General features: G+C 71.1%; 23 protein-coding genes and 1 pseudogene (2 of these 24 only partly in view). 14 read left to right on the top strand and 10 right to left on the bottom strand.

Annotation, left to right across the window (positions count from 1 at the left end; all coding sequences use genetic code 11):
* The 6 genes and pseudogenes from ACFV6X_RS02000 to ACFV6X_RS01975 form a co-directional block, all read left to right on the top strand.
* Positions 1-11,863: the 3' portion of a hypothetical protein gene (locus ACFV6X_RS02000; RefSeq protein ID WP_385376202.1), read on the top strand. 8,207 nt of this gene lie to the left of the window's left edge; the window shows 11,863 of its 20,070 coding nt (coding positions 8,208-20,070); its start codon lies off the left edge, out of view; the stop codon is at positions 11,861-11,863.
* A gap of 248 nt (positions 11,864-12,111) precedes the next feature.
* The gene (locus tag ACFV6X_RS01995) at positions 12,112-12,339 is read left to right on the top strand and encodes a ferredoxin (protein WP_385376199.1); all 228 of its coding nucleotides are present in this window, start codon (positions 12,112-12,114) and stop codon (positions 12,337-12,339) included.
* Positions 12,336-13,730, top strand: a pseudogene (locus ACFV6X_RS01990) (NAD(P)/FAD-dependent oxidoreductase). The gene ACFV6X_RS01995 and the pseudogene ACFV6X_RS01990 overlap by 4 nt, the downstream one beginning before the upstream one ends.
* Positions 13,731-13,744: 14 nt before the next feature.
* Positions 13,745-14,965, top strand: a complete 1,221-nt coding sequence (locus ACFV6X_RS01985) for a cytochrome P450 (RefSeq protein WP_385376196.1) — start codon at positions 13,745-13,747, stop codon at positions 14,963-14,965.
* Between the two features lie 75 nt (positions 14,966-15,040).
* Positions 15,041-15,715 carry a GAP family protein gene (locus tag ACFV6X_RS01980; RefSeq protein WP_385376193.1) on the top strand — a complete coding sequence of 225 codons (675 nt, stop codon included), beginning with the start codon at positions 15,041-15,043 and terminating at the stop codon, positions 15,713-15,715.
* An 835-nt stretch (positions 15,716-16,550) separates the two neighbouring features.
* Positions 16,551-21,833 carry a sacsin N-terminal ATP-binding-like domain-containing protein gene (locus ACFV6X_RS01975; protein ID WP_385376190.1) on the top strand — a complete coding sequence of 1,761 codons (5,283 nt, stop codon included), beginning with the start codon at positions 16,551-16,553 and terminating at the stop codon, positions 21,831-21,833.
* 165 nt (positions 21,834-21,998) lie between these two features.
* On the opposite strand, the gene ACFV6X_RS01970 is transcribed toward ACFV6X_RS01975, so the two are convergent.
* The 8 genes from ACFV6X_RS01970 to ACFV6X_RS01935 all read right to left on the bottom strand — a co-directional run bounded on the left by ACFV6X_RS01970 (position 21,999) and on the right by ACFV6X_RS01935 (position 36,847).
* Complete coding sequence (locus tag ACFV6X_RS01970; RefSeq protein WP_385376187.1) at positions 21,999-24,161, bottom strand: DEAD/DEAH box helicase; 2,163 nt, start codon at positions 24,159-24,161, stop codon at positions 21,999-22,001.
* Positions 24,161-25,492, bottom strand: coding sequence for a BREX system ATP-binding protein BrxD (gene brxD, locus ACFV6X_RS01965; protein WP_385376184.1), 1,332 nt, complete (start codon positions 25,490-25,492; stop codon positions 24,161-24,163). The genes ACFV6X_RS01970 and brxD overlap by 1 nt, the downstream gene beginning before the upstream one ends.
* Before the next feature lie 47 nt (positions 25,493-25,539).
* Positions 25,540-27,288, bottom strand: a complete 1,749-nt coding sequence (locus ACFV6X_RS01960) for an AIPR family protein (protein WP_385376181.1) — start codon at positions 27,286-27,288, stop codon at positions 25,540-25,542.
* Positions 27,289-27,328: 40 nt separating this feature from the next.
* A complete protein-coding gene (pglZ, locus tag ACFV6X_RS01955; protein WP_385376178.1) occupies positions 27,329-30,232 on the bottom strand; it encodes a BREX-2 system phosphatase PglZ in 2,904 nt (967 codons plus the stop codon).
* Positions 30,229-34,113 (bottom strand): phage resistance protein, encoded by a 3,885-nt coding sequence (locus ACFV6X_RS01950; RefSeq protein ID WP_385376175.1) that lies wholly within the window; start codon positions 34,111-34,113, stop codon positions 30,229-30,231. The genes pglZ and ACFV6X_RS01950 overlap by 4 nt, the downstream gene beginning before the upstream one ends.
* Positions 34,114-34,205: 92 nt before the next feature.
* Positions 34,206-36,146: a DNA/RNA helicase domain-containing protein gene (locus ACFV6X_RS01945; RefSeq protein WP_385376172.1), complete on the bottom strand. Its 1,941-nt coding sequence runs from the start codon at positions 36,144-36,146 to the stop codon at positions 34,206-34,208.
* 162 nt (positions 36,147-36,308) lie between these two features.
* Positions 36,309-36,560: a hypothetical protein gene (locus ACFV6X_RS01940; protein WP_385376169.1), complete on the bottom strand. Its 252-nt coding sequence runs from the start codon at positions 36,558-36,560 to the stop codon at positions 36,309-36,311.
* Entirely contained in the window at positions 36,557-36,847 is a 291-nt protein-coding gene (locus ACFV6X_RS01935) for a hypothetical protein (protein ID WP_385376166.1), read from the bottom strand. The genes ACFV6X_RS01940 and ACFV6X_RS01935 overlap by 4 nt, the downstream gene beginning before the upstream one ends.
* 201 nt (positions 36,848-37,048) lie before the next feature.
* Between ACFV6X_RS01935 and ACFV6X_RS01930 the strand changes: the two genes are divergently transcribed.
* Together ACFV6X_RS01930 and ACFV6X_RS01925 are read left to right on the top strand one after the other, a co-directional pair.
* Complete coding sequence (locus ACFV6X_RS01930) at positions 37,049-37,891, top strand: helix-turn-helix domain-containing protein (RefSeq protein ID WP_385376163.1); 843 nt, start codon at positions 37,049-37,051, stop codon at positions 37,889-37,891.
* Complete coding sequence (locus ACFV6X_RS01925; RefSeq protein WP_385376161.1) at positions 37,873-38,082, top strand: DUF397 domain-containing protein; 210 nt, start codon at positions 37,873-37,875, stop codon at positions 38,080-38,082. Before ACFV6X_RS01930 ends, ACFV6X_RS01925 begins: the two co-directional genes overlap by 19 nt.
* A gap of 63 nt (positions 38,083-38,145) precedes the next feature.
* Here ACFV6X_RS01925 and pglX read toward each other — a convergent pair whose 3' ends face one another.
* Positions 38,146-41,724, bottom strand: a complete 3,579-nt coding sequence (gene pglX, locus ACFV6X_RS01920) for a BREX-2 system adenine-specific DNA-methyltransferase PglX (RefSeq protein ID WP_385376158.1) — start codon at positions 41,722-41,724, stop codon at positions 38,146-38,148.
* Positions 41,721-46,418, bottom strand: coding sequence for a BREX system serine/threonine kinase PglW (pglW, locus tag ACFV6X_RS01915; protein WP_385376156.1), 4,698 nt, complete (start codon positions 46,416-46,418; stop codon positions 41,721-41,723). Before pglW ends, pglX begins: the two co-directional genes overlap by 4 nt.
* Positions 46,419-46,890: 472 nt before the next feature.
* On the opposite strand from pglW, the gene ACFV6X_RS01910 reads away from it, so the two are divergent.
* The 6 genes from ACFV6X_RS01910 to ACFV6X_RS01885 all read left to right on the top strand — a co-directional run.
* Complete coding sequence (locus ACFV6X_RS01910) at positions 46,891-47,727, top strand: vWA domain-containing protein (RefSeq protein WP_356439316.1); 837 nt, start codon at positions 46,891-46,893, stop codon at positions 47,725-47,727.
* On the top strand, positions 47,724-48,572 hold the full coding sequence (locus ACFV6X_RS01905; RefSeq protein WP_385376153.1) for a hypothetical protein: 849 nt from the start codon (positions 47,724-47,726) through the stop codon (positions 48,570-48,572). The genes ACFV6X_RS01910 and ACFV6X_RS01905 overlap by 4 nt, the downstream gene beginning before the upstream one ends.
* A gap of 2 nt (positions 48,573-48,574) precedes the next feature.
* The gene (locus tag ACFV6X_RS01900) at positions 48,575-50,761 is read left to right on the top strand and encodes a hypothetical protein (protein ID WP_385376150.1); all 2,187 of its coding nucleotides are present in this window, start codon (positions 48,575-48,577) and stop codon (positions 50,759-50,761) included.
* A gap of 137 nt (positions 50,762-50,898) precedes the next feature.
* Entirely contained in the window at positions 50,899-52,533 is a 1,635-nt protein-coding gene (locus ACFV6X_RS01895; RefSeq protein ID WP_385376147.1) for a TIGR02677 family protein, read from the top strand.
* Positions 52,530-53,801, top strand: a complete 1,272-nt coding sequence (locus ACFV6X_RS01890) for a TIGR02678 family protein (protein ID WP_385376144.1) — start codon at positions 52,530-52,532, stop codon at positions 53,799-53,801. The genes ACFV6X_RS01895 and ACFV6X_RS01890 overlap by 4 nt, the downstream gene beginning before the upstream one ends.
* An 8-nt stretch (positions 53,802-53,809) precedes the next feature.
* Positions 53,810-57,671, top strand: partial view of a TIGR02680 family protein gene (locus tag ACFV6X_RS01885; RefSeq protein WP_385376141.1) — the 5' portion only. The gene runs 368 nt beyond the window's last position; the window shows 3,862 of its 4,230 coding nt (coding positions 1-3,862); it begins with the start codon at positions 53,810-53,812; the stop codon falls past the right edge of the window.

The following is a 57,671-nucleotide window of genomic DNA, read 5'->3' as shown; positions in this document are numbered from 1 at the left end:
CCGCACCACCCTCGGCCTCCAGGGCGCCGACATGCCCCTCCAGCAGGCCCCCGGCGGACCGCCGGTGGTCGGCTCCTACGCGACCGCCCTCCAGTACGCCTGGGGCAAGGGCCGCAGCGTCTCGCAGACCCTCACCCGGGGACGCAACACCACCCTCACCTACGCCGGGCGGATGTACCTGGTGGTCGCCGACGCGGCCGAGACCGTCGCCGTGCGGGACCGCTGGACGGCCGCCATGGGCGCGGTCGGCACCCGCGCCGGAGCCCGGATCAGCGGCGCGGCCGGCAGGCTCTCCGGGCGCCTGGGACGCGGCCTGTCCCCGCGCCGGGCCGCCGCCGCCCTCCACCGCGTCCGCGACGCGGTGATGTTCCACCTGCCGATGCAGGACGCCATCGAGACCGGGCTCGCCCCGGACGGCCTGGGCACCACCACGCCGCGCAACCTGGGCGGCGGCTACCGGCTGCCGCCCTTCCTGCGCGGCCGCCGCTTCCCCACCCACCCCAGCGGCCGGCTCGACGCCGGCCAGGCGGCACGGCAGCTGATGGGGCGGCTGGAGAAGATCGGCGTACCCTCGCACGACCGGGAGCAGGTCCTCCAGCGGCTCTCCCCGGACTTCCTCCGCGCCCATCTGCACGAGCTGACGACGGACAGGATGGCCCTGCCCGTCCGTCACCGCACCTGGTCGAGCCCGCCCCGGCTGCCGGTCGGCGGCAGCCCCGGACAGGTCCGGTTCCAACTGACCCCGGTCACCACCACCGTGGAACGGCTGCGCACCGGCATCGAGCTGGAGGACTACCGCACCACGGCCCGCGACGACTCCGCCGCCGGCTCCCAGGACCGCGGCGCCGACGTGACCCTCAGCGCCTCCGAACGCGCGGCGGGCGGCGGCGTCCTCGCTGCCGCCCCCTCGCTCCAGGGCACCGCCGCCAAGCAGCGGTCGAGCACCCGCACCGAGACCGCGGGCAGCACCGCGATGCCGAACATCGCCACCACCCAGGCGCACGCCGAGATCGTCACCAGCTACGTCCTGACCGTCACGATGACGGACGCCACCGGCCGGCCGCTCTCCCCGCGCGCCTTCGCCCCGGTCGGCAGCCTCCACGAAATCCTCCCGGCCGGCTTGCTCACCCCGGACGGCGACGGCGCCGACGGCGCGCTCACCGAACAGGACGTGCCGGAACCCGAGCGCGCGGTACGGATGCTGACGGCCGATCAGGCACGACCCGAGGGCATCTCCTCCTGGCGCGGCGCCGACGACCCGGACGTGCTGACCTTCGACGACCGCATCGGCTCCGGCATCCTCGCCGTGGACATCCGCGGAGCGGCCAACGTGCACGACGCCCTGACGCTGGCCACCTCCCGCGCCGACGGCCTCGGCGACGGCGACCTCGGCGAGCGGCACACCGGCAAGGTCCTCACCGAACGCGTCCGTATGGCCCGCCTCACCCCCCTCACCGGCCTGGGCACCGCCCCCGCCCAGGCCCAGCAGGAGGCCACCACGCAGGTCGGCCTGACCGCCGGCTTCCGCGAGGCGCTCGGCGCGAGCGGCACACCGCTGCCCACGCAGGCCTCCGCCCGCCTCTTCGGCCAGTCCCACACCGCCGACTCCCGCCTCTACGCGAAGATGCACCGCCGCGGCGCCCGGCTGCTCGCCGTGGAGAGCAAGCCGCGCATGGAGGCCATGCAGCGCACCAAGACCTCCGACGCCATGGAGGCCGGCATCACCGACGACGTCGAGGGCACGGTGGGCACCTCGCCGCTGGCGGGCAACAGCAACGCGGGCGTCACCAACCCGGGCGCGAGCGTCCCCATCGGCGGAGCCAACGACGGGACCGCCCTCAAGGGGACCGTGGACACCACCCTCGGCACCCACCTCAAGGTCGTCACCGACCGCAGCATGCTCTTCGCCGTGCCGGTGAGCTGGCTGACGGTGGCTGAGGTGGACCACCGGGTCACCGACAGCCGCCCGCTGCACGCCCTCGGCAAGGCCAAGCGCGGCCCGCGTGCCGCCGAGGCCGAGACCACCGCCCTGGTCTGGCTGCGCGAGGACATCGCACGCGACCACGGCCTCCTGGACGACACCACGTTCCCCGACGAGGTCGGCGCGGCCTGGGACGACATGGCCAAGGCGGCCGCCGACCTCGCCGCGGCCGACAAGGGGTACTACGACGCCCGGGCGCGGGCCCGGGAGACCTGGCTCGACCTGAGCGCGGAGGAACAGGCCGCGCTCGGCGACGACCACCCCGACCGCCCGACCGTCCTGGCGCAGGCCATGGCACAGTCCCCGGCCGTCGCCGCCTGGCAGGCCGCCCGTGAGGACGTACGCCGCTGGGAGGAGCGCGCCGGCGCGGTCGCCGCCGACCACCACCGCCTCCACCTCGCCGCCACCCGCCTCACCGCCCACCACCAGGGTTCGGCCACGGTCCAGGTACCGGACCGGCCGCAGGCGTACACGACGCCGGACTGGCGCTCCGAGGCACCCGAGCCGTACACCGTCACCGACGGCACCGGACCCGGCCCGCGCACCCTCGCCTCACCCGACGGCACCACCGTGCGCGAGCTGCACGACATGCCGCACGACGGCGCCTCCTTCTTCCACGCGCTGCTCGCCGCCGCGGAAGCACGGGGTCGGCTGCCCCATCTGCTGGGCAGCGGTCTCGCCGATCGCTTCACGGCCGCGCCGGGCGACCCGGCGGTCACCGAGCAGGCCGTCCGCGCCGCCCGCGACCGCCTCGCCTGGGCGCTGGGCGAGGACAGCAACACGGACCTGCTCGACGCCCTGGCCCTGGACGCCGCGGACACCTTCACCCAGGACGAACTGGACGTCGCCGGGGTGCGGCTGACGCCGCCGCAGCAGGCCGAGTTCGACGCGTTCGGCCGCCTCCCGCAGACCTTCTGGCCGACGCCCGCGCAGCGCGTGCGACTGGCCACCGTGGCGATGCTCCGCCCCTTCACGAGCGAGCCGCACCCGGACGCCGGGCGACCGGACGGCGAACCCGCCCCGCCCGAGCGCCGCGCGGGCGACCACGGCGGCGCCGACCTGCTGCCCGCCCTGGCCGCCCGGGTCCTGGGCACCCCGCTCACCGTGGTGACCGGCGAGGGCCACGCGCAGCTGTTCCTGCCGCACGGCACCGACCCGGCCGCCGTCGACCCGGCCGGCGATCCGGTCCTGTTCACCGCCGACGGCTACTTCCACGCCGCCCTCCCGCCCGGCACCCCGCCGCCGGTCGCCACCGCGCTTCCCGCTCCCACGGCCACGACGGACGGCGGCACCAACGCGGTGACCACGCCCGCCACTTCGGGGCGGCCGCCCGCGCACCGCAGCCACGCCACCCCGCCATGGCTGCCGCCCGCCGACGGCGAAGGACCGCGCTACCGCCTCGCCCGGGACGGGGTCCTCACCGCACCCGACGGCGCCACCTACACCCAGGGCACCCCCGCCGGGCGCGGGAACGGCTTCTTCGCCGCGCTCTCCACGGCCCTGCGCCAGGCCGCCGACCAGCCCGGCCTGGACAGCCACGAGGCGACGAGACTGCGCACCCGCGCCGGATCCCCGCCCGCTCAACTGATGCGCCTGAACGGCCTTCCGGGCGACCCGGCCGAGCGGGACTCCCTCTTCACGCCCCCACCGCTCCGGCAGCGCCGAGGAGAGGCGGCGCCGACCAGCCAGGCCCGCGACGGCCACCTGCGCCGCCACCTCGCCGACGCCCCCTGGGGACCCGACGCCGACCGCGCCGTCGCCCGCTGGGCGGCAGCCGCGACGGGCACCACCGTCACCCTGGTCGAGGAGAACGGCACCGCGCACACCTACCCCGGCCCGTCCGGCGAGAGCGGCCCGCACCTGCGCCTGCGCCGCCGCGGCGGCGACTTCGTCCCCCTGATCCCGCGCACCCCCGCACCCCGGCCGCCGGGGAACGAGCAGGACCCGGCCGCCGTCCCGCCGCCCCCGTCCCCGCCGGGCGGCGACACCCCCGGCCTGCCCGCCGACGAGGAGGCGCTCGACCTGAGCACGCTGTCCGGGAACGCCCCCATCCCGGACCTGGGCGCGGAGTCGGACGCGGAGACGGACGCCGAGATGGACCTCGGCTCCGACGACGACCGGGACGACGGCGCCGACCCCGCGCCCGAGGAGACGGCCGTGCTCACCGGCCCGGAGATCGGGTTCGCGACGGAGTTCGCCGACCTGCTGACCGAGCCCGACCTTCGCGTGGACGCGCTGCTGGACGTGGTGCGACGGCGCAACGCCCGCCTCGGCGGCTACCCGGACGTCGCCTTCGACAGTGCCTTCCACGAGGTCACGGGCTTCGGCGTACCCGAGGCCCTGGACCTCGCCGAGCAGCACGGCAGGCTCCGGAGCGAGGAGTACGACGCCCTGCGGGAGGCGCTCGGACTCGGGACCGGCGGCCCCTTCACCCAGACCCGGCCGACCGGCACCTCGCCGCGCGACCGGGAGGTGACGCTGCGGATGCTCGACCGGGTGGCCCGTCTGGTGAAGGACGTCCTGCGCAAGGAGAACCGGCAGGCGGACGCCCAGGTCACCCCGCACATCGCCGTGGCCCTGCTGCCGGACGGCTCCCTCGGCATCGCGGGCAACACCGGCGCCAAGGCGCTCACCGGCGACCAGGCGGCCCTGGTGGAGCAGGAACTGCGGTGGTTCGTCACCGGTCAGCAGCCGGCGGGGACGGCGCAGCAGCGCAAGGTGGAGAAGTGGCAGCAGGACGAGCGCGCGCACCGCGAAGGGGCGGCCCGACTCGAACAGCGCCGGGCGGAAGTCGACCAGCGGGACGAGGAACTGACACGGCTGCGGACGCTGCTCGACGAGCGGTACGAGGCCGGGGACTGGAACGACCAGCTCCAGCAGCAGTGGGACGCCCTCCCCGAGGCCACCGAGGCGCTGCGTCAGGACCACGAGCGCCTGGCGGCCGACCAGCGGCAGTGGCGCCGGGACGAGGGCTGGCTGGCCCGCCGCCGCCCGGCGATGGCACGCGAGATGCGCGACCGCACCAAACTGCGCGCCCTGGCCACCGGCTGGTACCGCCTCTACCACCCCGGCTCGCCCGAACTCGACCTCGTCAAGCGGGCGTTGGCCAACCCGACAATCCTCAACGTCAGGGGCCGGGACGAGGCCGAACCGGCCGTGTCCTACGGCTCCGAACACGGTGAACTGACGTTGCTCGGCCACTGGATGGAGCACTGGCGGCGCCACCCCGGCGACCCGGCCGCCCCGCGGACGCTCCCCCTGGGCGGCTTCAAGATGGCCTGTGCCGCCTGCGACCTCGCCTACCAGGCGGTCAACGAGCACATCGGGCGCCCGCTGGGCCACCGGGTACAGGCGTCCGGGACCCACGGCACCTTCTTCCCCGGCTGGCGCATGCCCCAGTGGATGCTTCAGCACGCGGGCCTGAGGGAGTACATCAGCGACCACGCGGAGAGCATCGGCGCGACCCTCGACCACAACGGCGTCCTGCACGGCGAACGCTCCGGGACCGGGGACCCGCAGAACCCCGACGCCTCGTCCTCCGAGTACGAGTCCGGCGGCGAGGAGATGGAGCTGGACGCCGCGACGGACGACACGGCGCCGAGCACGATGGCGGTGGGCCCACGCCTGCCCCGGAACCGGTCCACCGAACCCCCGGCGGCGACCGCCCCGACCCCCCGGGGCCCGCGGGACACCCGCCCGCGTTTCGTGGTGCGGTCGGGCTTCGACGCCCGCCGCTTCCCGTACCGGGGGGAGCGGGTCACCGACCTCACGGTGCGCCTGGCGATACGGGGCCCGGAGGGTCAGGCGGCGCACGTCCGCGACCAGCTCGACGCGGGTGTACGCGACCTCCTGAACGACCCCGCGTACCGGCTGCCGAACGGTGACCGTCTGCACGTGACGGTCGAACACGTCGATCCTGCCGGGAACCCCCACCTCACGGTGGATCTCGCGGGCCGGGACCGGGCGATGGACCAGAACACCTGGTGGGCGGACGCCGACCCGGTGCACCTGGTCCACGAACTCACCCACCAGTTGGGCCTGCGCGACGAGTACCGCGACGCCGACGCCCCGCACCGCCCGCACATCCCGGGCAGTCTCCTGGGCGACCCCGACGCGCCCCCCGAGGACTCCTCCCTCGCCGCTTCGGGCCTCCGAGGCCGTCACCTGGCGCTGCTCGGCGCGCTGGTGGGCGAGATGACCCCGGCTCCTGAGCAGGACACGGAGCAGAGCTGGGCCGACGCCCGTGGGGCGACCTCCCCGATGCTCCGCGAGTCGGTGTGGGTGGACCCGGTCTCCTTGCCGCGGCCTGCCGACGGCACGGACACCGCAGAGGTCCCGGCGCACATGATGCAGACGTCGGCCCTGACGCCGTTCAGGTCGGGGGACTTCGAGTTCACCAACCTCAAGCACACGGACGACCGGTACCGCGACAAGGCGATCCGGATCATCGAGCTGCTGCGCAAGCACGACACGATCCGGGACTACATCGGCACCCGCCCCTGCCGCATCACCCTGCACCTGCGCACGACCGAGACTCCCGCCGACGTGACCGACCTGGGCGACGAGGGCGTGCAGATCAACCTGGCCAGCTACTACTTCGAGAAGTACGACATCGGCTACATCATGGGCATGCTGGCCCACGAGATCGGCCTGCACCCCCTCGCCTCCCGGGACACGAACATCCCCGACGAGGAGTCCATGTTCGCGGGCGTCCCGCTGACGGTGCCGGGGCTGGCGGACCTCAAGAACCCGCGCACCATGAACACCGAGGGCGCGGGGCAGGCCGACCACGTCATGGCGGCGTTCCCCAGCAGCACCAGGCACCGCACGTACCGCGACATCGTCGCGAGGATGGCGCATCTCCTGGCGGAGGAGGCCGCGGCGGGCGAGGAGGGCGCGAGCACCAGGGACGTCACCGATCTGATCGACTGCTACCTGATGGACCTGGCCACGATCGCCGTCACCAACGACAACCGCAAGAGCGCGGCCTGGGAGCCCCGGTACACGGCGAGGGTCTACAACGCCTACAAGGAGCTGTTCGCCGCCCAGCTCGCGCAGGACAGCCCGGTGCGGCCGCTGCTCCCCGCGGACAAGGGCATGTTCGGCGTCACGAACAACTTCCTCGGCCTCGGTACGAGCTTCACGTTCAACAACCAGGGCGACAGCATCCAGACCGTCGGCCCGCGACTGCCCCGGCCGGACTCCGGCACGGAACCGTCGTCGCGCGCGCCGAGGCCGCGGGGCCCCCGTGACAACCGCCCCCGTTTCGTGGTCCGTTCGGGATTCGACGCGCGCAGGTTCACCTTCGACGGCGAGCCGGTCACCGACCTCACCGTCCGTGTCGCGCTGCGCGGCACGGACGGACAGGCGGCCCACGTGTTCGACCAGCTCGACGCGGGTGTCACCGAGTTCCTGAACGAGCGCCGCCATCGCCTCCCCAACGGTGACCGACTGCACGTCACCGTCGAGCACGTCGACCCGTCCGATAACCCGCACCTGACCGTCGACCTGGTGGACCGGGACCGGACGATGGACCAGCACACCTGGTGGGCCGACGCCTCCCCGGTCCAGCTCGTCCACGAACTGAGTCACCAGCTGGGCCTGCGCGACGAGTACCGGGACGCCGACGCCCCGCACCGCCCGCACATCCCGGGCAGCCTCCTGGGCGACCTCGACGCGCCCCCCGAGGACTCCTCCCTCGCCGCTTCGGGCCTGCGCGGCCGGCACCTCGCCCTGCTCGGCGCACTCGTCGGCAACGTGCCCCCGCAGCCTGGGCGGAACGGGGAGCAGACCTGGGAAGCGGCCCGCACCGCCACCGCACCGGTCACCCGCGAGTCCGTCTGGGTCGACCCGGTCTCCCTGCCCCGACCCGCCGACGGCACGACGACCACCGAAGCCGCGGCCCGCATGCCGCAGACCGCGCCCCTCACACCGTTCCGGTCGGGGCGCTTCGAGTTCACCAACCTCAAGCACACGAACGAGCGGTACCGCGACAAGGCGGTCCGGATCATCGAACTGCTCGGGGACCACCCGACGATCCGGGACTACATCGGCACCCGTCCCTGCCGCATCACCCTGCACCTGCGCACGACCGAGACCCCGGCCGACGTGACCGACCTGGGCGACGAGGGCGTCCAGATCAACCTGGCCAGCTACTACTTCGAGAAGTACGACATCGGCTACATCATGGGCATGCTGGCCCATGAGATCGGCCTCCACCCCCTCGCCTCCCGCAACCGGGACATCCCCGACGAGGAGGCGATGTTCCGGGGCATTCCGCTTCCGGTGCCGGGACTCGCCGACCTGCGGACGCCGCGCACCATGAACACGGACAGCGCCGGCCAGGCCGACCACATCATGGCCGCCTTCCCGAGCAGCACCCGGCACCGGATCTACCGCGACATCGTCCTGAAGACCGCCGACATGCTGGCCGAGGCCGCCCGGGACGGCGTGGAGGGGGCCAAGGCCAAGGACGTCACGGACCTGATCGACTGCTATCTGATGGACGTCGCCTCCATCGCGATCACCAGTGACTACCGGATGAACGCGGCGAAGGAGCCCGGCAACACCGCCAAGGTCTACAACGCCTACAAGGCCCTGCTCGCCCAGCACGTGGCCGAGGACAGCCCCGCCCGCCCCCTGCTCCCGCCGGACAAGGGGCTGTTCGGCGTCGTACGGGACTTCGCCCAGCTCGCCACCAGCCTCGCGACCAACAACCGCGGCGACAGCATCCAGCAGCCCGCCCCGGCGGACGAGGCCGTACCACGGCTCCCGCGCCCCTCCGAGCCCCCCGCGCAACAGACCGCGTCGCCCACGTCCCCGTCCCGCCGTGACAGCCGCCCGCGTTTCGTGGTGCGGTCGGGCTTCGACGCCCGCCGCTTCTCGTACCGGGGAGACGGGATCACCGACCTCACCATCCGCGTGGCGCTGCGCGGTACGGACGGCCAGGTCGCGCACGTCCGCAAGCAACTGGACACGGGCATACGGCAGTTCCTGAACTCCCCGGCGCACCGCCTACCCAACGGCGACCGCCTGAACGTGACCGTGGAGTACGTCGACCCGTCCGATAACCCTCACCTCACGGTGGATCTCGCGGGCCGGGACCGGGCGATGGACCAGCACACGTGGTGGGCCGACGCCTCCCCGGTCCAGCTCGTCCACGAACTGAGTCACCAGCTGGGCCTGCGCGACGAGTACCGGGACGCCGACGCCCCGCACCGCCCGCACATCCCCGGCAGTCTCCTGGGCGACCTGGACGCACCCCCCGAGGACTCCTCCCTCGCCGCCGCAGGCCTCCGAGGCCGTCATCTGGCCCTCCTCGGGGCGCTGATCGGGGACGTACCTGCGGCGCCGGAACCGGCCACGCGGGAGCAGACCTGGGACGACGCCCGTACGGCGAGCGCCCCCACCCTCCGTGAGTCGGTCTGGGTGGACCCGGTCTCGCTGCCCCGCCCGGCCGACGGCGCGGCAGAGGTGCCGGCGCACATGATGCAGACGCCCTTCAGATCGGGGAACTTCGAGTTCACGAACCTCAAGCACACGGACGACCGGTACCGCGACAAGGCGATCCGGATCATCGAGCTGCTGCGCAAGCACGACACGATCCGGGACTACATCGGCACCCGCCCCTGCCGCATCACCCTGCACCTGCGCACCACGGAGACTCCCGCCGACGTGACCGACCTCGGTGACGAGGGCGTGCAGATCAACCTGGCCAGCTACTACTTCGAGAAGTACGACATCGGCTATGTGATGGGCATGCTGGCCCACGAGATCGGCCTGCACCCCCTGGCCTCGCGCCGGACGGACATCCCCGTCGAGGAGTCGATGTTCGAGGGGGTCCCGCTCATGGTCCCGGGCCTGTCGGACCTGAGGACGCCCCGCACGATGAGCACGGAGGGCGCCGGGCAGGCCGACCACATCATGGCCGCCTTCCCGAGCAGCACCCGGCACCGGATCCACCGGGACATCGTCCTGAGGATGGCCCACGACATGGCGCGGGAGGCCCAGGCGGGGGAGGAGGGCGCGAAGGCCCAGGACGTCACCGATCTGATCGACTGCTACCTGATGGACCTGGCCACGATCGCGGTCACCAACGACAAGCGCAGGGACGCGGCCTGGGAGCCCCGTAACACGGCCAAGGTCTACAACGCCTACAAGGAGCTGTTCACCGCCCAGCTGGTCGAGGACAGCCCCGTAAGGCCCCTGGTGCCTCCGGACAAGGTCTGGTGGAAGGTCACGGGCAACTTCCTCGGCCTCGGCGCCAGCTTCACGTTCACCAACCGCGGCGACAGCATCCAGCAGCCCGCCCCGGCGGACGAGGCCACCCCACGGCTCCCGCGCCCCTCCGAGCCCCCCGCGCAACAGACCGCGTCGCCCACGTCCCCGTCCCGCCGTGACAGCCGCCCGCGTTTCGTGGTGCGGTCGGGCTTCGACGCCCGCCGCTTCTCGTACCGGGGAGACGGGATCACCGACCTCACCGTCCGCGTGGCGCTGCGTGGTACGGACGGCCAGGTCGCGCACGTCCGCGAGCAACTGGGCGCGGGTATACGGGAGTTCCTGAACACCCCGGCCTACCGCCTGCCCAACGGCGACCGCCTGAACGTGACCGTCGAGTACGTCGACCCGTCCGGGAACCCGCACCTGACGGTGGACCTGGCCGCCAGGGACCGGGCGATGGACCAGCACACCTGGTGGGTGGACGCCTCCCCGGTCCAGCTCGTCCACGAACTGAGTCACCAGTTGGGCCTGCGCGACGAGTACCGGGACGCCGACGCCCCGCACCGCCCGCACATCCCGGGCAGCCTGCTGGGCGACCTGGACGCGCCGCCCGAGGACCCCGCCCTCGCCGCCGCCGGGCTGCGCGGCCGTCATCTCGCCCTCCTCGGCGCGCTCGTCGGGCACGTGACTCCCGCCCCCGAGCCGGTCACGGAGGGGACCTGGGACGACGTCCGTACGGCGAGCGCCCCCACCCTCCGTGAGTCGGTCTGGGTGGACCCGGTCTCGCTGCCCCGCCCGGCCGACGGCGCGGCAGAGGTGCCGGCGCACATGATGCAGACCCCCTTCAAGTCGGGGAACTACGAGTTCACCAACCTCAAGTACACGGACGACCGCTACCTCGAGAAGGCCATCCGCATCATCGAACTGCTGGAGGCGCACCGGACGATCAAGGACTACATCGCCGGTCGCCCCTGCCGCATCACCCTCCACGTGCGGACGACGGAGACCCCGGCCGACGTGATCGACCTGGGCGACGAGGGCGTGCAGATCAACCTGGCCAGCTACTACTTCGAGAAGTACGACATCGGCTACGTGATGGGCATGCTGTCGCACGAGATCGGCCTGCATCCGCTGGCCTCCCAGAACGGGGACATCCCCGACGAGGAGATGATGTTCCAGGGCGTCCCGCTCACCGTTCCCGGCCTGACGGACCTGAAGGCGCCGCGAACGATGAGCACGGAGGGCGCCGGGCAGGCCGACCACATCATGGCGGCCTACCCCAGCAGCACCCGGCACCGGATCTACCGCGAGATCGTGGTGGAGATGGCGCAGGTCCTCGTGCGAGGCGGGACCGGAAGCGCCGCGACCAAGGATGTCGCCGACCTGTTCGACTGCTACCTCATGGACGTCGCCTCCATCGCGGTCAGCAACGACCACCGGCTGAACGCGGCGACGGAACCCGGCTACACGGCACGGGTCTACAACGCGTACAAGGAGATGCTCGACGCCGCACTGGCGGCCGACCCCACCCTCCTGACGCTGCTGCCGCTCCTGCCCGCGAACAAGACCATGTTCGGCGTCATGAACGACTTCCGCCGCATCGGCACCTCCGTCGCCCTCAACAACCGGGGCGACAGCATCCAGCAGCCCGGCACGCCCTGACCCCCCCGGCCCCTGCCGCGGGGCCATCGGGCCCGGTTCCCGACGTGCAGGCGATGAGGGCCGCGGATAGGCTTTTGCGCAGCACGTTGTATCTCCGGGCGGCCACGGCCGCCGGTCGCTTCGCACGCGACGCCCCATAGGCCCTGTGGACACCCGACACCCGAAGAGCGCGGTGCGCCCTCGCCCTCACAGTGCGCGAGTACCGGGACACAGACCCCAGGGCCCGCAGTCCCGCAGCGGAGGTCGGGATGAGAGTTGTCGTTGATCTTTCCCGGTGCCAGGGCTACGCACAGTGCGCGTTCCTGGCTCCGGACGCGTTCCGGATGCACGGCGAAGAAGCGCTGATGTACGCCCCGAACCCCGACGACGCGGGACGCGAGCAGGTGCTGCGCGCCGCGGCGGCCTGCCCGCTCCAGGCGATTCTGGTCGACCAGTTGGAGGGACACGACGCACCGACGGGAGGGGCGCCGTCATGACCAGCGCCGACAACCTGCGAGCGTTCCGGCGCGACGGCCGCATCGTGATCGTCGGGGCCTCGCTGGCGGGACTCCGGGCGGCGGAGGCCCTGCGCGACGAGGGCTTCACCGGATCGCTGACCCTGATCGGTGACGAACTGGGCGAGCCCTACGACCGGCCTCCCCTGTCCAAGCAGGTACTGACCGGGTGGGTTCCGGCCGACGGCACCACGCTCCCGCGACGTCGCGAGATCGACGCGGAGTGGCTGCTGGGCGTACCCGCGACCGGGCTCGACCTCGCGACCGACCACGTCCGGCTCGCCGACGGACGGCAGATCCCCTTCGACCGGGTGCTGATCACCACCGGGGTGCGGGCCCGCCCCTGGTTCGTCGAGAGCGAGGCGGCCCTGGAGGGGGTGTTCGTCGTCCGGACACGCGAGGACGCCGAGGGCCTGCAACGGGCCCTCGCGGCCGGGCCGTCCCGCGTCCTGGTCATCGGCGCGGGATTCACCGGGTCCGAGATCGCCTCCATCTGCCGTGAGCGTGACATCCCGGTGACCGTCGCGGAACTCGCGCCGGCCCCGCTGGTCGGGGCGCTGGGCGCCATGGTCGGGGACATCGCGGCGGACATGCAGCGCGCCCACGGCGTCGACCTGCGGTGCGGCGTCAAGGTGACGCGGCTGGAGGGCGACGCGCAGGGGCGGTTCCGGCGGGCCCACTTCGACGACGGCAGCGTGATCGACGCCGACGTGGCGGTGGTCGCGCTATGCGGCATCCGCAACACCGACTGGCTGCGCGACTCGGGACTCGCGGCGGGCGTGTGGGGAATAGCCTGCGACACGGGCTGCCGCGCCCTCGACCTCAACGGCCTGATCACCGACGACGTCTTCGTCGCGGGAGACGTGGCACGCTGCCCGAACCCGATCTACGAGTACCGGCTCATCTCCCTGGAGCACTGGGCCAACGCCGTGGAGCAGGCCTAGGTCGCGGCGCACAACATGGTCAGCGGCCAGGCCGACCGCTGGCCCCACCTGTCCCTCCCGGTGTTCTGGTCGATCCAGTTCGGCGTCAACATCAAGACCGTCGGCGTACCGACGTTCGCCGACGAGGTGGTCGTCACCCAGGGCTCGGTCGCCGACCGCCGCTTCGTCGCGGCCTACGGCTACCAGGGCCGCGTCACCGCCGCGGTGAGCTTCAACAACGCCAAGTGGCTCGACCACTACCGGGAGCTGATCGAGACGGCCGCGCCCTTCCCGCCGCCCTGCCCCACGCCCGACCAGCCCGCCGACACGAAACCGGTGCCGGTGGACTACCCCGGCCCCACCCTGCTCGCCCAGGGCGCCACGGTGGTCGTCACCGGCCACGACCCGGGCGAGCGACGCGTCACGTCCGCGCAGCAGCACCACCGGTAGGGAGCGGAGTTGAGATGACCACGACCGAGACGCCCGGCACCCTGCAGCGGATACTCGACTACTCCTCGCGGCCCGACCCGTACCCCCTCTACGCCGAACTGCGCCGAACGCCGGTCGCCCTCCAGGAGGACGGCAGTTACGTCGTCAGCACCTACCGCGAACTCACGGACCTCCTGCACAACCCGCACCTCAGCTCCGACGTCCGCAATCTGGCGCGTCCGATGGAAGCGGCCGAGGGCCGCAGCTCACCGGCGTTCATCAACCTCGACCCACCCGAGCACGACCGCCTGCGGCGCATGGCGATGCGCCACTTCGGCCCGCCGCACACCCCGGGGCTGGTGAACGGCCTGGAACCGCACCTGACCAGCACGGTCGCCGGCCTGATCGACGACTTCGCCGACAAGGAGCGGATCGACGTCGTCGACGACTTCGCCTACCCGTTCCCCGTCACGGTGATTTGCCGCCTGCTCGGCGTGCCACGCGAGGACGAACCGCGGTTCCGGCTGTGGGTGAACGACATCATCGAGTCCATCGACTACAACCCGAGGACGGATCCCCCGGAGAAACTGGAGAACGGCCGGCGGGCTACCAAGGACCTGCGCGGGTACCTCGGCGGCCTGGTGGAGGCACGCCACGGCCGGCCCGCCGACGACCTGCTGTCCCGGCTGGTCAACGACGACGGGCCCGACGGGCGGATGACCGACGAGGAAATCGTCTCCACCGCCAACCTGTTGCTGATCGCCGGTCACGAGACCACCGTCAACCTCATCACCAACGGCATGCTGACGCTCCTGCGCCACCCGCAGGTGCTGCGGCGGCTGCGCGACGAACCCGGCCTGGTCGTGCCGCTGGTGGAGGAACTGCTGCGCTACGAGCCCCCCGTGCACATCATTCCCTGGCGGGCGGCGTACAGCGACATCACCGTCGCCGGCACGGTCATCCCCAAGGGATCCCAGATCATGCTCATGCTGGCCTCGGGCAGTCGCGACCCGGACCGGTTCCACGACGCCGACCGTTTCGTCCCTGACCGGCGGGACAACCAGCACCTCGGCTTCGGCAGCGGCATCCATCTTTGCTTCGGTGGCCCGCTGGCCCGGCGGGAGACCCAGATCGCGCTGACCGAGCTGGTGCGCCGCCTCGACCGGCCCCGTCTGGTCGCCGACCCGCCGCCCTACCGGCGCAGCCCCGTCCTGCGCGGCCCGATCCATCTGCCCGTCGAGCAGGGCGACGGGTGAGGCGGCTGCCGGGCGGCGGCCGGACGGAGCGTACGACGGTCCGGCCCGGCGTCCCCGCATGCTTCCGGAGGCACCATGGGCAACGCTCTCGGCGACGTACTGGGGCTGGCGGCCGGTGTCGCCGTGAGCCCCCTGCCGGTCGTCGCGATCATCCTCGTGCTGGCCACACCCCGGGGGCGGCCCAACGGGCTGCTGTTCGCGGTCGGCTGGATGCTCGGCCTGTCCGCGCTGGGCGCGGCGGTGCTCGCGATCGGGGGATCCTCCGGCGCCGCCACGAACAAGCAGCCGGCCACCTGGGTGGGCATCCTCCAACTGGTGCTGGGCGCGGCGCTGCTCGTGTTCGCCGCGCGGCTGTGGCGCAAGCGCCCCACGGACGCCGCCGAGGCCCGGCTGCCGAAATGGATGGCCGCGATCGACCGCCTCGCCCCGGTGAAGGTCTTCGGGCTGGGACTGGCCCTGTCGGCGGCCAACCTCAAGAACGCTCCGCTGACCATCGCCGCGGGAGCCTCGATCAGTTCGAGCGGGCTGCCGCCGGGTCAGCAGATCGCCACCCTCGCGGTCTTCGTGGTCATCGCGTCGCTGGGCATCGTCGTCCCGCTCGGTGTCCTGCTGCTCATGGGCGAACGGGCCACCGGCCTGCTCGGCAGCTGGAAGGACTGGGCCGCCCGGCACAACATCGCCGTCATGGCCGTCCTCTTCTTCGTCTTCGGCCTGAAACTCCTGGGCGACGGCATCGGCAACCTCACCTGACGACGCCCCGCCGCCGCGCCCCACCCGGGACGCGGCGACGAGCCGCCTCAGATGTCCCGGAAGAGACCAGCCGACGCCGTGACCTGCCGCGATGACGATCGTGCGTCGCTGACCTGCACGAATGGCCTTTCGACTGTTTCACGCTCGTACCCGTTGGTGTAGCCGGAAGTTCCAGAAAAGTCCCAGGGGACTCCGACTGCCGTAGTCGCTCTCTCGACTAGCGCAGGGCGTACGGGCGCGGTGTGGGCTGATGTTCGTGCATCGGTGGTCCGTCCTGGATGAACGGCAACGCGCGCTCCTCGAACGGGTCGCGCCCAGTGAAGATGACGTGGCCGCGGAGCCGGGTGGTTGGCGGTCGGCTTATGCCCCACGCGACCGTGGGCTCGGGCGGCAGGTGCCCTGGCGGGGGCGTACGAGGTCACCGGGGCCGGCCGCTTCTGCCTTCGGCATGGCCGTCATCCCGACAACCCGACGTTTACAGGCAGTGGCGACCAGGAGGTGTCCGCCGACCCTGCGCCTTCGGCGGCAGGCGCCAGGTGGCGCGGTTCCACAGGACGGCGGAGGCGCATTCCGTTGCCTTACAGCGAACGGCCTGTGTCCGCTGCAACCGGTCGCAGGAGCCGCACGCCAAGGGAAAACTCGCTTGCGGTCGGTGATCTCGGCGAAGGCGATGAAGCAGCGCGCTTGACTGCGAGTGGAGCAGCGAGAGCGGCCGGTTACCTATGCGTAACTCGATGTGGAATTCACCAGAAATTACACCCCTGATTCGGTTGGATGGCACTGCCAGGAGGCTTCTGGCAGGCGCAGGGCTGTGCACGAACGAGGGGGAACGGCCATGACATCGATGTGGGATGCCGCGGAGTGCGACGGATTCCGGTCGGCCGTACTCGCCCTGACCAGGCGGCGAGTCGAGATCTACATGGACGCGGGCGAGACATGGCGGTTCGCCGAGAGCCTGAAGTCCGTGAGTGAGGATGCCGCCCAGGAGTACGAGGGCCGCACGATCCTCGAACTCGTCCAGAACGGCCACGACGCACTCGGTCAAGCCGCCCCGGGAAGGATCGCCGTCCTGGCGGTCCCCCGGGAGGACGGCGGCGTCCTCTACGTCGCCAACGAGGGGGCGGTATTCGCTGAGAAGAACTTCCGCGCCATCACCGAGCTGGCTCTGTCGAGCAAGACGGCCGGTGAGGGCATCGGAAACAAGGGCCTCGGCTTCCGCAGTGTGCTGCAAGTGACGGACTGGCCGGAGATCTACTCGAAGTCCTCCTCCGACTCCCAAGTGTTCGACGGCTATTGCTTCCGCTTCGCCAGGCCCGAGGATGTGCGCTCCCTGGTGGAAGACCCGGCACTCGCGACCCGGGTGATCGAGGACATCTCCCCGCTGGCGCTGCCTGTACCGGCCGACGTCACCGATCCCGTGCTCAAGGAACTCGCCGAGGACGGGTACGCCACGGTCGTACGGCTGCCGCTGCGCGACCGGCACGCCTGGGGACTCGCCGTGGCGCAGGCGGAGGACGTGGTGGACGGTGAGGCGCCGCTGCTGCTCTTCCTCAATCGCGTGGCCGAACTCCTCGTCGAGGTGCGGGACGGCTCGGACACCGCTTTCCGGCAGGTTCTCTCGCGTACCGAGCGCACATCGGACCTGGTCACCGCAGGCGAGGACGACTGGGTACGGGAGGTCGATCTCGCCGAGGCGGGCCGCTACCTGCTGGCGCGTTGCACCCTCGATCGCGAGGCCCTGAGCGGAGCGATCAGCCGCAGCGTCCAGGCGCGTGAGATCGACGCCGCCTGGGAGAACTGGGACGCCGAGGCATGGGTGGCGGTCGCGCTGCGCCTCGACGTACCGCTCCCCAACGGCCGCATGTACACCTTTCTGCCGATGGCCGAGGGCGTCCACGCCCCGTTCCCCGGCCACGCCCATGCCCCGTTCTTCACCAAACTGGCTCGCCTCGACATCAGCGAGACGGTAGCCCTGAACGCCTTCCTCCTCGACCAACTCGCCCTGCTGACGGTGGAACTGAGCAGGCGCATTCGTTCGGAGACCCCGCACCTTGTCGCCGCGGACCTCGTCCTTGACCTCATGTGCTGGGACGTACCGGACCGGCTGGACGCGGCCCTGGAGGGGAGGCTCGCTGCCGAACCGATCGTGCCCCTGCACGGCAGGGAAGCGTGGGGCTCGTTGCAGGACTCCTACGGATGGCCCGACGGCAAGCGCTCCTGGCGCGTACTGACCACCGAGGCACTCACGAGGGCCGGAGCCGACCTGCTGACCCCGTCTGTCGGCCCTGTCCGCCACGCGCGTCTGGACAAGTTGTGCAGAGCCGTCATCTCCAGGCCCTTCCGTCCGCCGGCGCCCCTGGCCGCCGCGTGGGCAGAAGCCGTGGCACGGTCTCTGCTCGGCGGTACGGAACCGGAAGGGCAGGTATGGGCGGACTTCTACAGCGACCTGTCCCATGCGTTCGCCCGGGACCAAGGTGTGTTGCGGGGCCGACGCATCATCCTCGACCAGGGCATGCGGCTGAGAAGCGCCCTCGGCGGCCGGACCGATTCCGGCAGGCAGGACGCGACCGTCTTCTTCCACCCCGAGCCCGACGACATTGCGGACGGTGAGACCGCCACCCGTGTCCCGGGTGATCTCAAGGCACTCCGGCGCCGTATCTCATTCACCCACCCGGCGATCGCCTGGGACAGCGCCGGGCGCGGGTTCCTCGAGCGCAACGAACTGGTGCGCCCGTACCAACTGGACCGGGTCTTCGACGCACTGGAAGACCTGCTCTGCGGCCACCCCTCGGAGGCGCTCGGCCGCGACGCCCTCACCTTTGCATTCCGGCAGTACCCGCTGCTCACCCAGGTCCAGCGCCGACGGCTGGCCCGTATTCCCTTCCGGCTGCCACTGGCCGACACAGGCCGGTGGGGCAGAGCCGCACGGTGCTCCTTCTCACCCGCATGGGGCACCGAGGGAGCGCGGCGGCTGGAGCGGTTCCTCGCCGAGGGAGGATCCGGGATCCCGGCCCTGGCCGCGCAGCGGGGCCAGTGGATCAGCGGACCCGACGACTGGCCCGCGCCGGTACGGGACCGGGCGGCCTACACCGAGTTCCTGCAATCCCTCGGTGTGTACGACGGCCTGCGGCCGGGAACCGTCGGGGAGCGACTGGGAGCCCGTCAGGGACACGAACTGCGCCTCACGGGACTTGCCGCGGGCTTCGGGCTGGGGGACGCGCTCACCGATGCCTGGTGCGCCGATGTCAGGAGCGACTGGACCCGATTCCAGCACCCTTACACGCGCTACGAGTTCACGCACCCGCCTGCCCACCTGGCGGGAGCGACCGAGGTGGCCGGGCTCGGCCCCGCCGCCCGACGCGAATTCGCCGAGCTGTTGATGCACGGGCTGCGCACCTGGAGCGAGGAGGTCTTCACCGTCACCGTGCACAGGCCCACCTACTCCTTCAAGGACGCGCACACCTGGCCCACTCCTCTGGCCTCCTACCTCCGCGGCATGGCCTGGCTGCCCGTGGAGGAGCCGGATGGTCCCTCCTTCGTCGCCCCCCGGCGGGCCTGGTTCAGTTCTGACGGGGAACTTCCGGCTTTCGTCCCCGCGTTGCCCTTGTCGACGCGCCGCCTGCTCACTGACAGGAATGTCGTCGAGCGGATGCTCCGGCTCGGCCTGCGCAGGTGGGAAGATCCGCAGCACGCGGGGGCGGCGGTGAGTCAGCTCGCTGACGTGCTCGACAAGGGCGACGTGCCCGAGTACCTCAGCGTCTCCTTCAAACGGCACTACGAACGGGCGTGGTCGAACGTCGTACGGACGGGCCAGTGGCCCTGGGCGCCGGGTGAAGAGGCCCGCCTGGTGGTCAGCCGAACCCACGTGCTCGGCACCTTCATCCCGTCGGCCGACGAAGCACCGGTCATCGTCTGCGACGAGGCGGATCCCCTGAAGGAGGCGCTCATCGAGCCGGCGGGGCATCCCGTCCTCGTCGCCCCGGCGGAGTCCGGTGACGCCGTCGTCCGCCTGGCCGAGGCGAACGGGCTGAGGGTGCAGCGCACGTCGACCACGAACGTGCAGGTACGTCATCGCGACGGCGCCCCCATCACGCCGTCGAGTCAGGCGGCGGTGTTCATCCGGGAACGGGAGTGGCTGGTCACCGTGGTCGCCCTCGCCATGGAACTCAAGTCCGGGGCATTCGTGCGCCGCAGCGAGCGCGGTGTCCGGGCCGCGCTCGAACGGCTCCGCCGCCTGCGCGTCGTACACGCCGACGATGTGGAGATCACCGTCTCCGGGACGCCGGCCGAACCGCCGTCGTCGACGCGCGCCCTGCCGTTGCCGGACGACGAGTACCCGACGGTGGTTGTCTGGAGAAGCGACGAGGGGTGGGACGAACTGCAGGCGGCGACACCTGCCGTCGCACAACTGCTGGGAAGGCCGTGGTTGCAGGACGCGCTGGAACTGGTCCTCGTCAAACTCGAACGGAGCTTCGGCGGCAGCTGCCCGACGCTCGTCGACGACGCCTTCCTCGCCGCCGCTCTGGACACGACCCAGGCCAAGGTCGCCGAGATCCGGCGCAACCTCACCGGTGACGTGCAGGACACGGTGAGACTGCTCCGCCCGGTGCTGGCATGCCTGGCCGCAGACGCCTGGAACGAGGAGGCCGCCCACCTCCTCGGTCGTGCGGCCGGCGAACGCGAACTCGTCGGGATCATCGACCGGCTCGCGCCCGGTCTGCCGCTGCCGTCGGCGGAGCTGGTCGCTCTGGCCCGCTCCTGCACGAGACCGGCGGAGCTCAGGGACGAACTGGGACTCGACTTCCAGCAGTTCAACGCCGCACTGGTCGCCCTCGGGTACTCCCCGGAGTACTACCCCGACCGCCACGAACAGGCCTTCGGCGACTTCGTGCGGGCTCGCTCCGGAATCCTCCTCGACCGGCTCCGCGAGCGATACGCCGTCGCCGCGCAGCAGGGTGAGGACATCTCCGGCTACGCCGCGGCCCGCGGTCTTCACGACCTCCAGCCGGACCGGGACTGGCTTCCCCGGTTCATCACCCCGCCGGAGGAGGCGATGCGCGACAGGGTGCGGGAATGGCTCCGGGCGCACGGAGCTGACGACGACCTCGAGCGGCCCAACGAACTTGAGCCCCTCGACCGGCTCCGGGCACGTAACACGGCCGCACTGGACGCGCTCGTGCCGGTGCTGCCCCCACTGGTGACCGCCTGGTGCCGCCGTCACGGCATCCAGGTGCCTGCGGGGTGGCACGGGGCGGTGCTGCTGGAATGCAGGAGTTTCATCGACGGTACCGGTCTGGGCGACCTGCTGCCGCTGAGCGAGAGCCGTCTGCTCGATGCGGTGGAACGAGCCGTGGGATGGCCCGCAGGAATGCCGAACGCCGCGGATCCCGCGGCGCTGGGCCTCACCGACAAGGATCTCGCGCAGACGGCGATACGCGCCCGGGATTCCGGTGTCTACACCATCGTCGCTCCGCGCACGATCACCATCGGGGATGCCGAAGTCAGGGTCGGAAACGACCAGCTCTCCACCATCGCGGACATCGCCTCGAAGACCATCGACGAAGCATTCCTCGCCCAGTCGGGCAGGGTGCGTCTGGACACCGTGGCCGGTGTGCCCCGGCCACGCAGCGGAGGCGGATCCTCCGTCAAGCCGCGCATCGTCGTCGCGAAGACGAAGCGGACTACGGAGGACCAGCGGTCCGCCATCGGTCTCGTCGGGGAGGTGGCCGCGCGCGCCTGGCTCCAGCGCCACTACCCCGACGTGCGGTGGATCTCGGGCTATGCGGCCGTCGTCAACGGCGACGACGAGGCCTCCGACTCCCTGGGCTACGACTTCGAGGTCACCTGGCGTGACACCACCCGGCTGTACGAGGTGAAGGCACTGAGCGACCCATGTGCCGAGCGGGTTGAGTTCGAACTCGGACCGTCCGAGGTGGAAGCGGCCCGCCGCCACGCCCGGGGCAACCGCTACCGCATCCTGTTGATCACCTCGGCCCTCGTCCCGGAGGAACGCCGCGTCTTCGACCTGCCGAACCCGTTCTCGGCCCAGGGGCGTGACCGCTTCAGAATGGTCAGCCGGGGGGTGCGCTATCAGTGCTCGCCCTTGGGGAGGGGGTAGCACGTTCGATCCGCAGGGTGTGAGGCGACCTTGCTCCACCGTGCTCGTAAGTCGTCATGAGCACGGTGGTTGGAACTCGTAGATGTCGTACGACAGGGTGCCCCGCGGCTGCCGCACGACCACGGCGGGGAAGTGGAGACCCGGAGGGTGGGGGCAAGGCCCGCGTCAATGGACGTTCGAGAAGCGTTTCGGCTCCGCCAGAACGGCGCCAGCACCGTCGAAGTCGGCGAGCCGCGCCGACAGGGTGGCCACGGCCAGCCGTGGGGGGAGCGCCGCCGAGAACTTCAGACCACGCACTGCCCGCTGGTCGACGTCGGGCAGGACGAGTGTCGGCCCGGCTGGTACGGCGTCCAGCGCGGCGCTCCACATGTCCGGGCTCAGGTCCTCCCGCAGCCGTAGGTAGCAGTCCGTGGGCCGTTGGACCGGGTCGGCGACCGACGACAGCGTCGCGCCCAGCGTCGCGTTGGCCCGGTACCCCGCCCACGTCCACCATCGGACGTCGTTCCCGCGTCGTGCGATCAGCGTCCCGCCGGGGTGGACGAGGTGAGGGGCGTCCTCGTCACGCCACTCCTGGAGGCAGACCTGGGCTCGTCGAGTGAGCGAGACGTCCGGGTCGGCGCCCAGGAGGACATCGCGCATGGCCCGCGTCAGCGCGTACGACAGTCCGGAGACCGTGCCTCCGGACCATTTGGCAATCCCACCACCTTCGACCGGCTCGACGAAGACCCGTTTGCGCCCCCAGTCGATGAACGTCACCTGCCAGCTGCGGCCCGCCAGCAGCAGCCGACGCGGTCCCTGGCGTTCTTCGGTGAGGACGGACGGGTCCATTCGCCCGATCTCGGTGCGGCCGGACAGGACGGTGAACTGCGGTGGTGCGGTGAAGGACGCGGTCAACTCGACGAAGTGGCGACGTCCGAAGCGGCGTTCCGCCTCGGGGCCGATGAACAGCATGCCCCCGTCGGTGTCGAGGAAGCCTTCGTCTGCCAGATGGCGGAGGACGGGAGTGGCCGAACGGTCGAAGGGCGCCAGGCCGTTCCACTGCTCGGGCCACGTCTGATCGCCCAGTTTGTGCTCCTGGAGCGCGGCGGCGAGCAGTTGCTGCGCGACGAGGTGACGTGGCTCGGGTGGTGCGACGACCGGTTCGACCCAGCCGCGGCCCCACAGGAGCAGCAGCGCGGCGGCCTGCAACAGGGTGTCCTTCTGGGTGGCCAGGAACAGGCAGTTCCGGGTGTTTTCGGCGCGGCGTCCCGTTCGGCCGATGCGCTGGAGGAACGAGGCGACGCTGCCGGGCGCGTCGATCTGGACGACCCGATCGAGGTCACCGACGTCGATGCCCAGTTCCAGGGTGGACGTGGCCACGATGACGCAGTCTCGTGCCTCGGCGAACGCCTGCTCGGACCGGGCCCGTTCGTCGGACGAGAGGGACGCGTGCGAGAGGAACACGGTGACGTCGCGTGCCCGCAGCGCCGCGCCCAGTTCCTCGACCTGCCGCCGGGAGTCGCAGAACACCAGTCGCTTCTCGCCCTTGTGCAGGGCCGCGATGACCTTGGCGGCATTGGACAGGGAGCCGACGTAGTCGAGTTCGACTTCTCCTGGCGGGGGACCGGCCGTGTCGTTCGCAGGAGCTCCTGCTGGTGCCGTCCGCGAGGACGACGTGAGGTCCGGGGCGACGACTCGGCCCGGACGCCGGCCGGCACCGGACCCTTGCAGCCAGGTGAGCAGATGCTCTGGATTCCCGACGGTCGCCGACAGCCCGATCCGCTGGATGGGACGCCCGGTGACCCGTTGGAGGCGTTCGAGGACCGCGAGGAGGTGCCAGCCTCGGTCGTCGCCCGCGAAGGCGTGGACCTCGTCGACGACGACGGCCCGGACGCCGCCCAGCAGGTGCGCGTGATCCGTCTTCACGCCGATGAGCATGGCTTCCAGCGACTCGGGTGTCGTCAGCAGGATGTCCGGCCTGTCGGTACGGATGCGTTGACGCTGTGATTCCTTGGTGTCCCCGTGCCACAGGGCCGCGCGCCGGCCCAGCCATTGCGCGTAACCGTCGACGCGGGTCACCAGGTTGTTGAGGAGTGCCTTGAGCGGGCAGAGGTAGAGGACCGAGGTGCTGGCCCAGCTCTGCGCGGACATGGCCGACAGGATCGGCAGGCAGGCCGCCTCAGTCTTGCCGCCTGCGGTGGGAGCGAGCAGCACGACGTCCTCGCCGTCCATCACGGGGTCGATTGCGGCCCGCTGCAGCGGCCGCAGATCCGGCCAGCCGAGTGTGTTGACAACGTGGTGCAGGATGACGGGGTCGAGCCGCTCGACGGGGTCCGCGGGTGGCGCCATCACAGCTCCAGATCGACGTCGCCGGCCGATGTCGATGCGGATGCGGCCAGGTTCCTTTCGACGTCGGTGAGTTCCTTGCTGTCCACGGTCAGGCGGTAGTGCTGCCGCGGGTCGAAGTCCGGGAACTGGTCGATTCGGTCGAGGACGTCTCCGATCAGCTTCTTGAGGAAGAGCCGGGGCGCCACACCGACCTTCCCGCCGAGCGCTCCGCCCACCGCTCGGGCGAGGTCGGCGATGTACGTGTCGTCGGCCAGTGCTTCGATCCTGCCGGGTGCGTCGGCCCCGGAGGCATAGAGTTCGCGGATGGTCACCCCGAGCCCGGTCAGCGACTCCAGGGTGAATCCGGGCAGGCGCAGTTGAACCGCACGCGGGTTGTCGAAGCGCGGGTCGGTGGTGAAGTCGGTGGCGAGCCGCTGGGCGAGCGGTGGGAGCCGCTGCACGCCCTGCTGGCCGTCGTAGAAGGCCGGGGTTCCGGTGATGACCAAGTAGATGCCGGGGAACCGCCCGGAGTGGACTTCGTCGATCAGCTGCCGCAACGCGTTGAGTGCCTTGTCGCGGGCGTCCGACCGCACTCTCTGCAGAGTTTCCACCTCGTCCAGCACGACGAACAGTCCCCGGTGACCGGAGTCCCGCAGGACGGTGAGCAGTCCCTGCAGGAAGCCCAGGGCGCCGAAGTGGTCGAGGTCGCCACGCACGCCCGCCGTTCGACGGGCCGCTGCGGCCACGTGGGGCTGGCCGCCGAGCCAGGCGAGGACGGCCGCCGCCGTCGCCTCGTCGCCGTCGGCCAGCGCGGAACGGTATCCGCGCAGCGCCGCCGCGAAGGACGGGGCGTGCCGTGACACCTTGGTCAGGCGGGCGGCCAGCAACTGCTGAACCGCGCCGCTCAGGTCGTCCTCGTCGGCCCCCGCCGCGAGGGCGTCCTCTTCCAGCGCGTAGAACCAGGCGTCCACGACGGGTCGCAGCGCGCTCGGCGGGAAGCTCGTCGTGGCCAGCCGTTCGGTGAGGCGACGGTAGACGGTCTCCAGTCTGTGCAGCGGGGTTTCCGTCTCCGAGACCTGGATCTCTGAGACGGCGAAGTTGCGCTGCTTGGCGCGTTCCCCGAGCCATCGGGTGAAGAACGTCTTGCCGGATCCGTACTCGCCGCGCACGGCCTTGAAGACCGAGGCGCCGGAGGCGACCGCGTCGAGTTCCGCGTCGAGGGCCGACTCGAAACGGTCGAGTCCGGTGGCGAGGAGATCCAAGCCGCTCTCGGGCACGGCACCGCGGCGCAGCGCGTCGATGGCGGTGCGCCGCCGGGCGGCGGAGACGGGAGAGGGACGAGGGTCGATCACCTGCCCATTCTCCCATCCCCGCCCGGCCCGCGGGCCGTGCTTTGGAGTCACCTGCGGTGGAGGCTTCCGTATCCCAGCTCGGTCGTGAGGTAGGTGACGAAGTCGCTGCTCTTCGCCGTCTTGTCGGGACCCGACCGCTGCTGCTGCTGGTACGTGTCGTAGTGCTCCTGGAGCGACGCCCACAGCGACCGAAGGCGCGCGGGATTCGGGAAGACGTCCTCCCGGGCGGCGTTGTTCAGGGCTTCCGGCTTGCTGAAGATGCGGCCCACAAGGTCGACGGCGCCGAGCATGGCCAGATGGAAGCGAAGGTTGGTGTGCAGCGACCGGGAGACGGGATCCGACGACGCCTGAAGGAACTCGTCCACCTGGCGCTGTGCCTTGGCCAGCCACAGGTAGACGGCGAGTTCCGTCTTGTCCGAGAAGACGCGCCGGTAGTCCGAGTCCGACTTCAGCAGGCTCGACGGACGGGCTCGGGCGTAGTCGGGCCGTCCCAGCGCCATTGCCATCACGGACTGGGCCAGCAGGGGGATGCTGACGATGCGGTCGGCCGGCTTGCCCTGGTTGCGGTAGAAGTTCTTGCGCCGGTCGTAGAACCAGTCGTGTTCCAGGAAGTACGACTCGATCTGCCGCTGGATGTCGTCCGTGGCACGCAGGGAGGCGACGGGCACGCTCGTCTGCCGGTTGGTGGCGCGGATGACGGAGTCACGGGCGGCCTGGTCCACGGTGACGAGGATGCGCACCTGCACCAGTCTGTCGAAGACCGGGTCGGCAGGGTCGGTCACGAAGCGGTCGCGCAGCGTTTCGTGCAGGGTGTAGGAGGTTTGCAGGCCGTTGACGATCTGAACGTCGGAGAGGCTGAGCCGCTTCCCCACTGAAGTCGCCTGCGAGCACACGATGGTGATGCCGTTGTTGAGCCACCAGAACTCGGGCGCCCCCGGGTTCTGCAGGGAGGCCGTGATCTCGCGGTTCACCTCGACGTTGCCCTGGTAGTCGCGGACGTTCCAGTCGAAGATGTGGGACTTGATCGCCCCGGTCTCGTCGCTGAGGAAGTCGATGTACTCACCCAGGCCGACGAGCGCGATGTGGCTGGTGCCGTGGGTGATGCTCTCCCGGTAGGGGAGTTCCAGGGTGTACGAGGGGAGGGTGCTGGCACGCTTCCAGAGCTCCGCGGGGCCCAGGAACTCGACCTCGCCGGTGGAGATGGCGAAGGCGCTGGAGAACTGGCTCTCGAGGATCTTGGCCTTCGCCTGCACCTTGGGGTGCACCTCGCTCGCCGAGCCCCGCGTCACGTACGAGAACTTGATCAATACGGTGGGGTGGCGGGTGAGGAGCTTCTTCAGGGCTTCCCTGAAGATGCGGAAGCGTGCAAGGAGGTCCTCGCTGTACAGCAGGCCGACGGTGGCCTCGTCGACCTCCATGTCCAGAAGGTTCTTACAGGTGGACGCCACCTTGTCGATGGCGACCTCGGAGAAGCCGGGGCTGGTCTTCGCCTGGACGAGCCAGAGCGTCAACTGGGTTCCCTGCTCCACGTTCGCGACGGCGGACTGCTGCTGGAAGATCTCACTGTCCTCGTGCAGAAGTCGCCCGCCGAGAAAGACGTACACCCCGTCGATGCCGCCATCGTCCGCGCCGCCGATCACACCGGCCTCGATCTCCTCCTCGGAGAGCCCGAAGCCGTGCAGCGCGTGTTCACTGGCGAACCGCTCGAATTCCGCGTCGAACGAGAGAGGGACGGCGCGGGCGTTGCGTCGCTCCTCGATCATCTGGTTGATCAACACACGGTCGTTGGCGCTCATGGCTCCCGGCTCATCGGTGTGGGAAAGGACTGGCAGATCGTCAGCCCAAGTCGAACTGCATGCGGAGCAGGGAGAGATCGAGGCGGACGGTCCGGCCGTCCGGCAGCGTCTCCAGGACCTGGACTCCGTCGTAGTTGAGCAACTGGCGCAGGATCGCGGCGAACCCGTCGGCGCGGGTGGCCGGATAGGACACACGCTGGGCGAGTGCCGTCACGGGAAGCGTGCCTCCGGCCTCGATCAGAGCCCGGATCGCGCCGTCCACCTTCTCCATCGGTGGTCTGCGCGCGAGCAGGCCGATCTGCCCCTGGAACGTCTCCGAGGCGAAGAGGGCTGTGACGAGGGCGTCGTCCGGGCTCACCGCGGCGGTGGTCACCAGAGTTCCGTTGTCCTCGGGCGAGGGGACCACGGCGACGTCGAACAGCGCGTCGTGGGTGCGGGCGAGCCGGGCCTGGGCCTTGGTCGGTCGCTGCCGGGCGGCCCGTTCCCCGGGGGCAGTGTGTTCGTGCGGGGCGGGGACAGCGTGCCGGGGAGACGGGGAGTCCGGGGACCACCACTCCGGCCGCTGGTCGCCCAGCTCCCGCCAGGAAGCGGGAGGGGGCGCTCCGAACGGCAGAAAGGCCAGGAGGGGGATGGTGAACTCGGCCAGGGAGGCTCCGCCATGGTAGCCGGCCTTGCGGGCGGTGTACCGGGAGTCGGCGTCCCAGAGCGCGACGATCGAGCCGCCCGGCTCCGGGGCTACCACTCGCGTTCCGTGCAGCTCTACCTCGGCAGGTCCCACCTCCTCGCCCGGCTCGCGGTGGCGGGCGGACAGCGGTGAGCCGGTCTCCACCTTCGCACCGTGCCGGTCGACGACGTGTCCGTGGTCGCTGGTGATCACCACCGCCATGCCCTGCGAGGCGGCGATCCGCAGCAGGTCCGGCAGGCCCGGGATGTGCTCGGCCCGCCAGGCGCCGTCGCCCAGTTTCTGCTCCTTGGCAAGCCGGTCGTCGATCGCGTTGAGGACGACCGCCACATGCGTACGGCCGTCCATGAGCGCTTTGGTGAGCGTGGACCCGAAGGTGTCCCCGGCGCTGTCGGCCCGCAGGTCGTCCTTGTGGAACACGGCGGCGGGCGCCCCGCCCCACAGGGGCAGGGCGGGGAACAGTTGCGCCTCGTCGTTCTGCGAGCCCCGCATCAGCCTTCCCGCGAACAGCGAGGTGCGCGAGACGGAGGTGAGGGTGGGGAGCGCCGCGGCCATGGCGCGGCGCCGCGGCGTGCCCTCCGCGGCCACGGGGTCGAACTCGGCCCAGGAGGAGCGCAGTTCCTCGGCCAGCTCGACGGCGATGGCCGCGCTCATCCCGTCCAGGACGATCAGGAGCACGCGCCGGTCGTCGGCGCCCCGCACGACCGGCTTCACCACCCGCTCCAGGAACGTCTCCACCGTCAGCATGCCGCCGGGATCGGTGCCGGCCGCGGTCCACGTCGCCAGGGTGCGGGAGAAGTCGCGGTCGATCTCGTGCCGCTGCCGGCGCACGCGCGCGGCCAGCGCGTCGTAGGCGGTCCTCAGCCGGTCGTCGGGGTCGCCGCCCGCTTCGATGTGTTCCACAGCGCGGTCGACCCAGGCGGTCTCCTTGATGTGGCGCCCGATGGCGGCGCCGACGTGCGACGCCTCGGCCGCCGGGTCGGTGGCCAGCCACTGAACGAGCCGCTGACCCATCCGAGCTCGTTCGATCCGGGCCCGTACCTCCGGCCCGTCGGCCCGCTGGTGCTCGTGCAGGGAGCGGACGGCCGTGTCCAGGGCTTCCGGCTCGCCTGCCGCGAGGGCCGCTCCGACCGCGGTGAACCTGGCGTCCAGGCCGGCGGGCAGCAGGAGACTGGTCCGGGCGGCAGCCTCGGCCCCGAACTGCCGGACCAGTGCCGAAGCACGCTCCAGCAACGTATCGCTCGTCCGGCGGGCCTCGCGGGCCTCCTCCGACACCGGGCCGCCGTCCCGCTTCGCTCCGGCGAGCAGCGTGCCGACGTAGTCCTCCGTGGCCCGGCCGAAGGCGGCGACCATGGCGTCGAGCTGTTCGCCCCGCAGCGGTGGGCGGTCTCCGAACCACCGCTCCGCGCGGCCGCGGGCCGTGTAGACGGCCGCGTCCGGCTCGGCGTGGCACCACAGGGTCGCGCACAGCAGTCCGAAGGCCACCGCGTCCGGCCCGTGCTCGGCCTCGACCAGGGCGAGCAGGGCGCGTCCCGCAAGCCCGGCCTGGTCCTCCTCCCCGAGGAACTCCGCCAGGCCCGCGCGTTCGGGACCCCGCAGCGCCAACAGGCGTTCCGGCCCTCCGGGAATCAAGGACCAGCCCAGCAGCGTGTGGGTGTCGAGCCGGTCCGCGGACGTTGCGTGGTCCTGGTGGGCCGTCTCGGCCTCGTACCGTCCCAGCCTCAGGCGGCGCAGCGCGAGCGCGGTCAGGGCGGTGCCACGGGAGAGCATGCCGCCGCCGAGCCGGGGCCAGCCCCCTCCCGGGGGCGCCGCGTCCAGGAGGGCCTCCGCGGCCCACTTGTCGTCCTTGAGCCTCGGGTCGACCTGGTGTGCGCCGAAGGCGTCCCGTACGACGTCCCAGCTGTCCACCGTGTCCACGCGCTGTTTATGGGCGCGGGCCAGGATGGCGGGGTCCAGCTCGTTCTGCTCGCGGTCGGTGAGGACGACGAGCACGGCGGGTCCGGTCGCAGGGTCCGACAGGTGACCGAGCACCAGCTCGTGCACGGCGAGCGGGGATGGGGCCGCCGCGATGCGGGCGGACTGCCCGTCGCCCCAGGAGTGTTCGGCCGGGCCGTCCCACTGGGGTGCGGAGCGCAGCAGCACGGCCCGTCGCCGGTCCCGGCCGGCCAGGGCGTCGGCCAGGGAGGTCTGGGCGGACAGGTACTGGGTGAGGGTGGCGAGGTTCAGCCGCACCGCCACCGCGCCGGTCGTCGCCGTGCTCATCCTTCGACGACCTGCCAGGTGATCTCGACCGTGGCACCGGGTTCCCGCGCGGCCAGCTCCGCGATCTCCGCCTGGAGTTCGGCCACGGCCCTGGCCGCGGTCGTCCGCCCGCCGCCGGAACGCTTCACCCGGCCCGGCGTGGACGGGCGCGTGCCAGGCGACTGCTCGGGCACGGGCGGGTGGCTGGACGGTGTGTCGAGGGGGACGTCACTCGGACGCGGGGCCGGGGGCGCGGGCGGCGCGGGCGGTGTCGCGCGGTTCCGCTTGACCAGGGCCAGCACCTCGCGCTGGGTCCGGGCCAGGGCCTCCTTGAGGTCGTTGGTCCGTTGGTCGCTCTGGGCGGCGTTGCGCAGGGAATCCAGCAGGGCCTCGCCCTCGGGGCCTTCCGAGGTGGCCAGGTCGAGCGTGGTCCACGACGTCGAGTCCAGTGCCTGCGCCACGGCTCGGGCCTGCTTGACCGAGGTCCCGAACCGGTCCGCGCCGACCTCGCCGAAGTCGAAGGCGGCCAGCGACTCGACGGTCTTCCTGGCGCCGGCGGCGCCCTGACCTGCGGACCGCGTCAGCTCCCGCAGCAGGTCGACGGCGCGGCGCGCGACGGCGAGGCGGCCGTTCTCGGCGGTCTCGTCGAGGCGGAGGAACCCGGCGTGCCGCTCCAACTGCGTCACCAGCTCCCGGGCGGCCTCCTGGTGGGCGCCCGCCTGCTGGACGATCTGCCGGGCGAGCTGGTTCACCATGCGGCCGCGCCGCAGGGTGGGGGCCGTTTCGCCGAACAGCGCCGTGAACCGCTGCCGGGCGGCCGACCAGTCCTCCTCCGAGGGCAGCGGCTGGCTGCGCAGCGCGTCGTGGTCCTTGATCTCGTTCAGCGCGGGCGCGGGGTCGAGCGGCGTGCCCGCGCGCACCCACACCCGGTCGTCCATCTCGGCGAACGAGGCCACCACCAGCCGGGCGAGGAAGCCCGGCAGACCGCGCGGCGCGGGCCGGTCGGTCCAGTCGGTCAGCGTGATCATGCTGAGGTCGCCGGTGACGCCCTGCTCGCGGGCCAGCTGCCGGAAGTGGTCCGCCCAGTAGTGCGACAGCTCGAAGTACGCCTCCTTCTGCTGCCCGAGCCGCAGCGGGGTGGCGACCCGCCGCATCAGGTTCCGGTCGGCGGCGGGGACCTCGGCCCGCCCGTCGCGGGCCTCGGCGGCGGCCTGGACGTGCGTGAACACCTTCTTCGCGTCGACGGGCCTGACCACCGTGCCGTTCCCGTCGGGGTCCAGGTCCGGGTGGTCGGGGTACTGGCTCACGAGCAGCCGGCTCGCGATGTGCCGGACGCCGTCGCGCAGGGACTGGCCGAACGACAGGGTCAGCCCGTCGACCTCGCGCAGCGACTCCAGGTGGTCGGAGAAGCCGAGTTCCACGTCGGTGGCCTTCTTGTCGGCCAGGCCGTACGCCTGCTTGAAGGCGGCCTTGATGTTCTTGAGCAGCGACTCGCGCTGGGTCTCCAGGAGACCCTTGGCGCGGGCCCGGTTGTCGGGGCTCAGGTGGCCGGCGTACTGGCCGTCGAACCGCCGGCTGTCGGAGAGGGCCCTGTCGATGACGACGAGACGGCGGAAGTCGGCGTAGCGCTGGCCGGACAGGTGGGTGGGCAGCCAGGCGACCGTGCGGGACGGCTCGCCCTGCCGCTCCCGCAGGCGCCGCATCCGGTTGGCGTCCTCGACGGCTCCGTACTCGCTGTCGTCGAAGGGCAGGTCGATCACGAGCCGCCAGAGCCCGTCCTGCTGGGGCATGAGGTCGTGGTCGGGCAGCTCGTCCTCGTCCGCGACGTTGCCGAAGACGACCTCGACGCTGCGCTCGGTGCCCCGCCACACGAACTGCAGCTGGTCCACCAACTGGCCCTGGCTGATGCCGAGTTCCTCGACGAGAATGCGCCGGGCGAGGGCCTGGCGGTTGCCGGGGTTGTCGTTGACGTTGGCGTTGGCGATCACCGAGTCGACGTCGACGCCGGACAGTTCGAGCCGGACGCCCGGGTTGGCCTCGGTGCCGGTCTCCTTGATCTCGGGGAACCGGCCAGCCCACTCGGCGATCTTGTTCTTCAGGATCCCGTACTCGCGCCCGGGGATCGGGGCCACGACCGAGCCGTAGTTCAGCGCGGACAGGCGGCGGACCGTCAGGTCGGACAGGGCGGGGACGCTGGGGGCGAGCGCCGACAGCAGCAGCGTGCCGATGATCCGGTTGTCCCCGGTGAACTGCTTGATCCGGGTGCGCAGCGCGGGGTCGGTGATGCTGTCGGGACGGTTCGCGTACTGCTCTATGTCCTCCTCGGACACGTTGTGCGTGAGGAGGAGGTAGGGCCGCAGCTTGGTCCGGTACAGCTTGTCCGCGGCCTCGAAGACCACCTTCAGGCTGTCGGTGAACGGCTTGTCGCCGCCCGCCGTGATCAGCGGGTACAGGTCGCCGACCGGGATCAGGTCGCCCAGTCGCAGCTCGGCGCGGTGGTCGGCGAGCAGCTGGCCCATCAGCTTCATGCCGGTCCGGTTGCGCTGCAGCGCGGAGGACACGTGCACGAGGGTGTCCATGAACGCCGGCGAGAACGGGTACGTCAGCCGGAAGCTCTCTTCGTCCGCGCCGACCCCGTCCGCCCCGCGGTCGGACCCCAGCAGCGTGTCCCACACCTCTTGGCGGATCTTGCGGGTCTTGTCGAACTCCGCCTCGATGAGGGCGGCGGCCTGGGCGTCCTTGGGCCTGAGCAGCCGGGCGTGGGCGACCTGGGGGAGGTTGCGGTCCTCCAGGGTGATCTTGTCGAAGCGTCCGGAGGCCAGGTTGAGCGTGTCCTGGATGGACGCCTCGGCGGCCCCGGACACCTCTTCGCCGACCAGCTCGCGCAGGTCGCGCTGGCGGGCGATGAAGGAGATGACCGGGACGGCGCGGCGGGCGTCGCCGCCCTCCACGAAGTTGGTGATCTTGCCGGCTTCCCGGGCCACGAACTTCTGGTCGTGGATGAGGGTGGCCAGCCACAGGATCAGCTCGTCCATGAACAGGATCAGCCCGTCGTAGCCGAGCGACTTGGCGTGCTCGGCGATCACGGACAGGCCGGCGTCCAACGAGACGAACCCGTGCTCGTCCTCGGCGGCGTTCTTCGCGAAACCGGGCAGCAGGTGGGTGCTCGCGTCCTGGACGAGACGCGCCCGCAGCTCGGCGGGAGTGGACGGACTGACCAGGTTGAGCGCCTGCCCGCCCTCGTGAACCTCCTCGGCGGCCAGCGCGGTGTCGAGCAGCGCGGGCGCCCAGCCGAACGCCTCGCCCCACTCGTCCTCCTCGTCCGTCCCGCCGCCGTCCGGCGAGGTGAGCCCGGCGATGACGGCCGCGTCGCCCATCCGGGACCGCATCGCCCGGATGTCCTCGAACAGCGCGTCCGTCCGGTACACCTGCGGCGTCGGCGCCTCGGGGTGCAGCTTCTTGACATGGCTGACGTATCCGCCGAGGACCCGCTGCTCCAGCGCCTTCGCCCCGAGCATGTGGTACGGCACGAGCAGGAACCGCTTGCCCTCCGTGCCGAGCCACTCGTGCTTGGTGAGCACCGGGTCGAGGTCCGTCCGGGAGCGGGCGGCCGGGCTGCCGCTGAGCAGCGCGTGCAGCACGGCCATGAAGTGCGACTTGCCGGAACCGAACGAGCCGTGCAGGTAGGCCGCCTTCGAGGTGTGCCCGTCGAGCGCGGCCTTGATCAGTCCCAGCGCCTCGTCGAAGTTCTCCAGCAGCCGCTCCGTGACCACGTAGTCCCGCAGGGCGCGCTCGGCGCCCTCGGGGGTCGTCGCCTCCGAGAGCTGGAGGACGAAGTCCGACGTGGAGATGGACTCCTTGATGTCGATGACATCGCGGAGCAAGGGCGGCTGCTGGGCCATGAACGATCACTCTCCGACGGGCGGCTGCGCGGGCTCATTCGATCGTATGGCGTACCGCTGACAACGGGTGACCACTTTTCGCACATGCCCGACTACACGAGCGCGGGCGCCTCCACGCCGGACGCGGGATGGACCAGCGACCGCAGTTTCTCCCGCGTCTCCGGGTCGGTCGAGTAGATGATCGTGCCGACCATGCCCCGCGTCAGCAGCACCTTGTACGTGTTGCGGATCAGCTTGTCGATCTCGCTGTCCGGCGTCGCCTTGGTGAAGATCGGGTCCTTCGACGCCGACCGGTCCACGACCCACCGGTCCGTCCGCCACACCAGGTCGGGACCGATGATGACGCCTGACCAGTCGTACTCGAAGCCCTGCGCGGTGTAGACGCACCCGACCTGGCCGAAACCTTCCGGTTCGGTGGCCCACAGGGGCGCGGGCGGGGCCCCGAACACGGACCGGTCGCCGTACACGTTCCACGGCCGCGCCCAGTCGCCGATGACGACATCGGTGGGAAGCGCTGTCATCTCGGGTGTGACCTTGGTCGTCCACTTCCAGCAGTAACCGGCCGACATCCGCGCGCCGTAGCCCTCCGCGCGCTTCGCGACGAGGAAGTCCTCCAACTCATGCGGGCTCTCGGCGGTCCGCAGCTCCAGTTTGCCGTCGGGCTCCCACGGGCCGGGCGTGCCGCCCTCCAGGCCGAGCAGGTCGACGACCCACTTCTCGTACGCGTCGCTGCCGCCGCACCTGAACTGGCCGTCCAGCTCGATGACCGTGCAGTCGAGCCCCTCCGCGGCGGCGGCCCGCCGGATCTCCTCCTTCGTCCCCATCTCGCCGGGCCGCACGACCTGGTGCTGGTCGAGCAGGAACACCGGCACCCGGGCCGCGTCGATGAGTTCGGCGACCTGCGGCCGGCCGGTGCGCAGCTCGGCCTTGGTGTAGCGGTTGGCGGAGGTCTTCCGCAGCCGGTGCGCCTCGTCGCAGATCAGCACGTCGAGGTCGTTCGGCTCGGCGTCCATGAAGCTGTTGAAGTACATGAAGAGCTTCTGCACTTCGCGCTTCTTGTGCCCGGCGACCTTGCGCATCGTCTTGGTGAAAGACGCCGAGCCGGTGGCGTGCAGAGCGGTCTCCCCGCGCCGGTACAGCTCGCCCAGCAACGACATCGCGATGACGCTCTTGCCGGAGCCTGGACCGCCGGTCACCACGATGACCTTCTTGTGGTTGCCGCGCTTGGCCTTGCGCACGGCCGACATCACCATCTCGTAGGCGACCCGCTGCTCGGCGAGGAGCACGAACTGCTCGCGGTCGCGGATCTCGGCCGCGGCGACCGCCATCAGCTGCTTCGACGGCCGGATCCTGGCGTCCCTCAGCAGGTCGGCGGCCTCCGCGCCGGACTTGGCGGCCAGCCGGGATCGCAGGAAGTCGAGGAAGGCCCCGCGCTGGTCGGCAGTGTACATCCGGCCGTACTGGTCCTCCTCGACGCTCCGCAGCCCCGCGATCCGGGACTCGGTCGCGTTGTGCAGGAACGCCACCCCGGCCAGCGACCCGGGCATCCGTTCCAGGGCCGCGTTGAACGACAGCAGGTACTCGCAGTAGCCCCGCACCTGTTCGATCGGGTTGAGGACGGGCTGCGGGTAGGCGTCGAGCCGGCACAGGAGAGGGTCCTCCTCGTCCGGGTGGGCCTCGCTCCACTGCTTCAACTCGACGACGACGTACGACGGCTGTCCCGTCGTCGGATGCACGCCGGCCAGAACGGCGTCGGCGCGCTTGCTGGTGAGGGGCAGGCTGTACTCGATGACCACCTCGACCTCGCCGAGCCCGGCTTCCATGAGGGCGTTGACGAGAGCGGGGAGACTGCGTTCCCAGGACCGTATCTCCGCCTGTGCGGCGTTCCTGCCGTGCAGGTGACGGAAGTTCTCGGTCAGATGCAGCGCCAGCGACCCTTCGAGGATGCGGGTGGCCACGGACGCCGCGGACTCACGGAACAGCAAGGAAATGCCCCCAGGCAGCACGAAGAAGACTCGTGCGGGTGGGGGCATGTCCTGCGGTGTCCGCCGCGCACCGCCGTGGAGCGGGTGCGATGGCGGATCAGGAAGCCCGTCGGGCCGCTGAGATGTTGTGTCGACATCCTAGGTGAGCGCGGCGATCAAGAGGAGGGGATTCCGTACGGGTTCGGCCACGTCCGGTGACGGACGGCACGGTCACTTGGTGCTCTGACGGGAGCGGGCGTTGACCTCGGCGAGGAGGGCGCTCAGCAGCTCGTCCTGGCTCAGTGTCCGGACGTGACGTGGGTCGGCATCCCACTCGCGGCCGCCGCCGAGCGGCCGGACCTGGAGGTACGGGCCTTCGTGGCCCATGACCCGGCCGACCCGGTCGCGGGAGGTGTCGCGTACGGCCTCTCCCACTGCCGGGACCTCGCTCGGGCTTCCGCCCCGGTCGTCGTCCTCCGTCACGTGCTGATCCCCTTCAGGATCACGTCCGCGAGCATCAGGGCCACGGGCGCCGAGCACACCCCGAGGTGGACGAGCGCGTACCGGGCCTCGCCCTCGCGGTCGTCCACCCACGGGGTGCGGATGTCCATCGACGGGAGCTGGATACCGGCCCGGCTCAGCGCGGAGGCGAGGGCGTCACGGGCGTCCAGGGCCTCCTGGACCTTCGGAGCGGTGGGTGGCGGGCTGCCCGCGTCGGCTGGATGGTCGATCGCCGTCGCGTGGTCCGGGTGTCGCGGTGTGGGGGTCATCGTCGTCCTCGTCGGTCCAGTCCTACGGATTCCAGGACCCGGCTGCGCTGGGTGAATTACGCTGCGTAGTCCGGGCGTTACGAGGATGCGCCGGGATCCGGGCGGCCAGGCCGTGGACAGGGGCGTGCTTCCCCGCGCCCCGGAGGTCGTTCCACACCTTCCACACCGTCCTCGCGAGCGTTTCGGAGGGGAGCCAGCCGTATGCCGCAACGACGCGTCATCACCGGTCGCAGCCAGGAACCACGTCAGCGCTTCGCCGAGGAACTGCGCACCCTGCGGGCGGGCAGCGGGACGAGCCTGCGGCAGCTCGGGGAACGGCTGGGCTGGGACTGGTCCCTGTTCGGCAAGATGGAGAAGGGCGAGACGCTGGGCAGCCCGGAGGTCGTCCAGGCCCTCGACACGCACTACGGAACGCCGGGGCTGCTGCTCGCGCTCTGGGAGTTGGCGGCCGGGGACCATACGCAGTTCCGGGAGCGGTACCGGCGGTACATGGCGCTGGAGGCGGATGCGGTGAGTCTCTGGCATTTCGCGGTGGGCGTGCCTCCAGGGCTCCTTCAAACGCGCGGATACGCGAGGGAGGTCCTTGCGGCGGGGCGGCTCAAGGACAAGGAGCTGGAGCAGCAGGTCAAGGCTCGGCTGAGTCGACGTGACCTGCTGGAAGGAGAGGACGCACCACACTTCCGTACGATCCTGTCCGAGACAGTGCTGCGCACTCCGTTGAGGGACACCGCTGCTTGGCGTGAGCAGCTAGAACACCTGGTCAAGATGTCCGAGCGGCCCATGGTCGCGATTCAGGTGCTTCCACACAGCGCGGGACCTCACAGCCTCTCCCACACCGACGTGATGTTTCTACGAGTGCCGGGCGGCCGCACCGTGGCCTACGTTGAGAGCGCGAGTCGGGGCGACCTTGTCGAGACCGCTAGTCAAGTCGAAGATCTCCAGCAAATGTACGATGCGGTGCGCGACTTGGCCCTGCCCCCGGACGAGTCGCGGAAGTACATCCGGCGCGTGTTGGAGGAAGTGCCATGCGAACCATCGACCTGAGCGCCGTCGCCTGGCGCAGGAGTAGCTACAGCAACTCGGATGGCGGTCAGTGTGTCGAGGTCTCCGACGACTTCACTGCCGTCGTCCCGGTACGGGACAGCAAGGTTCCACACGGTCCAGCGCTCGTGTTCCCGGCTGGCGGCTGGTCTTCTTTTGTGGCGGCGGTCAAGAGTGGTTGCCTGAGCGACTGACACGGAGTATCCACGGCCCTCGCGTTGATCGTTACCGCGAGGGCCGTTGTCATACCCGCCTGGTTACTTCTTGGCCGGACGCCAGGCGCGCAGGTCGTCGTCGGTGAGACCGTGCTTGCCCTGTTCCATCTGCCGGTCGCCTTCGAAGAACTTCGCGGGGGTCGGGGCGAAGAGGGGGTCGGGCTCGTTGTGCCACTGGTCCAGCCACGGCTGGAGTTCCAGCAGCCCGGCGAGGAGCGGGGTTACCTCTTCGGTGGTCAGGCCCTCGTGGGTGGCGATGTACGTGTCGAGCGCGATCGCCTGCTCGCGGTGGTCCCAGCCGGCCCAGCCGTAGAGGGTGGGGGTGGCCGCGTTGGTCCGCCCGTACGAGATGAACCGCTCCTTGGGCACGTCCAGCTTGCCGCGCGCCCGCCAGTATGAGGGATGCAGGAAGTCGGCCGAGGTGTACTTCGGCGGCACGGGAATGGAGTCCCGGATCTTCCGCTTGGTCGGCTCGTCCGGGGCAGCGTCCTCCTGACGCTGAAGCCTCCAGACATGCTCCCAGTCCGCGCGCTTCTTGAGCCCGGAGGGCTTGTAGCGCAGGGCGGGGAGGAAGGGCACGTGCTCGGTCGTCATCAACTCGGCGACGACGGCGGGCAGTTCCTTGTGGGGGGCGTAGATCTTGGCGACGAAGACGAAGTCCTCGTCACGGGACAGGTTGTCGGTGAGGCGGGAGAGGGCGACGAGGACGGGCATGTCGTTCTCATCGAACCAGTGGGACCGGTCCTCGATCCGATCGAGCAGCCACCCCTTGAGTGCCTTCTCCTGAAGCGCGTCCCACCCTTCGGTGGCCCAGCGGCGCTTGTACTCCGGCCGCTCGATCATGCCGATGGCGCGAGACGACTCGATGGCGTCGATCCGCTTCTGGACGACCTCGCGGTAGGTGTCTGGCCATTCCGCAGGGATCTCTGTGATAGGCGTGGACCCGTGTCGCGTAAACCATGCAGTGGCAATTTCCCCACGCGCGGCCCGGCGAGCAAGCGCGATCTCGAAGGCGCGTTCTCCGAGTCTAATTCCGGGAAGATCAGATTCCTCAGGCATGCAGAGGTCTTCGGAGTGCAGGCTGTAAAGATAATAGACCTGCCAATCGATTTCTTCTTGTAGGGCAATCATGCGAGCGCGGATGTCAAGCCATCGACTCTGAGCGTCACGCAAGGCGCTCATAGTTGGTGTCCCTTTTGCTGCAATGGCAGCAGGACTGGTGGCGGCGAGTTCCTGTACGAGGGATTCCATAGCGGCCGCAGCTAGGCTTGGATAAGTGGCGGGAAGCGGAAATTCCAGGAGTTTCGTCCCGGTGAACTCATACCGCTCCTCCCATGCCTCGTCCTGCATACCTCGACCGTTTCCTCCCCCAGCCTTCGGTTGGCTCACTTGCTTAAGCCAAAATCCGGCTGTAGAGCTATTGAGCAGTCCGAGTAGTTGCAGGTATTCTTCCTTGCTGACCCCCTCTCGTAGCTTGATTACAGGGGCGGTCTGCTTGAATACTCTCCCTCCGCGCTCAAGGCTAAAATGGTTGTGGGTGGCCACGAAAGGAAATGTAATGCCGAGTCGAGCTGAAAATCGCTCAGGATGCCATCGACTCCACTCGTACCAGGTTAGGCCGATGTTTTCGTGAGTCCCGCCGGGTTCACGCCGTTCGCGAAGGATGGATCGATGGCACCACAATAGGGGTGCTAGGTCGTCTGTGAGCTCTGCCCGGAGATCAGCTCCGTATGGGAAGAGTGCGTCAATTTCGGGCCGGATTTCCCAATCGCGGACTGCTTCTCCGCCTACGAGCGGTATCACGTGGGATGCTGCCACGCGATAACGCTCCCACGTCTTGCGTGGTGCGAAGTAAACTTCATCGCTACCTGTGTGGGCGTAGCGGCCAATCGCTCGCTTTACTGAAGCCAGGGTGCTGACCTTGCATGCGGCGATCTGCTCATTCAGCTCAAGACCACCATCGGCAAGAATCCAAGGCTGTTTCCCGAAGTGTCGATCGCGATCAAGGTCGTCAACTGACACCCATTGGCTTATAGACCCTGGGCTATCAATCTGGCTGACGATTGCTTTCCAAACGAGCCCCTCCTCTGCGACGTCAGGTGTCCGGGGTTCGCCTTGTACGCTGCGTACGGTTCGAATAGACGTGGAACGCTTGTTCCCGCTACGACGTCGGCCTATAAGGATGACGGTAGGTGTGCCGTGACCGGGGATGTATGCGCCTGACGCGTCGACGACTTCTGTCAGTTCGACCTCGTGTGCGAAGTATGTTTCGATCAGTTGCGTGCCGAATTCCCTCTTCATGAAAGAGTTTGCTGTGATCTGGCCGACCAGTCCATAGCCCAATTCGTGGCCATCGCCGGACTTTGCTAGCTCGAAAAACCTCTGAGCGAACGGCACGGAGAGGGCGTACTGCAATGCGCAGGCGCTGTACAACTCTTTGTAAAGCTTGCTAAGCCCCTTATCCTTCACCGTAATATAAGGCGGATTCCCCACCACCACGTGATACCGCCCCGGCTCAAGAATCCCCGGATGCTCGTGTACATCCTCCGTCTCATACTTGAAGTCGGCCAGCTCATCCGCCCCCTCCTCCTCCAAGTCGTCGAACAGATTCCCCTGCTTGTGTCGGTGCTTGATGAGTGAGTCGCCCACCGCCAGATGAATCGGCCACTCGTACTTCGCGGCCTCCGCCAGCGTTCGCACCCCACTCGCAGCCATAGCCGCCACCAGCAGCCGGAACCGAGCGATAGCTACCGCGAACGGGTTCAGGTCCACCCCGTGGACCGAGTCCAGCGCCTCCCGGACCCGCTCGTGCACGTCCTTCCCGGGCCGACCTTCCGCCCACAGCCGCACCAACCGCCGGAACGCCCCCAGCACGAAGTGCCCCGACCCGCACGTAGGGTCGATCATCTTCAGGCCCTCGTACCCGAACTCCCGGACCGCCGGGTCCATGGTCCGGTCGAGGATGAACTCCTCCACGAACTCCGGCGTCTGGAGCAGCGCGTACGTCTTGCGTGCCGCCTCGCTCAGGTCCTGGTACAGGTCGCCCAGGAAGCGCGTGTCCCAACCCCGCGTCCCGTCGCCGTCCTCCTCCAGGGGATCCCGGAAGTCGTGGACGAGCACGCCGTGCTCGTCCCGCGCGCGCCAGAAGTCCACCAGGTCCCGCGCACCGTCGTGCGACAGCGGGATCTGGTACAGCGGGTTGTGCCGCCGGTCGAACAGCAGCCGTCCCGCCTGCCCCGCGCCCAGTTCTTCGAACGCCTGCTCAAGCCAGCCCCGGTACGTCGGGTCGTCAGACCGCGCGACGTACTCCTCGAACCGCGCCAGCGCCAGGTCGCGCCGGTCGTCCTCGGGAGCCGTCAGGTACGGCTCCGGGATCAGGCGGTTGTCCTCGCAGAAGCGGACGAACACCGTGCCCAGCACCCACGCCACCGCGACCTGCGTGACCCGCTCGTCCAGCCAGGAGTTCCACGTCGCCGCCGTACGGCCCAGCTTGCGCGCACGGTCGTACTCCGCGCGCAGCTTCTCGCCCTCCTGCACCACCTTCACCTGGCGCCCCAGGTCGGCCTCGACCGCCTTGACCTGCCCCTTCAGGTCGTCCAACAGGGCCTTGCGGTCGATCACTTGGCGTCTCCCTCGGTACCGTTCATCATCTTCATTCCCGCCCCCATCGCGCCGGCCCGGTGGGCGTTGCGCACCCACGAGTCCGGCAGCTCTATCCACTCGCCCAGGCCCGCCTGGTACGCCACGGCCACCTGCCCCAGCCTCGGCTCGCGCGCCGGGTCCGGCTGCGGCACGAGCAGCCACAGCCCCCGCCCGCCCTGCCGGGCCGCCTCCGCCAGCCGGTCCAGGACGCCCATCGCGTCGTAACGGGCGAAGACCGCCACCTCGGTCAGGAGCACCGGACCCGAGCCTGCCCCCGGCGCCAGCAGCTCACGCACCCGGGGTTCGACCGTTCCCCACGCCGTGCGCGCGTACTCCGTGAACTTCATGGCCCCCCGCGATCCCGGCTCGGCCACGTCCGCCTTCAGCAGGGTCTCCCACGTCGGCTTCGTGCCCGGCGGGACCAGCGCGTGCAGGGACTCCAGGAACAGCTCCGTCACCGACACCGGCTGCGCGCCGATGCGGTCCGCCGTCAGCTCCCGTACGGCCTCGACCGTGCGGCCGTGGTGCACGGTCAGCACCCGGTAGCCGTCGCGCCGGGCGGATGCGAGGAGCCGTTCGTCCGCGCGGACCGCTCCCGCGAGCAGCGGGTCGTCCGAGTACCGGGTCGCTGAGCCGACGAAGGTGGACTGCCGGGCCGCCACGCCCGTCAGGTAGCTGGACGCGTCGTCCATGCGGGTGGGCAGGTAGCGCGGCTTCCCGGAGTCCTCGTGCGTCGACAGGGCGAGGTCGAAGCCGGCCTCCCGCAGCGCCTTGGTCAGCGGCCCGCCGGTCGGCAGCTCGTGGGTGCTCCTGCCCCGGGCGTCCTGGACGACCAGCTCCGGGAAGCGGGCCCGTACCCGCTCGTGGATGTCCTCCGGACGCAGGCCCGGCTGCCACGCCTCGGGCACCCCCGGGTTCAGCGGGACCAGTCCGGCTTGCGTCAGGCGCAGTGCCCGTACCAGCGGCAGGTCGCGCGGGTAGATCTCCAGACGCGGCGTGGCCGCGGCGTTGACGGACGCGGCGGCGGCCAGCTCGACCAGGCGGCGCTCGTCCCAGTCGACCACGCCCGGCGGCGGGGTCAGCGCGCCCAGCTCGCTCAGTACCGTCGTCGCCGTGGGCAGGGTCTCCAGGCGGGCCAGCCGGTCGGCGGTCCTGCCCAGACGGGTGGCGTAGTCGAGGAGGCCGGGAGCCGTCGGGGTGTCGGGGGCGTCGACCTCGCGGACGTCCAGCGCGAGCAGCCCGGCCGCCAGCGACTCCTCCGTCGCCCTGCGGTTCGGCTGGTGCTGGAACTCCGCTTCCTCCGGCTGGAGCTGCTCCACCTCGACCACGGCCCGGACGGCTGCCAGCGCTAGTGCGCGCCGCTGCTCGCGCTCCGGAAGCTGCGTACCGCGCCGTACGGCGAGCGCGTCCGCGATCTCCACGGCGGAGGCGACCCGGCCGAGGTCCACCAGCAGCCCGACGATCTCGTCCCGCAGGGCCTGGACCGCGGGCAGCTTCTTCCAGCGCTTGCGCTCCTCCTTCAGCATCTGCGGGATGCGGCCGGCGGACAGCCCGAGCGCCTCGGCCACGTCCTTCTGCTTGGGCCACACGCCGATGCCGGGCAGCTCCCCGTGCTCGTCCGGCAGCCGCAACAGCAGCCGGACCATCTCGACCTTGTTGGCGTTGGAGCGGTTGTTGTTCAGCTCCGGGACGAAGAGCGTGGCGAGGGTGTCCAGGCTCACCGAGCGCAGGGCGGACTCCGTCAGCCCGGCCGCGCCCTCGCCGACCGCGAGGGCCCCGGCCACCGCCGACTCGGCGGCGGTGAGCTGCGCCAGTTCCTCCTTGGCCTCCGCCCGGCCCTTCGGGGTGAGCGGGGAGAGCGGCGTCTCCCGCAGCAACCTGCCCCACTGCCGCTGGCGGCGCTGCACCTCGGTGCGGGTCTTGGTGCCGAGGCCCGGTGCGTTGAGGAGCTTGCTGCGGCTGTAGTCGAGAAGGCCGCCCACGGTGGTGATCCCGAGACCGTAGAGGAAGGACTCGGCGGCCGGGGTGAGACCGGCGGCGGACAGGTGGGTGTCGCGGGTGACCGCCGCCGCGAGGCGCTCACGCTGCTCGTCGGCGCTGAGAGGTTCGGCGTCGGCGATCGACGCAGGGCGCCCACCAGCCGGGGCCGGCTGCGGGGCGGGCTCGGGGTGGCGGGAACGATGGCTGGACGGCACCGCCTGCGAGGCGTTCAGGAAGATCCGCTTCCAGGCGTCCCGCATCGGCTTCAGGTCGGGGAAGCGCTGGGCCACGTCCCGGTGCAGGGCCTTGCGGAAGAAGGCGACCAGCCCGTCCCGCACGGCGGGCTCGAAGGCGTCGGCCTGGACGGTCGGGTAAGGGAACTCCTTCTCGTCCGTCATCCGGGGCGGGACCGAGCCGTCGCCCCACTTCGGCAGCTCGCCCGAGGCCATCTGGTGCAGGGTGACGGCGACCGCGTACCGCTCGGCGTGCGAGTCGTACGCGGTACGGGTCAGGGTCCCGATGAACGGGTCGAGGTAGCCCTCCGTACCGGCCTCGTGGTCCTTCGCCGGGTAGCCCGCCAACGAGAAGTCGATGAGGACCAGCTCGCGGGTGCGGTTGGGACGGATCCGGATGGCGATGTTGTCCGGCTTGATGTCGCGGTGCCAGACCCCCTCGCCCTCCAGGAAGTCGACGGCGCCGAACAGGTAGTCGCCGTACGCTTCCAACTGGTCCATCTGCAGGCGGCCGTGCTCGCGCAGCTGGCGCGCGACGGTCTCCTCGCGGCGGCGGGTGCGGGTACGGGTGCCGGTCTCGGCGGCCTCCGGGTCGTGGTCGAGGCTCTCCCGCTCGTCGCCCACGTACTCCAGGGCGAGGACGGTGCGGTTCCCGATGCGCAGGGGCTCCGGCTCGACCAGCCGGATCACCCGGGAGTCGGGGCGCAGCCGGTTCATCACCTCGGCCTCCTGGACCAGGACCTGGCCCCGGCTGTCCGAGAGGGCGACCTTCAGGACCGCCAGCGGCCGGGTCCTGCGCGCCTCGGCCTCGAGGTCGCGGACGAGGAACGCCCGGCTGGTGGAGCCGGTGCCCAGGCGGCGGCGCACCTCCCAGCGCCCGCCGAGCACGTCACCGGCCACCGCCTCCAGCGGGTCTTTCTCCGCCTCCTCGGGGAAGTCGGCGGGCTCGGGTCCGGCGGCCGAGGAGGGCGCGGTCAGACCGTCCTCGACGATCTCCAGCATCTCCAGGAACTCGTCCACCGAGGACAGTCGCTGTCCGGGGCGGTAGGCGGTCGCGGCCTGGACGAGGAAGTCGATGTCTTCGGACAGGCCGTCGACCAGGGAACTGGGGCGCAGGCCCTCGCCGGCCTCCAGACGGGCCAGCAGCTCGGCCTGGCTCGCGGCCGGAGCCTTCCCGGTGACCAGCAGATAGGTGAGGACGCCGAGACCGTACACGTCCAGGTACACCGGGTCGGCCTTCAGCGCGGTCAGCTCCGGGGCGAAGTACGGGTCGGAACCCTCCGACAGGTGCATCGCCGACAATGCCGTCGGGGCGAAGCGGGTCACGCCCTGGCCGCTCCCGCCCTCCGAACCGGACGCACGCTGAGTGGCGATCTGCCAGTCCGAGATCTCCAGGCGGGGCGTGAGCCAGGCGGCGTCCTCACCGATGACCTGCCCGCGGCGGCCCCGGTCGCGGGGGACGACATGGACGGCGCGGGCGGCCAGCGCCCGGTGGTGGATCCGGGCGGAGTGGGCGGAGCGCATCGTCTCGGCGAGCTGGCGGACCAGTGCCATCCGGCCGAGGATGTCCAGGCTCTTGCCGTGCTGGAGCAGGTACTCGTCCAGGCGCAGGGTGCGCGGGTCGTAGTCGAAGATCAGCGCGGGGCCCGCCGCGTGTCCAGACGGGTAGTACTGCTTGAGCTGCACCACGCCGGGGTGCTTGAACCGCTGCAACACCGCCGCCTCGCGGCGAGCGGCGTTCTCCACCGACCGCCGGATCGACGCGTCCGACCCGCGCTCGCTCAGGTAGACGCGGACCCGGGCCACCTCGGGCAGCTCGCTGTGGTGCGCCTTGTAGTCGGCCCAGGTCGGCCCCGAGTCGAATGACTTCCGGTCCAGCTGGTACGGGCCGACCTTGTACTCCGCCTCGCTCCTGCGGATGCCGATCCGGTCCAGCGCGGTCTTGATCTCGCGGGATTCGACGGCCGTGATCCGGCGCCGCTCGTCCCGGGGCGGCCGCTTCAGCATCGCGACCAGTTCGTCGACGGTGTGCACGCCGTTCTGGTCATGGGCGGGCAGGCGCGCGCGCAGGCCGCCGTCGGTGAAGCAGACGGCCTCGCCGACCCACACTCGCCTGCCGTGCTGGCCGAGCAGGGAGGCGAGCTCCTTCGCCTTCTTGTTGACGAGGTGGAGGGGGTTGCCGTGCGGGCGACGGTGCCCGCCGGGGGTGGTCTGGACCCAGGTGCCGTTCTCACTGGTGACGGAGCCGTGCCAGTCCTTCAGTTCGATCATGTGGACGCCGCCGGGGGCGACGACGAGAAGGTCCACCTCGCGGACGTGACCGGTGTGAGCGGTGAAGGTGAAGTTCGACCAGGCCCGCCACGGATCGGCGTCCGGCAGCTGCTCCCGGATGGCTTCCAGGCCACGGTGTTCATGGTCGAACTCGGACTCGGTGACCGTGGTCCACCGGCCTTCCCGCATGCGCCGTCCCCGCCTTTTGCACTCCGACTCCAGTGGGCGCCCGCTCCTGGTCTCCCGGCCTTTCGCACCGTTTCCACCACGTCGCGGACCCGGTGAATCCTAGTCGTGGCCGCCGACAGCGGGTACGTCCCGGACGGCGGACCAGGAGACGAGGGGGGAGGACGCTCCGCCGCGAACAGCCGGGCATCGGACGCCCGAACCGTGGGCTTCTCGTCCGCGAGGCGCAGCCGACGGTGAGGCCGCAGCCGGCGGACGTCCGCGCCTGGCCGGAACGACAAGGAACCACTCCGAGGACGCGTGATCCCGCCGAGGCGCAGTTTGACTACTTCCACACCGGCACCGAACCGCTCGACCTACGATGTGACCGGGGGGATCTCGGCGTCCCGGCGTGCGCGCCGACAGCCGGAATTCGGCATGCCGTGTGAGCTCCTCCGCATGACCGAGACTCTCAGCAGCCAGCCAGGAGCGCCACGTGCCGTACACGGCCGAGATCAGCCGCAGCAATCCGACGAGCATCATCTTCCTCGTCGATCAGTCGACCTCCATGAGCGACCCCATCGGCGGGGAGGTCCCCCAGCAGAAGGCGGACGTAGTCGCCGACGCCATCAACCGCCTCCTGACGGAACTCTCGGTCAAGTGCGCCAAGGAAGAAGGAGTACGGGACTACTTCCACGTCGCCGTCATCGGATACGGCGCCACGGTGGGCTCGGCGTTCGCGGGCTCGCTCGCCGGCCGTGACATCGTCCCGCTCAGCGAGGTGGCGGACAATCCGGCCCGCGTCGACGAGCGGAGCAAGAAGGTGCCCGACGGCGCCGGCGGCCTGGTGGAGACCGTGGTCAACTTTCCGCTGTGGATGGACCCGGTCGCCCATGGCGGGACCCCGATGAACCGGGCCCTCCAGTACGCCGAGAACCTCGTCGCCGGCTGGACGGAGCGCTACCCGGCCGGCTTCCCGCCCATCGTCATCAACCTGACGGACGGCGAGTCGACCGACGGCGACCCCACCGCCGCCGCCGAGGCCATCACCTCGCACGCCACCGCCGACGGCGCGGCGCTCCTGTTCAACCTGCACGTCTCCGCAGCGGGGGGAACCCCCACCGCGTTCCCCGACACCGCCGACGGACTTCCCGACGCCTACGCCCGCACCCTCTTCAACATGTCGAGCCCGCTGCCCAGTCACATGCGCTCGTACGCCGCCTCCCAGGGCCAGCGGGTCAGCGAGACGACCCGCGGCTTCGTCTACAACGCGGACATCACCACGGTCGTGCAGTTCCTCGACATCGGCACCCGAGCCACCGAACTGCGGTGACGACTCCGCTCTCCTGCGTGTACGTCACGCACCTCGTGGCCCCGAAGCAGGGGAGTACCGAGGACGAATGCGAGGACGCGGTCGCCGTGCTCCCCAGCCGCTCACACGACGACATGCTGCTCGAACCCGTCACCGCGGGCGTCTGTGACGGTGCGACGGAGAGCGCCCTGGCCAAGGACTGGGCCCGGCTGCTGTCCCGCGCGGCGGCCGAAAGCGCTCTGCGGCGACCGGACCTCCTGTCCGGCGGAACCGCCTATGAGGAGTTCGCTGCGTCGGCGGTGGCTCAGTGGGATCCCTGGCTGGCGCAGTACACACAGGCTCGCACCGCGGAGGGGCGGCCGCTGAAGTGGTACGAACACACCAAGCTGGCCGAAGGCGCCTACGCGACGCTGCTCACTGTGCGCGTCGATCCGGACTCCGGTGTCGAGCACGAAGCAGCTGAACCGGCGTGGAGGTGGCGGGCTGCCGCCCTGGGGGACAGCTGCCTCTTCCACCTGCGGGACGACCGGCTGGTACAGGCGTTCCCGGTGCAGGCCGTCGAGGAGTTCGGCACCACCCCCGACCTCTTCGGCAGCCGCAACCACGACGCGGCGCTACTGGCCTGCCGTACGCGGTTCACCGAAGGCCGGTGCGCGCCCGGCGACCGGCTGCTCCTCATGACCGACGCCCTGGCCGCGTGGTTCCTGTCGGTCCCCGACCAGGAGGGCGCGCTGCGCCAACTGCTGGAGTTCGCCGGGCCCGACGACCTGGACGGGTTCAAGGAGTGGCTGAACGGCCTGCGGGGCTGCGGACAACTGCGCAACGACGACGTGGCGATCGTACGGATCGACTTCGAAGGACGGTGAACATGGGCTCGACCACCGGTCCGCAGAGGCAGTTCCCCAGCGGCGGCGACTACGCGGAGGCACTGCAGCACACGCACCTGTGCTTCCGGCATCCCGAACTCAAAGGCGCCCGGCCGGAACTGACCAAGCTCGGTCTGCCCCGCGCCATCTCCGGCGCCTTCGCCAGCGTGTTCTCGCTGACCTCCGCAACGTCGGGCCAGCGGTACGCGGTCAAGTGCTTCACCCGCCACGTTCCCGACCAGGAACTCCGATACCAGGCCATCAGCTCCCGGCTTGCCCAGCTGGACCGGGCCGAGCTTTCCCAGCCGTGGGCTCTCGGCTTCGAGTACCTTCCCGACGCGATCAGCGTCGGGCAGGAGCGCTATCCGGTCCTGAAGATGGAGTGGTGCGAAGCCGTCACCCTGTCCTCCTGGCTCGATGACAACCACGGCGACCGGTTCGCCGTCGGCCGGCTGGCCGACCGGTTCGCGGCACTTGCCCGAGACCTGGCGGAGAATCAGATAGCTCACGGTGACCTCCAGCACGGCAACCTGCTCGTCGCGAGTGACGACACCCTGCGCCTGGTCGACTACGACGGCATGTACGTGCCGGCACTGGCCGGTCTGGACGGTACCGAGCGGGGACACCGCAACTACCAGTCGCCCCTGCGGGGGAACGACGACTTCGGGGACAACCTGGACCGCTTCTCCGCGTGGGTCATCTTCCTGTCGCTCAAGGCGATCGCTGCCGACCCCGCACTCTGGGACCGGCTGCACGAACCGAAAGGCGAGTTCCTGCTGCTCACCGAGGAGGACTTCAAGAGTCCGAGCGGTTCCACCGGTCTGCAGACGCTACTGTCCCACCCCGACCGGATGGTGAGCGGCCTCGCCGACCAGGTGAGGTCGCTGGCCTTTCAGCCGCTGGACGTGCTCCCTCCGCTGGCCGGGACGGTCCCTGGACAGCGCACCGCCGCGACGGGGGCCACGCGTACGGCCGCTTCCGGCGCGGGCACTGCCCCCGCCCCCGCTGCGGGCGGACTGCCCGGCTGGATGGCAGGACACGTCCCTGAGCCGGTCCCGCCGCCATCGACCGGACCCACCGTCACCTCACCGGACCGCTTCCGCGTCCGGATGCCGCTGGACGTCATCACGGCGGTGCTCTGGCCCCTCGTGTTGGCCGCGACGGCCTTGATCGTCGTCGCGGGAGTCTCGGCGCCGTTGATCGGGCCGGGTGTGCCCGTTGCCGCTGCCGTCGTGTTCACCGCGTTCGCCCGGAGCCGCCGCGTGGAGCGGGCACAGTCGCGGGCCGCTCTCGCCCAGCTGACGAACGAACTCGCCGGGCTTGAGGACCCGGTCAAGGCAGCTGAGGAGTTGGGCGAGGACCGGGCGAAGTTCGACGCAGCCGAGACGAAGCGGATCGCCGCCCACCCGCGAGCCCAGGACAAGCTCACAGCCCAGTACCACGCCGAGTTGAAGGAGGCCGAGAAGCGTAAGGTCCGCAAACAGCGCGACCTCGACAAGAAGATCGACAGCCTCACGGAGGAACTGCGCAGGGCCTTGGGCAAGGCACTCGCCGACAAGCAGTCCGCATACGTGCGGGACCAGCTCAGCCGTCGGCTGATCGCCCAGTCGCCTCCGCACGGCATCGGGCCGACGCTTGCCGCTCGTCTCGCGGCAGCGGGCATCCGAACGGCAGCCGACTTCAAGGGCTACCGGTCCGTGCAGAACACCAACTACAACAGCACCGGCGCCGTACTCGTGCTGAACAACGGCCGGGTGGCCGATGTCCACGGCATCGGCGAGGCCAAAGCCATCGCTCTCGACGTCTGGCGCAAGAGTCTGGTCGCTTCCGCCGAAGCCCGGCAGCCGACCGCGCTCAGCGCGTCGGAGCGGCAGTCGATCGAGCAGGGCATCGACCGCCGTCGGTCCCAGCTCACCATCCAGCGCAAGGCTGTGGAGTCCGAGACCGATGCTTCGCGCGCCAGGGCGCGAAAGGAACTGGAGGACGGTCAGGAACGGCTCAGCCGGGAGAACAAGCGCGCGGGTGACCGGGCCCGGCAGCAGCGGCAGGAATTCAGCCGGCGGGCGGTCGAACTCCAGCAGAACAGCGCGCTCCATGGAGCGCTGAGTGCCTCCCTCAAGGCCGCCAAGGTCAGGCAGCACGGGCTCTCGTACGCGAGTTACCTACGGTTCCTCTACCTCGGTCACTGAGGTCGCGTCCCACCAGCGGGAGCTAGGGCATTGCCGAACCGGGTGGCACCCTCGTTAGGCGCGCACAGCCAATGCCATCAGCAAAAATCAGACATCCCGTACAGTCGCCGGCACCGGTCCGGAACAATGGGTCGACGATGAGCTCCGAGATCTCCCAGACTCCCGAATCCGTCGACTACACCCCGTTCGCCCACCTCACCGCCCCCAACGCCCCCCTCTACCGCCAGGTGATGCGGACGTTCCTCGCCGCCAAGGAGCGGTTCGCGGTGCATCTGCGGCCGGAGGACGTGCACGCCGCCCTGGACGAGGGGGACAGGCCCGCCGACCTCGAAGCGGTGACGCAGGCGCTGGACAAGCTTGTGGAGTGGGGAAACCTGCGGGCCGATCCGGACCACGCGCGGGTGACGGCGGTCGAGGACTTCTACCGCAGGCGGTTCATCTACCAGCTCACCCGGGCCGGTGAGGCGGCCGAGGCGGCGCTGGGGACGTACGACGAGGTGCTGGGGCGGCGCGGCGAACTCCAGGCGGTCGCGCTGCACGACATCGTCACGCAGTTGCGGGCGCTCCTGGTGATCGCCGCGGAGGACGAGCCCGACCCGGCCAAGACATACGTCGCGCTGTCCGTGCTGACTGCGCGGTTCACCGACCTCGCCGACAACGCCCGTGCCTTCATGGGCTCGCTCCAGCGCACCATCGACCTGCACGACATCGAGGTCGAAGCGTTCCTTGCCTACAAGGACCGGCTGATTCAGTACCTGGAGCGCTTCATCCAGGACCTCATCACCCTCGGCGGGCGGATCGCCCTGCTGATCGGGGAGTTGGAGGAGCAGGAGCGGGTCGGTCCGCTGCTGCGGCTCGCCGCCGCCCGCGAGGCCGCCGACGCGGCTCCCGAGGACGCCGAGCGGGCGGAGGCGGTGGCGTACGAGCGGTGGGCCGCCCGGTGGTCCGGGCTCGCCGAGTGGTTCGTGTCGGGAGAGGGACGGGAGTCGCAGGCCAGACTGCTGCGCGGGCGGGCACTAGGCTCGATCCCGCAGCTCCTGGCCGTCGTACGGCAGCTCAACGAGCGGCGGGCCGGACGCTCGGACCGCTCAGCCGACTTCCGCACCCTCGCGCGCTGGTTCGCCCAGGCCCCGGACGACGCGGCGCGGCACCGGCTGTGGCGCGTGGCGTTCGGGCTGCACTCCTCCCGGCACCTCACCGTCGACGCCGACACCCTCGCCGAACGGACAGCCTCCCCGGAGCCGGCCTCCACCCCGTGGAGCGCGGCGCGACCGCTGAGGATCAGCCCCCAGTTGCGCCGCACCGGCAGCTACGAACGGCGCGGCAAGTCGCGCCGGGTGGCCGATCGAGGTGAGGCGAAGCGCCGGCTCGCCGAGATCGCCGCCCGGCAGACGGAGGAGACCAGGCGGGCGCGGGACCGTCTCGTGACGGACGGGCCAGTGCGCCTGTCCCGGCTCGGCGGGCTCGACCCGCAGGCCTTCCAGTTGTTCCTGCGGCTGCTCGGCGACGCGCTCGCCACCTGGCGGCCGGGCACCATCACCACCGTCGCCACCAGCGGGGACGGCTCGATGGAGATCCGGCTGACCGCCCTCAACGACGGATCGACGGCCGAAGTGCGCACTCCCGACGGTGTGTTCAGCGGCCCCGACCACCTGATCGACATCGTCGACCTCACGGTGGGGCAGGGCGACCGCGCCGCACCGGCATCGGCACCGGTTCCCCTCCCCGCCCCGCGACGGGACACCGCTCCCCGGCTCACGGAGGACCGATGAGCGGCCCCCTCGCCGAGGTCCTCGACGGCCAGCGGCAGGCCGACCTCCAGAAGGCCGCACGCGCCCTGCTGAAGGAGCCGCTGCTCACCGCCGACGGTCCGTACGTCGACGAGTTCAAGCTGGTGCGCCGGCACACCGCCGAGCTGCGGGAGTGGTTCGAACGCAACGTCGGCTGGACGCTGCGCACGGACGCCGACGCCGCACGGCTGCGCAAGACGCCGGGCACCCTCACCGACGCCACGCACCCGGCGCGCGAGGCCGCCCGCAGTGCCCTGCCCTTCACCCGCCGCCGCTACGTCCTGCTCTGTCTGGCCCTGGCCGCACTGGAACGGGGCGAGTCGCAGGTGGCGCTCGGCCGCCTCGCCGAGCAGGTCGTCCTGGCCGCCGCCGATCCCGAACTCGTCGCCGCCGGGATCACGTTCACTCTGGAGCGGCGCGACGAGCGCCTCGACCTCGCGGCCGTCGTCCGCATGCTGCTGCGGCTCGGGGTGCTGCGGCGGGTCGCCGGCGACGAGGACGCCTACGTCAGCGGATCGGGCGACGTGCTGTACGACGTGCGGCGGCGTGTGCTGGCCGGGATGCCCGCGTCACTGCGCGGTCCCTCCATGGTCGAGGCCGAGGGCTTCGAGGAGCGCCTGGTGGAGATGACCGCGTGGACCGTGCTCGACAGTGACGAGCTCAGGTTCCGGGCGGTCCGCTGGAAACTGACCCGCATCCTCCTGGACGACCCGGTGCTGTACTACGACGACCTGACCGACGACGAACTGGCCTACCTCACCCGGCAGCGCGGCTTCATCACCGCCCGCATCAACGAGCTGACGGGACTCGTCCCTGAGGTCCGGGCCGAGGGCATCGCCATGGTCGACCCGATGGACGACCTCACGGACGCGCGCATGCCGGAACAGGGCACCCACGGTCACATCACCCTGCTGCTGGCGGGGCACCTGGCCCGGGCGACCCGGCCAGTCGAACCGGCGGAGCTGGCGGCCCGTGTACGGGAACTGGCCGTGGAGCACGGCGGGTTCTGGTCCAAGTCGGCGAGGGAACCGGGAGCGGAGCCCGACCTCGTCGAGAAGGCGCTGGCCAGGCTGGTGGCGCTGGGACTCGCCGAGCGCACCCAAGGGGGCGTCGTACCGCGGCCGGCCCTCGCGCGGTACGCGGTCGGCGAACCCGTCGTCAGGGAACCCGGACGGGCCCGCCGGCCCCCCATGACCGAACGACCCGCGCAACCCGTACATGACGTGCAACCCGTGCAGGACGAAAGGTGAACCGCCCCGTGACCGCGCTCCCCGGCCCCGAGTCGCCCGGCCCCGCGCTGCCCGCTCCCGCGCCCGGCCGGTGGCGGCCCCTGCGCATCGGACTCGCCGATCTCTTCCACTACGACGTCGAGGAGTTCTGGTTCCGCGACGGCCGCCTGCTGCTGCGCGGCAACAACGGCACCGGCAAGTCGAAGGTGCTCGCCCTCACCCTGCCGTTCCTCCTGGACGGCGACCTCTCCGCCCGTCGCGTCGAACCGGACGGCGACCCGGGCAAGCGCATGGAGTGGAACCTCCTCCTGGGCGGCGCACACCCGCACCCCGAACGACTCGGCTACACCTGGATCGAGTTCGGACGACGCGACGGGAACACGGGTGAGGCGTACTTCCGCACGCTGCTGTGCGGACTGAAGGCGGTCGCCGGCCGCGGTATCGCCCGCCACTGGTTCGCGGTCACCGACCAGCGGATCGGCGCGGGCCTCGACCTGCTGGACGCGACCGGGACGGCACTGTCACGGGACAGGCTCGCCGAGGCCGTAGGCGGCCACGGCATGGTGTACGACACGGCGAAGGCCTACCGCAGGGCGGTCGACGAAGCCCTGTTCGGGCTGGGGGAGCGGCGCTACGGCGCCCTCGTCGACCTCCTGATCCAGCTGCGCCAGCCCCAGCTGTCCAAGCGCCCCAGCGAGGCCGCCCTGTCCCGGGCACTGACCGAGGCGCTCCCGCCGATGGATCAGGCGGTCGTCGCCGACGCGGCGGAGGCGTTCCGGTCGCTGGACGAGGAGAAGGAGGAACTGCGGGCGGCCCGCGAGGCGGAACAGGCGTCCTCGGCGTTCCTCGACCACTACCGCCGCTACGCCCGCCTCGCCTCCCGGCGCCGCGCCCGCCTGCCCCGCCGCGAACACGCCCGGTACGAGAACCTGCAACGGGAACTCGCCAGGGCGCAGGCGGACCGGGATCGCGCCTTGGTGGACCGCGAGGAGGCCAGGGAGAGGGGCGCCGCCCTCGACGAGCGGGCCGCGCGGCTGGCCGCTCAGGACGCCACGCTGCGGTCCCGGCCCGAGATGCGTGACGCCCGCGCGCTCGACCGGGCGGCGGACGACGCCTCCCGCACGGCCGCAGAGCTGAAGCGGGCCGAGGCGGACCGGCGTACGGCGGCCGAGGCTCACACCCGGGCCCTGGGCCGGCTCGCCACCGCGGACAACCGGCTCACGGCAGCCCGGGAGTCGTTGAACGGGATCCGGGACCGGGTGGCCGAGAGCGCCGCGGCTGCCCGGCTCGACCTCCCCAGGACGGAGGGAGCCCCCGACGCGGTGCTGCGCCGGGATGCGGACGAGGCGACCGCGAGCAGGCGGCGCGCCGTCGAGCACGTGGCGGAGCTCGTCACGCGGGCCGAGCAGGCCGAGGAGCGGCACCGTGCCGCCCGGCTGCGCGCCGACGAGGCCGACGAGGAGGCCGTGCACGCCGAGGAGCGGCTGGCCGAGGCGGAGGAGGACATCGCCCGGGAGGGGCGGGCGCTGGTCACGGCCGTGGGGGAGCGTCTTTCCGGGTGCGTGGAGCTGCGGCTGCCCGGGCTGCCCGGCGTCCTGGACGCCGTACAAGACTGGGCGAGCTCTCTGGACGGCCCGATGCCGGCCCGTAGGGCGGCGAGCGAGGCGCATCGCGCCGCTGCTTCCCGCCTGGCGGACCGGGCGGCCGGACTGGCCCACCGCGAGGCGGCGACGGCGGAGCGGCAGCGGCTGGCGGTGGAGGAACTGACCGCCCTCGAAACGGGTCGGCAGCGCGGCCCTGCGGCTCCCCCCACGCGCACACCCGGCGTGCGGGACCGGGACCCAGGCGCTCCGCTGTGGCGGCTCGTCGACTTCCGCCCGCACGTCACCGGGGCCGACCGCGCGGGACTGGAAGCAGCGCTGGAGGCGTCGGGGCTTCTCGACGCGTGGGTGCGGTCGGACGGCTCCGCGGTCGCGGCGGACGGCCACGACGTGCTGCTCGATCCGGTCGGACTGCTCGGCGGAACCGGCCTCGACCGCGCGCTGTGCCCGGCGGTCGACCCCGCGGACGCGGGGGCCGCAGCCGTGGGGGAGGAGACGGTCGCGCGTCTGCTCGCCTCGATCGGGCTGGCCGCGGTCGGCGGTGACGGGCCTCGCGAGGCATCCTGGGAGGCCGGTGGCCACGACACCTGGGTCTGCGCGGACGGGCGCTTCCGCGTCGGGGCGCTCACCGGGAGCTGGGCCAAGGACAGCGCCCAGTACGTGGGGGAAGGAGCACGGGAACAGGCACGCCGCGTTCGCATCGGGGAACTGCGCGACGAGATCGACGGCCTGACGGCGGAGCGGGAACGACTGGCCGAGGAGTCCCACGCCGTGGCCGGGAGCCGTGCCACGCTGGACGCCGAACTCGCTGCACTGCCCGGCGACGACGACCTGCGGCGCGCCCACGCACGCGTCGCCGCCGCGGCCGAGGCGGCCCGGCGCGCCCGCGCCCGGCGGGACGAACGGGCCGCAGAACTGGCTCCGGCGGCGGAGCGCGCCGACCGTGCGGCGGCCGAACTCGCCGACACCGCGGCGGCCCTGAACCTCCCCGCCGACCCCACGGCACTGGGCGCCGTGCGCCAGGCGCTCGCCGACCACACCGCCCTCCTGGCGGCCCTGTGGCCCGCACTGCGCGAGCGCGTGGAGGCCGAGCGCGCGGTGACCGCTGAGCGGGAGGAGACCAGCCGGGCCGACCTCCTCGTCTCGGAACTCGCGGAGCGCGCTGCCGAGGCGGCTCGGGTGGCCGCGGCGGCGGACGAACACCTCGCGACGCTTCGCTCCACCGTCGGAGCGGCCGTCGCCGAGCTCCAGAGGCAACTGGAGGAGACGGCCGAGGCGGCCCGGGTCTGCGAGCACGAGCAGCGGCAGGCCCGGGCGGAGCACAGTGACGCCGACCGGCGGGCCAGCCGCGCCGAGGGACGCATCGAGCGGCTCGCCGAAGACGTCACCGAGGCGACCGCCGCGCGGGAGGAAGCCGTTGCGGCGCTCCAGCGGTTCGCCGCGACGGGGCTGCTCGCCGTCGCGCTGCCCGACATCGAGGTACCGGACGACGGGGCAGGGACGTGGGCGGCCACCCCCGCCATCGCCCTCGCGCGGGCCGTGGAGTCCCGGCTCTCCTCGGTCGACGACACCGACGCGGCCTGGGAGCGTGTTCAGAAGCGGCTGAGCGAGGAGTTCGGCAGGCTCCAGGACGCGCTGTCGCGGCACGGCCACACGGCCACCGCCCGCCCGAGCGAGGACGGTATGCGGGTCGACATCGTCTACCAGGGCCGGGAACGGGCCGTGCCCGAACTCGCTGAGGCACTGACCGTGGAGGTCGCGGAACTGACCCGCATCCTGTCCGCACGCGAGCGCGAGATCCTCCAGACCCATCTGATCACCGAGGTCGCCGGGACCCTCCAGGAACTGATCGGGGCCGCCGAACGGCAGGTGGCCGCCATGAACAGGGAGCTGGAGGAGCGCCCGACCTCCACGGGCATGAAGCTGCGGCTGGTGTGGAGAGCGTCCCGCCGGGCGCCGCAGGGACTGGCCCAGGCCCGCGAACGGCTGCGTCAGTCCGCTGACGCGTGGTCGCCCGAGGACCGGGCCGCGGTCGGCGCGTTCCTCCAGGAGCAGATCGCCCACCGGCAGGCCGACGACAGCGCCGGCAGCTGGCTGGAGGACCTCACCGCCGCCCTCGACTACCGGTCCTGGCACGAGTTCGGCGTCGAACGCCACCAGCACGGCAAGTGGGTACCGGCCACCGGACCTGCCTCGGGCGGGGAGCGGGTACTGGCCGCGTCCGTGCCCCTGTTCGCAGCCGCGTCCTCGCACTACGCGAGCTCGGGCGGCGCGCACGCCCCGCGCCTGG

Source organism: Streptomyces sp. NPDC059861 (genome assembly GCF_042731435.1).
Lineage (GTDB): Bacteria > Actinomycetota > Actinomycetes > Streptomycetales > Streptomycetaceae > Streptomyces.
Note: the sequence above shows the minus strand (reverse complement) of the source record. Positions and strands in the feature narration are given on the sequence as shown.

What these genes read in the sequence shown, in the direction of transcription:
- ACFV6X_RS01995 (WP_385376199.1), top strand. Translation starts at nt 12,112, where the DNA reads ATGAGAGTTGTCGTTGATCTTTCCCGGTGCCAGGGCTACGCACAGTGC.
- ACFV6X_RS01985 (WP_385376196.1), top strand. Translation starts at nt 13,745, where the DNA reads ATGACCACGACCGAGACGCCCGGCACCCTGCAGCGGATACTCGACTAC.
- ACFV6X_RS01980 (WP_385376193.1), top strand. Translation starts at nt 15,041, where the DNA reads ATGGGCAACGCTCTCGGCGACGTACTGGGGCTGGCGGCCGGTGTCGCC.
- ACFV6X_RS01975 (WP_385376190.1), top strand. Translation starts at nt 16,551, where the DNA reads ATGACATCGATGTGGGATGCCGCGGAGTGCGACGGATTCCGGTCGGCC.
- ACFV6X_RS01970 (WP_385376187.1), bottom strand. Translation starts at nt 24,161, where the DNA reads ATGGCGCCACCCGCGGACCCCGTCGAGCGGCTCGACCCCGTCATCCTG.
- ACFV6X_RS01960 (WP_385376181.1), bottom strand. Translation starts at nt 27,288, where the DNA reads ATGAGCGCCAACGACCGTGTGTTGATCAACCAGATGATCGAGGAGCGA.
- pglZ (WP_385376178.1), bottom strand. Translation starts at nt 30,232, where the DNA reads ATGAGCACGGCGACGACCGGCGCGGTGGCGGTGCGGCTGAACCTCGCC.
- ACFV6X_RS01950 (WP_385376175.1), bottom strand. Translation starts at nt 34,113, where the DNA reads ATGGCCCAGCAGCCGCCCTTGCTCCGCGATGTCATCGACATCAAGGAG.
- ACFV6X_RS01945 (WP_385376172.1), bottom strand. Translation starts at nt 36,146, where the DNA reads ATGCCCCCACCCGCACGAGTCTTCTTCGTGCTGCCTGGGGGCATTTCC.
- ACFV6X_RS01935 (WP_385376166.1), bottom strand. Translation starts at nt 36,847, where the DNA reads ATGACCCCCACACCGCGACACCCGGACCACGCGACGGCGATCGACCAT.
- ACFV6X_RS01930 (WP_385376163.1), top strand. Translation starts at nt 37,049, where the DNA reads ATGCCGCAACGACGCGTCATCACCGGTCGCAGCCAGGAACCACGTCAG.
- ACFV6X_RS01925 (WP_385376161.1), top strand. Translation starts at nt 37,873, where the DNA reads ATGCGAACCATCGACCTGAGCGCCGTCGCCTGGCGCAGGAGTAGCTAC.
- pglW (WP_385376156.1), bottom strand. Translation starts at nt 46,418, where the DNA reads ATGCGGGAAGGCCGGTGGACCACGGTCACCGAGTCCGAGTTCGACCAT.
- ACFV6X_RS01900 (WP_385376150.1), top strand. Translation starts at nt 48,575, where the DNA reads ATGGGCTCGACCACCGGTCCGCAGAGGCAGTTCCCCAGCGGCGGCGAC.
- ACFV6X_RS01895 (WP_385376147.1), top strand. Translation starts at nt 50,899, where the DNA reads ATGAGCTCCGAGATCTCCCAGACTCCCGAATCCGTCGACTACACCCCG.
- ACFV6X_RS01890 (WP_385376144.1), top strand. Translation starts at nt 52,530, where the DNA reads ATGAGCGGCCCCCTCGCCGAGGTCCTCGACGGCCAGCGGCAGGCCGAC.